62 protein-coding genes and 1 other annotated feature (2 of these 63 running past the window's edge) are annotated in these 57,671 nt (G+C 40.3%); of the genes, 4 read left to right on the top strand and 58 right to left on the bottom strand.

Features of this window, described 5'->3' with window-relative positions:
* The 22 genes from minD to CSV73_RS05870 all read right to left on the bottom strand — a co-directional run.
* Positions 1 to 127, bottom strand: the start of a protein-coding gene (gene minD / locus CSV73_RS05975) for a septum site-determining protein MinD (protein ID WP_085131025.1). 674 nt of this gene lie to the left of the window's left edge; only the first 127 of its 801 coding nucleotides appear in the window; its start codon is at positions 125 to 127; the stop codon falls past the left edge of the window.
* 1 nt (position 128) lies between these two features.
* On the bottom strand, positions 129 to 800 hold the full coding sequence (minC, locus tag CSV73_RS05970) for a septum site-determining protein MinC (RefSeq protein ID WP_085131026.1): 672 nt from the start codon (positions 798 to 800) through the stop codon (positions 129 to 131).
* A 19-nt stretch (positions 801 to 819) separates the two neighbouring features.
* Positions 820 to 1,341, bottom strand: coding sequence for a rod shape-determining protein MreD (gene mreD / locus CSV73_RS05965; protein ID WP_085131027.1), 522 nt, complete (start codon positions 1,339 to 1,341; stop codon positions 820 to 822).
* Entirely contained in the window at positions 1,338 to 2,231 is an 894-nt protein-coding gene (gene mreC / locus CSV73_RS05960; RefSeq protein WP_085131028.1) for a rod shape-determining protein MreC, read from the bottom strand. Before mreC ends, mreD begins: the two co-directional genes overlap by 4 nt.
* 24 nt (positions 2,232 to 2,255) lie before the next feature.
* Entirely contained in the window at positions 2,256 to 3,269 is a 1,014-nt protein-coding gene (locus CSV73_RS05955; RefSeq protein WP_085131029.1) for a rod shape-determining protein, read from the bottom strand.
* Positions 3,270 to 3,438: 169 nt separating this feature from the next.
* Positions 3,439 to 4,137 (bottom strand): RadC family protein, encoded by a 699-nt coding sequence (radC, locus tag CSV73_RS05950; RefSeq protein WP_085131030.1) that lies wholly within the window; start codon positions 4,135 to 4,137, stop codon positions 3,439 to 3,441.
* Positions 4,137 to 4,733, bottom strand: coding sequence for a Maf family protein (locus CSV73_RS05945; protein WP_099626860.1), 597 nt, complete (start codon positions 4,731 to 4,733; stop codon positions 4,137 to 4,139). Before CSV73_RS05945 ends, radC begins: the two co-directional genes overlap by 1 nt.
* Positions 4,734 to 4,818: 85 nt before the next feature.
* On the bottom strand, positions 4,819 to 5,445 hold the full coding sequence (locus CSV73_RS05940; RefSeq protein ID WP_099626859.1) for a hypothetical protein: 627 nt from the start codon (positions 5,443 to 5,445) through the stop codon (positions 4,819 to 4,821).
* A gap of 91 nt (positions 5,446 to 5,536) precedes the next feature.
* Positions 5,537 to 6,292, bottom strand: coding sequence for a prepilin peptidase (locus CSV73_RS05935; RefSeq protein ID WP_099626858.1), 756 nt, complete (start codon positions 6,290 to 6,292; stop codon positions 5,537 to 5,539).
* An 11-nt stretch (positions 6,293 to 6,303) separates the two neighbouring features.
* On the bottom strand, positions 6,304 to 6,990 hold the full coding sequence (locus tag CSV73_RS05930) for a hypothetical protein (RefSeq protein ID WP_085131034.1): 687 nt from the start codon (positions 6,988 to 6,990) through the stop codon (positions 6,304 to 6,306).
* Complete coding sequence (locus tag CSV73_RS05925; RefSeq protein ID WP_099626857.1) at positions 6,983 to 7,684, bottom strand: PilN domain-containing protein; 702 nt, start codon at positions 7,682 to 7,684, stop codon at positions 6,983 to 6,985. The genes CSV73_RS05930 and CSV73_RS05925 overlap by 8 nt, the downstream gene beginning before the upstream one ends.
* Before the next feature lies 1 nt (position 7,685).
* Positions 7,686 to 8,678, bottom strand: a complete 993-nt coding sequence (gene pilM, locus CSV73_RS05920) for a type IV pilus biogenesis protein PilM (protein WP_099626856.1) — start codon at positions 8,676 to 8,678, stop codon at positions 7,686 to 7,688.
* 181 nt (positions 8,679 to 8,859) lie between these two features.
* Positions 8,860 to 9,300, bottom strand: a complete 441-nt coding sequence (locus tag CSV73_RS05915; protein WP_233202841.1) for a type II secretion system protein — start codon at positions 9,298 to 9,300, stop codon at positions 8,860 to 8,862.
* A gap of 94 nt (positions 9,301 to 9,394) precedes the next feature.
* The gene (locus tag CSV73_RS05910; protein WP_099626854.1) at positions 9,395 to 9,850 is read right to left on the bottom strand and encodes a type II secretion system protein; all 456 of its coding nucleotides are present in this window, start codon (positions 9,848 to 9,850) and stop codon (positions 9,395 to 9,397) included.
* A 118-nt stretch (positions 9,851 to 9,968) separates the two neighbouring features.
* Positions 9,969 to 11,180, bottom strand: a complete 1,212-nt coding sequence (locus CSV73_RS05905) for a type II secretion system F family protein (protein ID WP_099626853.1) — start codon at positions 11,178 to 11,180, stop codon at positions 9,969 to 9,971.
* Between the two features lie 2 nt (positions 11,181 to 11,182).
* Positions 11,183 to 12,220 (bottom strand): type IV pilus twitching motility protein PilT, encoded by a 1,038-nt coding sequence (locus tag CSV73_RS05900; RefSeq protein ID WP_099626852.1) that lies wholly within the window; start codon positions 12,218 to 12,220, stop codon positions 11,183 to 11,185.
* 11 nt (positions 12,221 to 12,231) lie between these two features.
* A complete protein-coding gene (locus CSV73_RS05895) occupies positions 12,232 to 13,899 on the bottom strand; it encodes a GspE/PulE family protein (RefSeq protein ID WP_099626851.1) in 1,668 nt (555 codons plus the stop codon).
* 15 nt (positions 13,900 to 13,914) lie between these two features.
* Positions 13,915 to 15,366, bottom strand: a complete 1,452-nt coding sequence (locus CSV73_RS05890; protein ID WP_099626850.1) for a VanW family protein — start codon at positions 15,364 to 15,366, stop codon at positions 13,915 to 13,917.
* Between the two features lie 25 nt (positions 15,367 to 15,391).
* The gene (locus CSV73_RS05885; RefSeq protein ID WP_099626849.1) at positions 15,392 to 16,744 is read right to left on the bottom strand and encodes a hypothetical protein; all 1,353 of its coding nucleotides are present in this window, start codon (positions 16,742 to 16,744) and stop codon (positions 15,392 to 15,394) included.
* Positions 16,745 to 16,760: 16 nt separating this feature from the next.
* A complete protein-coding gene (locus CSV73_RS05880) occupies positions 16,761 to 17,225 on the bottom strand; it encodes a prepilin-type N-terminal cleavage/methylation domain-containing protein (protein WP_483315707.1) in 465 nt (154 codons plus the stop codon).
* A 13-nt stretch (positions 17,226 to 17,238) separates the two neighbouring features.
* Positions 17,239 to 17,679 carry a PulJ/GspJ family protein gene (locus tag CSV73_RS05875; protein WP_158232291.1) on the bottom strand — a complete coding sequence of 147 codons (441 nt, stop codon included), beginning with the start codon at positions 17,677 to 17,679 and terminating at the stop codon, positions 17,239 to 17,241.
* Between the two features lie 99 nt (positions 17,680 to 17,778).
* A complete protein-coding gene (locus CSV73_RS05870) occupies positions 17,779 to 18,990 on the bottom strand; it encodes a bifunctional folylpolyglutamate synthase/dihydrofolate synthase (RefSeq protein WP_099626846.1) in 1,212 nt (403 codons plus the stop codon).
* Positions 18,991 to 19,051: 61 nt separating this feature from the next.
* On the opposite strand from CSV73_RS05870, the gene CSV73_RS05865 reads away from it, so the two are divergent.
* From CSV73_RS05865 to CSV73_RS05855, 3 genes are read left to right on the top strand one after another with little or no spacing between them, the layout of a single operon-like run.
* Positions 19,052 to 19,918 (top strand): ATP-grasp domain-containing protein, encoded by an 867-nt coding sequence (locus tag CSV73_RS05865; protein WP_085131046.1) that lies wholly within the window; start codon positions 19,052 to 19,054, stop codon positions 19,916 to 19,918.
* A complete protein-coding gene (locus CSV73_RS05860; RefSeq protein ID WP_099626845.1) occupies positions 19,915 to 20,700 on the top strand; it encodes an ATP-grasp domain-containing protein in 786 nt (261 codons plus the stop codon). Before CSV73_RS05865 ends, CSV73_RS05860 begins: the two co-directional genes overlap by 4 nt.
* The gene (locus CSV73_RS05855) at positions 20,700 to 21,614 is read left to right on the top strand and encodes an MBL fold metallo-hydrolase (protein ID WP_099626844.1); all 915 of its coding nucleotides are present in this window, start codon (positions 20,700 to 20,702) and stop codon (positions 21,612 to 21,614) included. The genes CSV73_RS05860 and CSV73_RS05855 overlap by 1 nt, the downstream gene beginning before the upstream one ends.
* A 79-nt stretch (positions 21,615 to 21,693) precedes the next feature.
* Here the strand turns inward: CSV73_RS05855 and CSV73_RS16435 are convergent, their stop codons facing one another.
* The gene (locus CSV73_RS16435) at positions 21,694 to 21,861 is read right to left on the bottom strand and encodes a hypothetical protein (protein ID WP_157111216.1); all 168 of its coding nucleotides are present in this window, start codon (positions 21,859 to 21,861) and stop codon (positions 21,694 to 21,696) included.
* A 60-nt stretch (positions 21,862 to 21,921) separates the two neighbouring features.
* Between CSV73_RS16435 and CSV73_RS05850 the strand changes: the two genes are divergently transcribed.
* Complete coding sequence (locus CSV73_RS05850) at positions 21,922 to 22,080, top strand: hypothetical protein (protein ID WP_199092968.1); 159 nt, start codon at positions 21,922 to 21,924, stop codon at positions 22,078 to 22,080.
* A 107-nt stretch (positions 22,081 to 22,187) separates the two neighbouring features.
* On the opposite strand, the gene CSV73_RS05845 is transcribed toward CSV73_RS05850, so the two are convergent.
* The 35 genes from CSV73_RS05845 to dctP form a co-directional block, all read right to left on the bottom strand.
* Positions 22,188 to 22,784, bottom strand: coding sequence for a dienelactone hydrolase family protein (locus tag CSV73_RS05845; protein WP_099626843.1), 597 nt, complete (start codon positions 22,782 to 22,784; stop codon positions 22,188 to 22,190).
* 150 nt (positions 22,785 to 22,934) lie between these two features.
* On the bottom strand, positions 22,935 to 23,246 hold the full coding sequence (locus CSV73_RS05840; protein WP_099626842.1) for a hypothetical protein: 312 nt from the start codon (positions 23,244 to 23,246) through the stop codon (positions 22,935 to 22,937).
* A gap of 249 nt (positions 23,247 to 23,495) precedes the next feature.
* Complete coding sequence (locus CSV73_RS05835; RefSeq protein WP_099626841.1) at positions 23,496 to 24,527, bottom strand: S66 family peptidase; 1,032 nt, start codon at positions 24,525 to 24,527, stop codon at positions 23,496 to 23,498.
* Positions 24,528 to 24,585: 58 nt separating this feature from the next.
* The gene (locus tag CSV73_RS05830) at positions 24,586 to 25,182 is read right to left on the bottom strand and encodes a class I SAM-dependent DNA methyltransferase (RefSeq protein WP_099626840.1); all 597 of its coding nucleotides are present in this window, start codon (positions 25,180 to 25,182) and stop codon (positions 24,586 to 24,588) included.
* Positions 25,183 to 25,256: 74 nt separating this feature from the next.
* Positions 25,257 to 25,607 (bottom strand): hypothetical protein, encoded by a 351-nt coding sequence (locus tag CSV73_RS05825; protein WP_099626839.1) that lies wholly within the window; start codon positions 25,605 to 25,607, stop codon positions 25,257 to 25,259.
* A gap of 39 nt (positions 25,608 to 25,646) precedes the next feature.
* Complete coding sequence (locus CSV73_RS05820) at positions 25,647 to 25,901, bottom strand: hypothetical protein (RefSeq protein WP_099626838.1); 255 nt, start codon at positions 25,899 to 25,901, stop codon at positions 25,647 to 25,649.
* A 21-nt stretch (positions 25,902 to 25,922) separates the two neighbouring features.
* Positions 25,923 to 26,408 (bottom strand): GNAT family N-acetyltransferase, encoded by a 486-nt coding sequence (locus CSV73_RS05815; protein ID WP_099626837.1) that lies wholly within the window; start codon positions 26,406 to 26,408, stop codon positions 25,923 to 25,925.
* A 223-nt stretch (positions 26,409 to 26,631) separates the two neighbouring features.
* The gene (locus CSV73_RS05810; RefSeq protein ID WP_099626836.1) at positions 26,632 to 29,277 is read right to left on the bottom strand and encodes a valine--tRNA ligase; all 2,646 of its coding nucleotides are present in this window, start codon (positions 29,275 to 29,277) and stop codon (positions 26,632 to 26,634) included.
* Between the two features lie 53 nt (positions 29,278 to 29,330).
* Positions 29,331 to 29,550 (bottom strand) — a binding site (T-box leader).
* Positions 29,551 to 29,777: 227 nt separating this feature from the next.
* Entirely contained in the window at positions 29,778 to 30,401 is a 624-nt protein-coding gene (locus CSV73_RS05800) for a hypothetical protein (RefSeq protein WP_085131058.1), read from the bottom strand.
* Positions 30,402 to 30,569: 168 nt separating this feature from the next.
* Entirely contained in the window at positions 30,570 to 31,865 is a 1,296-nt protein-coding gene (hemL, locus tag CSV73_RS05795; protein ID WP_099626835.1) for a glutamate-1-semialdehyde 2,1-aminomutase, read from the bottom strand.
* A gap of 1 nt (position 31,866) precedes the next feature.
* Positions 31,867 to 32,847 (bottom strand): porphobilinogen synthase, encoded by a 981-nt coding sequence (hemB, locus tag CSV73_RS05790; protein ID WP_099626834.1) that lies wholly within the window; start codon positions 32,845 to 32,847, stop codon positions 31,867 to 31,869.
* Positions 32,844 to 33,608 (bottom strand): uroporphyrinogen-III synthase, encoded by a 765-nt coding sequence (locus CSV73_RS05785; protein WP_099626833.1) that lies wholly within the window; start codon positions 33,606 to 33,608, stop codon positions 32,844 to 32,846. The genes hemB and CSV73_RS05785 overlap by 4 nt, the downstream gene beginning before the upstream one ends.
* On the bottom strand, positions 33,601 to 34,530 hold the full coding sequence (gene hemC, locus CSV73_RS05780; protein WP_085131062.1) for a hydroxymethylbilane synthase: 930 nt from the start codon (positions 34,528 to 34,530) through the stop codon (positions 33,601 to 33,603). Before hemC ends, CSV73_RS05785 begins: the two co-directional genes overlap by 8 nt.
* A gap of 15 nt (positions 34,531 to 34,545) precedes the next feature.
* Positions 34,546 to 35,376, bottom strand: coding sequence for a cytochrome c biogenesis protein CcsA (ccsA, locus tag CSV73_RS05775; protein WP_099626832.1), 831 nt, complete (start codon positions 35,374 to 35,376; stop codon positions 34,546 to 34,548).
* A gap of 221 nt (positions 35,377 to 35,597) precedes the next feature.
* On the bottom strand, positions 35,598 to 36,974 hold the full coding sequence (gene hemA / locus CSV73_RS05770; protein ID WP_085131064.1) for a glutamyl-tRNA reductase: 1,377 nt from the start codon (positions 36,972 to 36,974) through the stop codon (positions 35,598 to 35,600).
* A gap of 129 nt (positions 36,975 to 37,103) precedes the next feature.
* A complete protein-coding gene (gene yihA / locus CSV73_RS05765) occupies positions 37,104 to 37,685 on the bottom strand; it encodes a ribosome biogenesis GTP-binding protein YihA/YsxC (protein WP_085131065.1) in 582 nt (193 codons plus the stop codon).
* Entirely contained in the window at positions 37,682 to 40,003 is a 2,322-nt protein-coding gene (gene lon, locus CSV73_RS05760) for an endopeptidase La (protein ID WP_099626831.1), read from the bottom strand. The genes yihA and lon overlap by 4 nt, the downstream gene beginning before the upstream one ends.
* A gap of 130 nt (positions 40,004 to 40,133) precedes the next feature.
* Complete coding sequence (clpX, locus tag CSV73_RS05755) at positions 40,134 to 41,402, bottom strand: ATP-dependent protease ATP-binding subunit ClpX (protein ID WP_099626830.1); 1,269 nt, start codon at positions 41,400 to 41,402, stop codon at positions 40,134 to 40,136.
* Between the two features lie 210 nt (positions 41,403 to 41,612).
* Entirely contained in the window at positions 41,613 to 42,899 is a 1,287-nt protein-coding gene (gene tig, locus CSV73_RS05750) for a trigger factor (RefSeq protein ID WP_085131068.1), read from the bottom strand.
* Positions 42,900 to 43,144: 245 nt separating this feature from the next.
* Entirely contained in the window at positions 43,145 to 44,110 is a 966-nt protein-coding gene (locus tag CSV73_RS05745; RefSeq protein WP_099626829.1) for a tetratricopeptide repeat protein, read from the bottom strand.
* A gap of 148 nt (positions 44,111 to 44,258) precedes the next feature.
* Positions 44,259 to 45,095, bottom strand: coding sequence for an SDR family oxidoreductase (locus CSV73_RS05740; protein WP_099626828.1), 837 nt, complete (start codon positions 45,093 to 45,095; stop codon positions 44,259 to 44,261).
* Between the two features lie 2 nt (positions 45,096 to 45,097).
* The gene (gene uxuA, locus CSV73_RS05735; RefSeq protein WP_099626827.1) at positions 45,098 to 46,168 is read right to left on the bottom strand and encodes a mannonate dehydratase; all 1,071 of its coding nucleotides are present in this window, start codon (positions 46,166 to 46,168) and stop codon (positions 45,098 to 45,100) included.
* 2 nt (positions 46,169 to 46,170) lie between these two features.
* Entirely contained in the window at positions 46,171 to 46,800 is a 630-nt protein-coding gene (locus CSV73_RS05730) for a bifunctional 2-keto-4-hydroxyglutarate aldolase/2-keto-3-deoxy-6-phosphogluconate aldolase (RefSeq protein ID WP_099626826.1), read from the bottom strand.
* Positions 46,801 to 46,812: 12 nt separating this feature from the next.
* Entirely contained in the window at positions 46,813 to 47,832 is a 1,020-nt protein-coding gene (locus tag CSV73_RS05725; RefSeq protein WP_099626889.1) for a zinc-binding alcohol dehydrogenase family protein, read from the bottom strand.
* A 15-nt stretch (positions 47,833 to 47,847) separates the two neighbouring features.
* Entirely contained in the window at positions 47,848 to 49,122 is a 1,275-nt protein-coding gene (locus CSV73_RS05720) for a TRAP transporter large permease (protein ID WP_099626825.1), read from the bottom strand.
* Complete coding sequence (locus CSV73_RS05715) at positions 49,119 to 49,601, bottom strand: TRAP transporter small permease (RefSeq protein WP_099626824.1); 483 nt, start codon at positions 49,599 to 49,601, stop codon at positions 49,119 to 49,121. Before CSV73_RS05715 ends, CSV73_RS05720 begins: the two co-directional genes overlap by 4 nt.
* A gap of 71 nt (positions 49,602 to 49,672) precedes the next feature.
* The gene (locus CSV73_RS05710) at positions 49,673 to 50,677 is read right to left on the bottom strand and encodes a TRAP transporter substrate-binding protein (RefSeq protein ID WP_099626823.1); all 1,005 of its coding nucleotides are present in this window, start codon (positions 50,675 to 50,677) and stop codon (positions 49,673 to 49,675) included.
* Positions 50,678 to 50,755: 78 nt separating this feature from the next.
* Positions 50,756 to 51,712 (bottom strand): sugar kinase, encoded by a 957-nt coding sequence (locus tag CSV73_RS05705; RefSeq protein WP_099626822.1) that lies wholly within the window; start codon positions 51,710 to 51,712, stop codon positions 50,756 to 50,758.
* 17 nt (positions 51,713 to 51,729) lie between these two features.
* Positions 51,730 to 52,731, bottom strand: coding sequence for a LacI family DNA-binding transcriptional regulator (locus CSV73_RS05700; RefSeq protein ID WP_099626821.1), 1,002 nt, complete (start codon positions 52,729 to 52,731; stop codon positions 51,730 to 51,732).
* Positions 52,732 to 52,992: 261 nt separating this feature from the next.
* On the bottom strand, positions 52,993 to 53,919 hold the full coding sequence (locus CSV73_RS05695) for a diacylglycerol/lipid kinase family protein (RefSeq protein WP_158232290.1): 927 nt from the start codon (positions 53,917 to 53,919) through the stop codon (positions 52,993 to 52,995).
* Positions 53,920 to 53,987: 68 nt separating this feature from the next.
* Positions 53,988 to 54,617, bottom strand: coding sequence for an SIMPL domain-containing protein (locus tag CSV73_RS05690; protein WP_099626819.1), 630 nt, complete (start codon positions 54,615 to 54,617; stop codon positions 53,988 to 53,990).
* Positions 54,618 to 55,078: 461 nt separating this feature from the next.
* Entirely contained in the window at positions 55,079 to 55,633 is a 555-nt protein-coding gene (locus CSV73_RS05685) for a helix-turn-helix domain-containing protein (RefSeq protein WP_085131072.1), read from the bottom strand.
* Between the two features lie 151 nt (positions 55,634 to 55,784).
* Positions 55,785 to 57,107, bottom strand: a complete 1,323-nt coding sequence (locus tag CSV73_RS05680) for a TRAP transporter large permease (protein WP_099626818.1) — start codon at positions 57,105 to 57,107, stop codon at positions 55,785 to 55,787.
* A complete protein-coding gene (locus CSV73_RS05675) occupies positions 57,091 to 57,600 on the bottom strand; it encodes a TRAP transporter small permease subunit (protein WP_099626817.1) in 510 nt (169 codons plus the stop codon). The genes CSV73_RS05680 and CSV73_RS05675 overlap by 17 nt, the downstream gene beginning before the upstream one ends.
* A gap of 11 nt (positions 57,601 to 57,611) precedes the next feature.
* A protein-coding gene (gene dctP / locus CSV73_RS05670; RefSeq protein WP_158232289.1) for a TRAP transporter substrate-binding protein DctP crosses the window boundary here: on the bottom strand, positions 57,612 to 57,671 show its 3' end. 1,026 nt of this gene lie beyond the right edge of the window; the window shows 60 of its 1,086 coding nt (coding positions 1,027-1,086); the start codon falls outside the window, past its right edge; it ends in the stop codon at positions 57,612 to 57,614.

Genomic DNA, 57,671 nt, shown 5'->3' with positions numbered 1-57,671 from the left:
GACCGATATCTGTATCGATTAAACACACTTTTTTTCCTTGTAACGCAAGAGCGGTACCAAGATTGGCTGACGTTGTTGTTTTTCCAACGCCACCTTTACCAGAAGTAATGACAATTGCTTCTCCCAAATTATATACCTCCCTTAAATGTAGCAAGGTCCGGACGTAAATATCGGAGCTCCTGAAGACGGTCTATCGCAATCTGCCCATTCTTTTGAAGATACGCACATTCCATTTCAGGTTGCTCAGAAAGAATCGTCAATTCGTCGGTCATGATTTCGATCTTATCCGCAATTTTCAGATGCGTCGCCTCCAGCCAAGATGCAGCAATGACTGCATCTTTATTGCCTTGTGCTCCCGCATGTGCAATGCCTTTTACACGACCCAGTACATAGATACTACCGCCTGCAATGACTTGCGCACTCTGATTCACATCACCGATAATGACCAAATCGCCATCAGCCTTTACGACCTGACCCGATCGAACGATTCCTATATAGGTTTCGGACTGCTTCTCGATCAACTTTCTCTCACACTCTTTTAACGAAATGACGTCACTATGTACCTTCGAAACTCGCAAATGAGGAGAAGTATGAATGACCGATTGAATCTTGTTCATGTCTTTCTCGTCACAATAACGATGCCCCAGATGCAACTGTACTTCAGACACACCTTCAAGTACGCTGCTCTGCACTTTTTCTTTCAACTCACTTAGCAATTCGGTAAATGCACAATGGTCATCCAATCGTAAGACTAAGCCGTCTTTTGTTCCTTTTATCGTTATCAACTGTGATTTCGTCACCTACATCACCTCACAATACTTAAAAACCTGCTTGTTTTTGAAAAAATCTTTTCTCTGTAATCTGTTTGAATAGATAGCCGAACATCACGATAAATAATGAATTCGCAATCATTGTCGGAACGAGTCGACTCGTGAAGAATTCGCCAAAATCAATAGACGTTAACGCAATCACACTAGCAAAAAAGTACGACAACAATTCCAGTACCACAATCATTACTACTGATAATACCATAACCGTCACGGTATGACGCTCAATTTGTCGAATTATTAATGCCGCAACGTAACAAATCAGCGGATACATGAATGTGTATAATCCAATAATATCAATATGATACATATCATACAACAGTCCGAGGACAAATCCGTAAATAATCGCTCGCTTGCTATTATAATACGTCGCAATAAAAATTAAATAGACAATTAAGAACCTAGGCACCATGACATATAGATCACCTTTTATTTCAATCGGTGAAAACAGACTGAAAATAGGTTCCAAGAAAAATAACAGAATAGCAATTAAAGGAATGATGAATCGGATCATGACTCATCGTCTCCTTTAGTATCTGCGGAGTTGCCCCCGTCAGTCCCATCGACAACCGTCATGGTACGCTTTGCAATCATCACATGATCTAGTCGTGAGAAAGTAGCTGCCGGTTTTATATAGGCCAGTTTCGTCAGACCATAATCATCCGTGGAAACTTCGGTTACTTCCCCTATTAAAATACCTTTAGGGAAGATTCCTCCGAGACCAGAAGATATCACTTGCATCCCTTTTTTTACATTGAAGCTCGAATCTAGCCGCTTCATGATCAACTGTCCCGCAGTCCGATCGTATCCTTCGATCAAACCGAACATTTCTTCTTCGCCAACTACCATAGCCGCCACACGGAAATCGCTGTTTTCAGTCGAAATCAATTCGACTGTGGACGTGAATGGAGTCGACAAAATGACTTTCCCGATCAGACCTTGCGCCGTCATGACCGCCATATTGACGTCCACTCCAGATGTCGTTCCTTTGTCGATGATGATCTTCTCTTCCCATTGATCGGGATTGCGTGAGATCACCGTGGATTGAATCGGCTCAAATGCGCGCAGATCTTCTTGCTTATCAATGATTCCCCGCAATTTCACATTATTTGCTTTGACATCCACTAACTCCGCTTGCATGGCGGCATACGTTTCCAGACGCTCTTTTAATCGTTTGTTTTCTTCGTATGTATTAAGCATCGTATCAATATTTTCAATCAGTCCCGTTACAAAGTGGGCTGGTTTCGTAACAAGCGACTGCCCAAAACCTACGACATCCTTCACTGCTTGTTCCGGTACATTTGCATGATCTCGGTCGCGAAGTGAAAATGCAATTAATGCCACAAGGACGATTACTCCTATTAATAAAATGATTAATCGTTTATTGGAAAAAAAACGCGGCATTGCCTACATCTCCTCCAATTTATATTATGATTGAATTCTCTTAATGAGCTCTAAATTATCCAACGCCTTGCCCGTTCCAATTACAACACAGTCAAGTGTGTTTTCTGCTACGAATGCAGGCATTTTTGTTTCTTCGGAAATTGCTTTATCGAGGTTACGAAGTAATGATCCGCCACCCGTTAAGACTATTCCACGCTCCATCACATCGGATGCCAATTCAGGTGGTGTCTGCTCAAGTGTCTTTCTCATACCTTCAATAATCAAATCCATCGGTTCACGCAATGCTTTCGTGATTTCCTGCGAATTAACTTCCATCGTTTTTGGCAACCCTGTCAATAAGTCGCGACCGTGGATGTCCATCTTTTCCGTCTTATCCAAATCAAACGCCGAACCAATTTGTATTTTGATATTTTCAGCAGTACGTTCACCGATCATCAATTTATATTCTTTACGGATATACGTTATGATAGCCGAATCCATGGAATCTCCACCTACACGGATCGAAGTACTCGTCACGATGCCGCCTAGAGAAATGATAGCCACTTCCGTCGTACCTCCACCTATATCGACGACCATACTGCCGGTTGGTTCCCACACTGGCAAATCCGCACCAATTGCAGCCGCAAAAGGTTCTTCGATCGTATACGCTGCTTTCGCTCCCGCTTGTTGCGCAGCATCAATCACCGCGCGTTGCTCAACGGATGTAATCCCATATGGCACACAAACCATGACAGTCGGCTTCGTCCAGGAAGTTCCTGTTGATTTTAACGCTTCTTTTAAATAATGACGAATCATGGCAGTTGTTGTTTCAAAATCTGCAATAACTCCTTCTCGCATCGGGCGAATAGCCACGACTGAACTCGGTGTCCGACCGATCATTGCATGGGCTTTACTGCCTACCTCTACGATTTCACCAGTCGTCGTATTTTTTGCTACGACGGAAGGTTCCCTTAGCACAATACCTTTATCCTTAATGAAAACTAGAGTATTGGCTGTCCCCAAGTCAATTCCTACGTTTCTTGATCTGAAACCAAACAAGTCAATTCTCCCTTTCTATAAAACCATCATCGGTATTCTTAAAAGCATACACCACATTATAACGGAAAGGTAACTTAATTTACAGTGTCACTACGCCGGTTTGCAAAAAACATCGAAAAAGAGACTGATTTCCCAGTCTCTCCACTTTCTTACGATAAATTTCATGCTTTTAGATATAGCCTTTGTCTTTTAAACTAATGAATTTCTGATCACCGATAATGATATGATCGAGCACATCCACGCCCATAATTTGACCTGCTTCCATCAGTCGTTTCGTTACTTCAATGTCTTCTCTTGAAGGTGTCGTGTCGCCACTCGGATGATTATGGGAAATAATCATCGATGCGGCCGACCGTTTAAACGCTTCACGGAACACTTCGCGCGGATGTACGATGGAAGAATTCAAACTACCAATGAAAATCGTCTGCTTATGTAACACTTCATTTTTTACATTCAAAAATAATACCACGAAATGTTCCTGGTTCAACGACGACATATCCGTCATTAAATAATTTGCGGCGTCTTCCGGTGAACGAATTTTATAACGTTCATGCGGGGCTGTCCGATACAAACGCTTGCCGAGTTCTGCTGCGGCTAATAACTGCACCGCCTTGGCTTCACCAATTCCTTTAATCTTCGTCATCTCATCCACTGTCAGCTCTTTCAAATCTTGCAAACGGTCAATCGTCGACAAGACACGGTTAGCAAGTACGAGAACAGACTCCGAGCGTGAGCCTGAGCGCAACAGAATCGCCATCAGCTCTTGATTGGATAAACTACTCGCCCCTTCCCGTATTAAACGCTCACGGGGTCTGTCAGCGATATGCACATCGCGGATCATCATTTGCGGGGCTAGATCAAGTGGCATTACGCATCACCTTCTAAAATCAGCAACCCTTCTTGACGCATACGATTGACTAGTTCACTGATCGGCAACCCTACAATGTTTTGATAATCGCCTACCATATTTTCTACAAACAGCATCCCTTGTGTTTGGATGCCGTATGCACCTGCTTTATCTGAAGCATCGCCTGATTTCACATAAGCATGAACAAGCTCTTCATCCAGCTTCCTAAATTTCACTTGAGACAAACCAGCAAATTGTATCTTCTTCTCGTTTGCTAGAATTGTCACGCCCGTAATCACTTCATGCAACTCTCCAGACAGCTCCATCAAGAAATCAATGGCTTGCGCGTCATCTTCAGGCTTCGGGAATACTCTGCCTTCTCTAACAACAATCGTATCTGCGGCAATGACAATCTCTTCTTCTGATTCAAATACCGCGCGCGCCTTTTGCTCAGACAGACGGACCGCATACTCATATGGCTCTTCTGGCGTAAACGGTAAATTCTCGTCTACTTCACTCGGTCTCACGGTGAAATCAATTCCTGCTAACTGCAATAGTTCTTTACGTCTCGGCGAAGAAGATGCGAGAACGATAGGATTTAGACTGATAAATTTCATTGGAACAACCCCCTTTTTCATAGTGTACGCTATTCTACGCGATTTGAAAAAAGGGTAAAATTCAATTCTTCCCCCTTATAATGGGTCAAAATTGAATTTTGAAGCATGGGTCTTGGTTCGTATAATGTGCCAACAGATGTAGTCTCGCGACAGAGGAATCCTTCGTAAACGCAGTGATAGCAGTCACTTTCTTTGCAAAGTCTCCTTCGTTTTTCGCTTCTTTGCCATCCTTGGACAATTCAATTTTCGATAGATCCTCCGCGAACAAGGCATTTTTCACCGATCCGGCATCTGCAGACTTGCAAGTGCCAGGTACGACTGTGATTCTTTTCTTGAATGCGTCTTCGCCTTCCTTCAAAATTACATCACTCTCTTTCAACCAGACCGCTCCCCAGACGTAGAACTGCTCTCCCGCTGGCACGATAGCCGTACTCGCGAGACTCGGATTCTCCGCTACGAAATCCGCTGCTGCCTGCTGACTGGAAAACACGCCATGCTGTTTGACAAACATTGTCTCCCCGCCCTCTGTCGCGCCTCCCTTCTCCTCTGATTTCGGCCCATTCGTCGCCACCGTTTCATTCGCCTTGTCCTTTTTCCCTCCCGTAGTCGATATCGTCAGCCCGATCACTAGTACTGCGACCAAACCGATCGCTACTCCTTGCACTAACGCCCGAATCACAATGTTCTTTGAATACGTCCTGCGGAAATTCATTCCATCACTCCACTAGTTTTCTTCCACCTTATCAAAATGAACGTAAAAAAAGACGAGACTGTTGTCGTCTCGTCCATAAACATTTACCGATTTAGTTCAACAAAGCTGTATACCAACTGACAAGCTGCGCGCCATAGAAATAAGCAATGAGTGCAGCGACCGCAATAGAAGGACCGAATGGTACAGGTGTTTTACGTCCTTGCTTCGTCTTTTTTAAGAAGATCAGTCCGACAATCGCACCTATTAGCGAAGCGAGAAACAGCGTGATTAACGTCTGCATCGTCCCGAGTACTAGGCCAATAACGAAAAATAACTTAATATCGCCACCGCCCATACCGCCATTCGACACGATCGCAATTAACAGCAACAAACCAAACCCTACTGCCGCTCCAAGCAAGCTATCCCACCCAGGCGACAGCGGACTGACAAAGCGCAAGATGAAAATCGCAATACCAAACGGCAACAAAATTTTATTCGGAATCAACATATACTTTAAATCAGATACCGTTAAAATAACCAACATTGAAATAAATAGCAGTGCTATGACGAGTTCCCACTGAAATCCGAAGTGTAAGTACGCATAGACGAACAGCACACCCGTGATCAACTCCATAACGGGATAGAGAGCACTGATTTTCTCTTTACACCCTCTGCATTTCCCACGCAAAAACACGTAAGATAAAACCGGTACCAGATCCACTGCCGTCAAATCACGAGCGCACGTCGTACAGTGAGATGGTGGCGACACGACGGATTCCTTCAAAGGCACACGCATGCCGACGACGTTAAAGAACGAGCCAAACGTAATACCGTAAAGGAAGAAAAAACTACTATAAAGCCATTCCATGAATTGCCTCCTTACTCCGCTTTCTCAGTACCTGTCATTTTATTAATCGTCGTTGGATCGAATTTCGATGCAGGTGGCGGGGCATCTACTTTCGGTGCCTCATTTTGCAAATTGACAAGATCCGGACGGAAGTACGCATGCAATGAAATGACGACTTTCATTTCACCGATATCCGACTCCTCTTCCGTTTTCTCTGCAGTTGCTTCAAATTGAATCGCCTCTACATTTATCAATCGAATCATTTCTTCCATCTCGTAAATGAACGTATCGACTTGCTTGTATGTATCTGCAGCGAGTGTCACTTCCATCAAAACGGTTTCAAGATTTTGTACATGTTCAGGCAGTAGTTCTATATCGAATACTTCTTTAGAAAAATTAATTTCTTCTATTCGACTATTGGACTTTACTTCCGCCTTCTCTAGACGAATCAGTAAAGCATCTTCTAACGGAATGACAGGCACGATTTTTTGAAGCGGTGCAGACGTTACGGTTTCATTTGAATCTCTATTTGCCAATTGTTTTTGTAATGAAAACAGCACATCACGTTCTGAAGCAAACTGGGTCGCCGTCTGATCCTTCATTTCTCTCGCTGGCAAGTAGACGTTCGTCACCGTGTAATAGACAAGCGCAATAAGGAAAATGGAAGCCAATACGACTAAACCGATTTCCATCTGTCGTTTAGATAGATATTTATTCAACCGGATCGCCTCCTTCCGTATTCGCATCTATAGGAGGTTGCGATTCTTCAGGTGTAGGTTCTGCTTGCTCTTCTGCCGGAGCTTCCTCTTGTGGCTCTTCAATCGCATTTGGGTCTACTTCTGCATCTGTACTTGGGAGCGCACGGTCATCAACAAACTGAATGAAATAGGTAGCGAAATATCTAGGCAAGACATTCTCCCGCTCACCGACGTCCAGTTTTTCCGTCTCAATCCCTTCAAACGTCGCATCAATTACTAACGACGAAGCTTTCAATCGGGTTAAATAGAGCGCAGACTCCATCAAGTCATCAAACTGTACTTTCAATGTCACTTCGTTAGGTGCAGTGAAAGTTAGTTCTTGGAAAAACCCCCGATCAGGCAAGGCTTTCGCAAGATCCTCTAAAAGGGGTTGTGTTTTATATTGATACCCTTTCAAGAACTCTACCGTCGCTGCTAATTGTTCTTTTTCCTGTCCGAATGCAGATAAACGCATCTGGGACGTTATACTTTCTTGTTGTTTCTGTATTTCGTACGTGGATTGTTGCAACTTTTGAGCCTCATCATCATATTTTTGAGCGATGAAATAAAGCACAATCCAGGTAAGAAAAGCGACTGAAAGAATCGCAACCGCTATCCAAAGAAAAGTAGCTTTCTCACGGATCTTTTCCGGCAGTAGATTTATATCAACTAACATATTACACCTCTTCTTTCAGCGCCAGGCCAATCACTCGGTGGTAATCCGCAGTAATCTCGGTTCCGTCCACACAACTAATCGGCTCTTTCACTAAGGGAAGTGCTTCGATTGCTAAACGTTCTCGTACCATCTGCAATAATTGTTCTTGTTGTGTATATGTACCATTCCACACTAGATGAGTAATAGTGGAATCATTCTCCGCCAAATTAAAGCGATAGAAGTTCGCTAACTTCTCGAGTTCCATGACAATTGTAAGTGGCTCAACCTGCCGCTCCAACTCTTCGCCCGTTGCCATGCTGAGCGGTACTTCCAGTTCCATCGAGCGAATGAACAACGGATAATGTGAATAGAAAATAGACACAGTCAGACTACGACCGTGCAAATCAGCAAGGAGAATATGTTCCGATCCCTCAAAGTGGTGCACATGATGTGCCAGACGATACAGGGAAAGCGGTGCAATATCCGCCACAACAGGCTCCAATTTCACTGACTTCAGCACTTCCTCATAGGTCTGCATAATACTTTCTTTAGACGCAATTAAAATCGCTTCATTCTGCAATTTATTAGCTGTATAAGGAACGACATCAAATACCGGATCGTCAAACGGCAAATAAATCGTCGAACCAATCTCGATAAAGAAATGGCTTTTCAGCTCTTCATCCTCCACCGTGTCGGGATACGCAACACGTCGGATGATGACATATGTATCGGGCGCAAGAAACGCCACGTCACGCTTTGCAAGACTCCAATCTTTCACAACCTCCGTCAGAACATCGCGGAGCTTGTCCTCTTCGGCTATTCGGCCGTCTTGGATAACGTGTTCGGGTAGCAGCATCTCTTTTGCTGTTTCTAGGACGATTGGATCCAGAGACTTTATTCGCACGTACCGAACTGCGTCATCGTCAAGAGTTAATGAGTGGACACGTTTCTTACGGCCGAATGTAGGAATAGAAAGTTTGGAAAGTGGGCGTGTAAAATTAGATAAAATCGACATAAATGAACTCCTTTCGGACGAGAGTAAGCAAGGACTTTAGTTATTTCTTCCTAACTTACTAGTTATGGTAAGTATAGCAAATGTGCTGTGAGAAGGAAAGATTGGTAGTGGGATGATTAATATACAGAAAAATACTCTTAGAAATATGGAGCTAGATTATAGAAAGAGACATAAAAAATAATCAGGAAGGTACCTCCTGATTATTTTCTCCACATGCTTTGCTTCCTACATTAATATCGTTTCCAGAGTTTACGATTTCTTCAGCTGTTGCATCATAAAAGATAACTTTACTTTTATCTAGTGCGGAAGCGCAAATTCTGGCGGGAGTGACATTCGTTACAAATGAGGTACTGTTTAAATATCCACCGTCTTCCATGTAACCCTGTGCTACTAGGTTAGGTATCGATGCCGTTTCCCATTCGTACTGGATGTTATTCTCAAGAAAGTACAACTGAGCGGCTTCCAGCACAACGATTGCTTCACTCTTTATAGCTTTGTTGTGACTATTCTTAACTATTTTACCGATTGCGGGTACTGCGATTGCAGCAATGATTCCTAAAATAACTATTACTGCGAGAAGTTCGATTAACGTAAGACCCCTCTGAGATTTTATGGATTTCATGTAACTCATCAGCCCCTCAACAGTTCTATTTTAAAAGGCGGGAGGCAAGTTATTAAGCGCCTACCGCCTTTTAAATTTGTAATCTTATTTAAGATCAAGGTGATGTTACTGCACCAGAAATATTTTTATCATTTGCTGTACTACCTTTTGTTTTATCTGTATTAATAGTTTCAACAGTTGCTGACGTAAATGTCACTTTTTTACCGCCTGCATACTCCCCAGTAGTACCACTAATTGAAACAACGTTATTAGCTGACTTAGCTATTGTCATACCATCAGTCAGTTTTCCTTTGCCGTCAAGATAACCACCATCCACAAGTGTCTTCACAGTAACATCTTTAGCATTTTGATCCTCTGCATATAATAGATTAGCTGAATTCAAAGCATTCAACGCATCCGACTTAACCGCATTATACTTCGTGTTCTCAATAATATTCCCAATAGCCGGCACCGCAATCGCAGCAATAATCCCCAAAATAACGATAACTGCAAGCAGTTCGACAAGCGTCAAACCTTTTTGATTTAATTTCTTCTGCATAAACTTTTTCATATCATTTCCCCCTCTTGTTTTTTCTTACTCTATGAGTATAGTATACCAGAGGCACTAGGAGATTAACACTAGTTTAATAGAAAAAAAACTAAAATATAGTTAACTTTTGTTAATTCTGTTACAAACTATCTATCTGCTCAAACATGCTAAACATCGGCAACATGATTGCTAAAACTATAGTCCCGACTACCGCCGCTAAAAAAACAATCATTAAAGGCTCTATCAAAGCCTTTAAGCGGTCTGTAGCTGCTTCTACTTCTTTCTCATAAAAATCCGCAACTTTGACCAACATAGAGTCTAAAGAACCAGTCTCTTCTCCAATTGCAATCATATGAGGAATTAACGGTGGGAATGCCCAGTGATTTAACATAGGTTCCGTCAAGGATCCGCCTCGTTCCATTGATACTCTAGACTCACCAATCACTTTTGAAATAACTTCATTTCCCACAACTCTTTCCGTCATGGACAATGCCTGTAAAATTGGTACAGAGCTTGAAAACATGGAGCTTAATGTGCGCGTCATCATAGCGAGTGAAGACTTTTGTGCAATGCTACCAAATATAGGTAGTCTTAACAAGATTGTATCTAAAATGTATTTTCCCTTCGGATTGCTTCTGAACAATACATACCCCACAACTAAAACTGAAACAATAAGAATTAACAAGTACCAGTAGTTTTCAATCCATTCACTCGCTGCCATTACAGCGCGAGTTAGCCAAGGTAATTGCCCCCCCACGCTATCAAACATATCAACAAACATTGGTACGACGAACCATAAAAGAAAAATAACTACTGCAATAGCTATTATTCCAACTACGACTGGATATGCCATAGCAGACGTAACTTTCTGTCTCGTACGATACGCTTTTTCGAAATGCTCCGCTAGTTGATCCAATGATTCATCAACTGTACCTGAAACCTCTCCTGCCGCCACCATGTTCAAAATCAATGGTTCGAACACTTTGGGATGTTTTCCAAAAGCTATGGATAACGCGGTTCCTGTACGTAGATCTTCCTGAACTGCAGTCAAAATCTTTCGAAAAGTCGCCTGCTCCACTTGCATCGATAAAATCCTCACCGCATCCACAATCGTAACCCCCGCTTGAAGAAGCGTAGAAAACTGTCGCAAGAACATAATCAATTGATCCCGCTTAACCGGACTACCAATCGTAATATCTTTCGTCAGCATCGTTTCTTTCTGTTCGACAAGACTGACCACACGAATCCCTTGCTCTTTAAGCTTAATCGCCGCATCTCGCTTATTCGTAGCGGTCACCGTACCACGGCGAATTGCTTTCGCATCTCGCCCTTCATATGTAAAACGAGCCACTCTTAATCATCCCCTTGCATAAACGGCAATGCAGCTTCATACGAAATGATTCTCTGTTCCATCAAATTCTTTACGGAGTGATCCATCATATGCATTCCAAGCGCACGGCTAGTCTGAATGACGTTCGGTATCTGGTGAATCTTCTCAGATCGTATTAGGTTAGACACAGCGGGATTATTAATCATAATCTCTGTCGCCGCACGTCTTCCTTTTTTATCCATCGTCTGGAATAAACGCTGGGAAACGACTGCCTTTAAAACACCTGCCAACTGCACACGAATTTGCGCTTGTTGCCCATGAGGAAATACGTCTATAATTCTATCGATTGTCGAAGCGGCACTCCATGTATGTAAAGTCGCGAGGACTAAGTGGCCTGTTTCCGCAGCGGTAATAGCCGTAGAAATCGTCTCCAAATCACGCATCTCACCTACTAATATGACATCCGGATCTTGACGCAAAGCAGCACGTAAGCCATCCGCAAACGACAGCGTATCAAAACCGACTTCTCGTTGATCGATAATAGAAGTACCGTGCGCATGCATATACTCAATTGGATCTTCTAATGTAATAATATGCTTTCGCATCGTTTCATTCATATAACGAATCATTGCCGCGAGTGTCGTAGACTTACCTGAACCCGTTGGCCCCGTTACTAAAATTAGGCCTTGGGCTGTGTCAGACAAGCTCTTCAATGTTCCCGGCATATTTAAATCATCAATCGTAGGGATTTTGGTAGGAATCGTCCGAAATGCTAATGAAATCGCACCGCGTTGTTGGAATGCGTTGACACGAAAACGAGAAACACCAGCGATTTCATATGAATAATCAATCTGTCCAGCTTCTTTAAACGCTGGAATCATCTTTTCTGGAATCGTTTGATGGGCAATTTCTTTTGTATCTTCTTCAGTCATAACGGTTTCACCGAATCGTTTCAAGTCACCATGAACTCGGAAAACCGGGGGCACGCCAACAGTTAAATGAATATCCGACGCTTTGATCGTAAAGGCTTCAGTTAGTAATCGATCAATTCTTTCAGTCACCTCAAACACTCCTAATCTATCAAGGCCACTCTCAACACTTCTTCAGTAGTTGTAATGCCTTGCTTCACTTTTTCCAAACCATCATCTATCAGGAATATCGTTTTGCTTCTCTGTGCAATATCACGGAATACTGTAGGTGCTGCGTTACCATTAATCGCATCGCGCATTTCCGCGTTAATGACCAATACTTCATGTATCGCAATCCGCCCACGATATCCTGTCATATTACATGCAGGACAACCGGAACCGCGATGGATCGTCTCTATCGTTTTACCACGTTTAGCAAAAATCTCTTTTTCACGATCAGTCGCTTGCTGTGTGGTACCACAGTCTCGACAAACACGACGAATTAATCGTTGAGCTACGATCGCATTGAGTGAGGCAGTCAAAAGGAAAGGCTCCACCCCCATATCCAGCAATCGTGATATCGATGCAACTGAGTCATTCGTATGAATGGTGCTCAATACTAAGTGTCCCGTCAACGATGCACGGATCGCGATTTCCACTGTTTCTTTATCCCGGATTTCCCCGACCATGACAATATCAGGATCTTGTCGCAAAATAGAACGTAAACCTGTCGCAAACGTTAATCCCACATTAGCATTCACTTGAATCTGATTAATTCCTTCCAGCTGATACTCGACAGGATCTTCTATCGTAATAATATTTACTTCTTCACTATTCAATCGATTCAAAGCTGCGTATAACGTAGATGATTTACCCGAACCAGTGGGGCCCGAAATCAACACGATACCATTCGGCTTTTCAATTTCTTTAAGGAAACGCTCTAAATTCGTTGGACCAAAACCGAGCTTCGTCATATCATTCAATGAGCTGCTCAAGTCCAAAATACGCATTACGACTTTTTCACCAAAAACTGTCGGTAAAGTCGATAACCGTAAGTCGATCGGACGGAAATCAATCATTACTTTGATGCGCCCATCCTGTGGCATGCGTGATTCCGTAATGTTCAAATTTCCCATGATTTTGATTCGGGCTAGAAGCATTGACTGCATATGCTTCGGTATGACCCGTTCAGTCTGCAGTTTCCCATCAATTCTAAAGCGGATGATGACTTGATGTTCTTGAGGATCAATATGAATATCACTGGACTTCATAGAAACTGCACTAGAAATAATCTGGTTCACTAGACGCACAACTGGAGAATCATTATCAACGATATCCTCTTGTTGTTCTGTCTGACTTGCAGCGGTTTCCGGTTCTTCAAACAGCAAGTCATCAAATAATTCATCATCATAATATCTAGTAATCGTTCGATTAATATCATCTTTAGACGCAATCGCAGTTTCGATATGGAAACCTGTGGATAGGCGTAAGTCTTCAATCGTGTTGTAATCCATTGGGTCTGCCATCGCAACGAATAATTTATCTCCATCTTTTTTCAACGGAACAATCATCTTCTGCTTCGCTAAACCTTTAGGAACTATATTAAACAACTTCGGATCAAACGGATAACGGAACAAGTTGACGTGAGGAATTCCGAGCTGGAACTCCAACACTTCAATCAACTGTTGCTCCGTAATATACCCGCGCTGCAATAACGCATCACCAAGTCGCTCATCGCGCGATTTTTCTTTCAACGTACTCATTAACTGCTCGTCCGTCAGCAAGCCGGATTCTATTAATAAATCCCCAAGACGTTTTCTAGTTGTCGCCATCTGCACCCTCCTCTATCAATCAATCGGATTACCATTTTTGTCGACTTCAATAAGATTACCACCTTTATCGTAATCATATTTCACATCATCTTTCCCATTAGAACCATTCGAGTTACTTGAACTATTTCCATTACCTGATCCACCGCTATTCGTACCATTACTTGAAGAAGAGCCGGTAGTACCCGATCCGCCACCATTTGAAGTAGACGATCCATTTCCGTTAGATGAATTAGACGGCTTATCTGTGGATCCATTACCTGAAAAGTTTCCGTCAGTATGGCTAGAATTACTATCTACATCACTAGTAGGAACTTTCTCCACTACTTTTTCTAAACTATGTCGTTCAATAATTGGTTTCGGTGCATAGAAATCAATCGACACGTCTTCAATTTCTTCCAATGAACCATTCAAAAGAATATTCCGTTTAACCGCAACTTCCATGCCTTTCTTGCCTGTATCCACTACTTCAACCGCACCTGCATTTACAAATGCGCTATAACGAATAACCGTTTTAGGATCATACTTCGTGATTTTCTCTACCTCAGTATCGTAACGATGCACAAATGGTAGACCTTCAACCGACAGCTCCAATTGAGAACCATTCCAGTCCGTACGAATCGTGAAGACTGTTTGATTAGGGTTCGTGAACAGGAAATCCAAATCGAGCTTACGATTGATCGCTGCTTCAAATCCTGGTTCAACGCCCACTGGTAATTCAGAAGAAATATTTCGTTCATCTATTACCCAATTCGTCTGCAATGCCGCTTTATACAAAAGGGAAGCCATAATAGTCATCTGTAAATCTGTCGCACTAGCAGACTCTTTACCACTCAAATATTCACGGAATGAAAACGTAGAATTCGGCTGAATCTCTAAACCATTCAAGTCTTCCATTACTAAACGCAAACCTTTTGCTAGTTCATCCACTTCATATGTAGCAGAAGCAATGACTTGTTTCTGCTCGTATACTTCAGGTATAAAACTCGCTATATATACTTGCTGTGGCATAATACCACTCCGTAGCTGAACTTCTAGTTGTGCAGCTATTTTCTCCACATCTTCTTCACTGAATGAAAGCGAATTAAAATTTTGTTTCATCACCGTACGTAGCCCTTCGCGGGAAACATTTGCGATTAATGAATTATCCACTCCACTTTTTGCTTCGTTTAGTGTTGCATCTGGATCGAAACTTACTACATCTGCTGGAACATCTACTTGAAGATCTTGCACAATCAATTGCACGGACAAGTTCTGTTCAAGCTCTAAAAAATTATTTACTAGCTTCTCTTTCGCATCTTTACGATTATGCTTTGATATGTCAAACGGCCCTGCATATGTGTGTTTACTAAACTTTTTAAAGTTTGAGAGGAAGCCGTCGCCTGCGTAAGCTTGTTGGGCGAAAATTGCGGAGCCTACAAGTAGTAGAGTGCCTAGAAAAAGGAATATTTTGTATATGTTTGGTTTCAATAGTTATCGCCTCGCAATGTCATATCTAGTTTTTGTAATATTCTACTTCTATTTCGGGCTTCTCCCAAACAGGTTCAATTAAATTGGGTGTATCCGGATTAGTTGAAGAGTTACCACTACTCTCGCAATTTTCAAACAAGATACTAGGATTACTTTTATAATCCGATTCTTTAATAGCGATATACCGGCTATCGTTTATAGGATAATTTTTTGTGCCGTCTCGTAATACAAAATAAATTTTACTTGTAGAATCAATTGTTATTTGATTCAAATAAACATTTCCACCTACGCAAACTTTCGAATTATTTGTTATGGATTGTTTCCCCGAATTGGGTTCCCAGTTGCCTTTAACTGCGAGGGTACTTGACGAATTGATATTCACTTGTTTCTTAGGAACAAAATTACCTCGAATACCGATAAAACTTCTATTTAATTCAGCATGTTCAACTATGAAATGACCGAGAGACAGGAGATGAAGTGAATCTGTATTGTTCATATTCTTCACTGAAATATTGCCTTTAGCGTATACATTGATATTCTTCATTTTATTCATGTTGAATGGACCGATCTCGCCTTCGAGATAAATAGAAGTATTCTTATAGTCCATTCCAAGGTTACCGTTATTACCTTTTACAGCATTAACGGCGAAATATATAGCTGGACCCTTAAAGTTGGTAATATTTTCAACATCTGTTTCTAAACAAGCATTCACTGAAGGACATTTTACAGTGGGTTTATTGATAAAAGGTAGTTTTCCGGTCTCAAACCAGTCTAATTTTTCAACTCCACTACCTTGCTGCCCCGATCCCCCAGCTTCGGTTTGATCTACGTTGAATTCTGGCATAACAAAACTTAGTGTGAATTCCAAAGGTTTGTCAGTTGTATTATATTTACCAAAGATCTCTCCAGTAATCTTTACCGAATATGTGGAAATATCTTTTTTTACACTGATTGAGCCTTTAGTAAATTTGTAACTTTCCCCAGCTAAATCAACTGGAGTGATAGTATGATTATTCAACTGTTTCCATAGTTCATCTATAGCATCTATTCTTTTTTGCTTCGCCATGTTCCTAATAGCTTCTGGTTTATTGGGTTCTTTACTATTATTTATTTGTGCTTTCTCTGCTAAAAATTTATCGTTATACATCTTCCAAATGCCCGTTTTAACAGAATTATATTTATTTGTATAACTCCATTTATAATAATCTACGCCCATTTCAGCCGCCATATATGCTAGATTATTCGAATCAACAATCTTTTCTTGCTTCGCATTACTAATTGAACCTCTCATAAACAGAGCACTTGTGATCATGATAAGGACAATTGCAAATAAAACAATTACCAATGCATACCCGTTCTCATTCTCTCGATTGTTCATAGTTATCAACCTTTCATCAGGAAGATCTTTTATATCTGGATGCTATTAGTGGAAAGGTAATACTTAACTTAGTATTTTCTGGAGAAATTATTTTAAATTTCTCAATCTCCAAATCTTCGAAATCTGCTTCAATATCATATCGAACCCCTTCTGGTGATATCATTTGATCACCCATACTGTATATAAAACCCTCACTAATGCTAAATCTTTTTCTATCTTGAGATTTTTCAATCTGACAATTTTCTACACTGACGTTATTAGGTGTAATGACAAATTCGTATTCTTTACAGGTACGATGAATTCTAAGAATTTCAGTAGAAATATAATTACCCTCTTGCTGTAACCTTAATTTATTGGTTTCTAAAACACTGGAGCGTGAACTAATAGATATTGTTGTCCATATCAAACCGGTAACCAGAGTCACCAACAAGAGTGTAGCTAACACTTCGACGAGTGTCATTCCCTGTTCATTTTGTTTGATGATAAGCCCTCCTTTAATCTACAGTTTTTTTCATGTAACCGAATGTTTCACTAATTTCACGCTCTCCTTTAAATACGGCAATATGAATTCGATACAATTCGACCTCACCTTTTTGTGTTGTAGGCAAGTCGGATTTCTTTTTACAGGTTACACGATATGTGAAAATAGGTTCTTTCTTATGGCTGTATTCAAAAACAATATGTCCGGGCTTTGTTACGAAATCCTCTTTAATATTCTCCAAATCATCATTTCTATTTAAAGGTAAAGGATTTTCCTTCCAAACTAGCAATTCTTTTTTTGCTAGACTAATCGTTTCTAACTTTGCTTCAGTTTTTGAATTTAAATTACTCATCTGAGGAAATATCGTCATAAAGCTAATAAAAATAATACCAAGTATAGTTAGTGCGGCTAATATTTCAACCATCGTGAAGCCTTTATCATTTTCATACTTCATGACAACATTCTCTCCTCTATTAACATTCATCATTTTATCCTACTAAAACTAAATACCTTACTATAAACATAAAAGTCTATAAAACTAACTTTATTAAGCCTATTGTCTCATTAAACTACTTAATAAGTAAAGAGAGCCAACAACTACCTTTATGTATTTTTTCGAACATTTTACATCCACTTCTTCAAATGAAATCACACGACTTGCCTCTATAGGACAAACCGCTTGCAAATCCTCCGCTTTCGCAGCCTGTGCATGCGGAAAATCCACAAACGTAAAACTATTCGCAAGTGGTGCTAAAATCTCCAACGTAGCTTGATAGTCTTTCGTATTCAACATCCCCACAACCCAGTCCACTTTCTCTCCTGGAAATTGCTCCTTGATCGTACGTACTAACATACGCGCGGCCGCAGGATTGTGAGCCCCGTCCATATAAACGTGATCTGCAAGCTTTTGGAATCTAAACGGCAAAGCTACATTGGCTATAGCTTTAGCCACATGATCTTGTTTCAATGGCACTCCCGCCATTGACAAAGCTTCTAGAGCAACAGCCAAATTAATCGCTTGATGTGGCCCTTTCATGTTACGCTCGGGAATCTCAAATGTAGACATACCACTGAAGATTTCAGTAGTCTCTTGTTTCATTGTGAATTCTTCGTCATATGCGCGCACCAAACTTTTATTCGTCTTCGCCACTGCCAAGACAACCTCTTTCGCTTCTTGTAGCAATTCTCCTATAACGACTGGAATATACGGCTTAATAATGCCCGCTTTATGTGCGGCAATCTTTTCAACTGTATCTCCAAGAAATCCCGTATGATCTAGCGCAATCGATGTAATGACCGAGACTAAAGGTGTCACAACGTTCGTGCTGTCGTATTTACCACCCATCCCCGTCTCAAGTAAAACATAATCAGGTTCTGCGTTACGGAACGCCAAAAACGCCGCCGCCGTCAGCAATTCAAAGTCCGTCAGCATCCCACTTAATCCTGCTGCTCTCATTTCTTCAAACACATACTCTAATTCCTCATGAGTAATCGGTTTCCCATTGATCCGAATTTGATCATGTACATCCAGTATGGCGGGTGAAGAAAATACGCCAGTCTTAAATCCATGCGCTTGTAAAACTGCTTCCATTACCGCAATCGTCGAACCTTTACCGTTCGTACCTGCCACATGAATAATTCGCAAATCTTTCTCCGGGTTCAAGACATTCGCCAAAGCCTCTTCTATCGCATCCAATCCCGGTTTAATCTCGTCATCACTCATTATGTCAAATTGTTTTTTATATTCATCAAGTTTTGGAATCAAAGAAAATCCTCCTGTGCTAAAATTAAGTTATAGATCTAGTATAGCAAAGGTGGCGTTAGGATTGAAAAGTTGTTGGGTGATTTATAATGGTAGTTTAACGAGTGATAAATTCGCTGATCAAGCGCGGCTTGTGCAGGAGGCGGCAGAGCGAGCCGGAGTACAGGCGACGATCTTAAAAAATTATGAAGTGCTGATGGACGCGCAAAATCAGATAAAAGATGCTCCTGATTTTGTCGTTTTCCTCGATAAAGATACATTGCTTGCACAGTATTTAAAAAATGTGGGAATCCCTATCTTCAATGATCCTGAAGTTATTGAAACATGTGATAATAAAGCCAAGCAGTATCTTGAACTTGCAAAGCATGGTGTCGCGATGCCGAAGACAATCATCGCACCGAAGGTTTATCCAAATTTCACGATTACGGATAGCGGTTATTACGAGAATGTCCTTGAAACGCTTGGCTTGCCTATGATTATTAAAGAAGGTCATGGCTCATTTGGTATGAAAGTGTATTTGATCGAGACGAATCAAGCTTTCTACGAGAAAGTCGATGAGTTGCGTGGCGTAGATTATGTCTTTCAAGAGTTCATTGAGACGAGTAGAGGGCGGGACTTACGCGTCAATATAGTCGGCGATCAGGTCATCGCGGCCATGTATCGCCATTCAGAGACAGATTTCCGAGCGAACATTACGAACGGTGGTGTAGCTGAAGTGGTGGAATTGACTTCCGCACAAAAAACACTCGCTATGGAAGCAGCAAAAGCAGTTGGTGCGGAATTCGCTGGAGTGGATTTATTATTCGGTGTGGATGAACAACCTCTCGTTTGTGAAGTTAACGGCGCAGCGCATATCCGGAACCTCTTGAACGTCACCGGTATCAACGTCGCGGATGCAATGATTGCGTACATATTGGAGAAGATTAAATGAAAGGCGCAGTCTACTATAACGTGAAGGAAGTAAAGAGGAATCAAGCATTTATCGACGATCTTTTGAAAGAAGCAAAATACTTAGATATCGAATTGAAGTTAATCACTGATTCACCTACCGAGCCACTAGATTTCATTTTATTCCGAGATCGTGACCCTAATTTAACTTTGAAACTGGAACAAGCAGGTTATCGCATGTTTAATCGGGCGGGTGTGCAGAAAATCGCTAATGATAAACTGCGCACATTTGAACTTGCTACTCTACTTGGCATTTCCGTCGTCCCCACATTCAGAGCGGACCAACTTCCTACGTTGCCTTTTGTACTGAAAACTCGCGGAGGCCATGGTGGTAGCGAAGTATTTCTATGTGAATCTGTACAACAAACTGAGGATATTCTAAATCAGTTCGATCACAATGAACTAATCGCGCAGCCCTTCATCGAATCGAATGCAACAGATGTTCGAGTATTCATGCTCGGCAATGAAGTATTAGGTGCTGTAAAACGATCTGGGGCGAAAGATTCGTTCAAATCCAACTTCACTTTAGGTGGCACAGTTGAAAAATATACGTTGAACGACACTGAAACCAATCAAGTTCAAACGATTTCCCGGGCAATTTCTAGTGACTATATTGGCATTGATTTCATACTTCCAATTACAGGCGGCTGGTTATTGAATGAAATAGAGGATCCCGTTGGCGCCCGTTCACTCTATCAAACACACGATTTTTCAGTTGCCAAGAAATTATTGGAGTATGTCAAAAATCAATTGGGTGTTGAATGATGAGAAAACGCTATACTAATTTGGATGACGTAGATACGAGTAAATCAGTTAGAGAAATGATTCGTTGGCAGAAAGAACGTAATGAAAAAAAGAAAGATTTACGGATCGTAATCGAACAAGCACCGACTAAAGAAATAGAAAAGCTCGTAGCCAATCGATCCGAAGCAACCATTACTTGGATTGGGCACTCCACATTTTTGATTCAAATTAGCGGCCTTAATGTGATTACTGATCCAGTTTGGGCAAAACGGATGGGATTTCAGAATCGATTAACGGAACCAGGAATTGCACTAGATGAATTGCCAGAGATTGACGTTGTGGTTATTTCACACGGACATTATGATCATTTGGACTTCGGCACGATCAAACACCTAAAAGGCAAACCTATATATTTTGTTCCTGTTGGCTTACGGAGAAAGTTCCAAATTAGAGGAATTAAAAAGGTCATCGAAGCAGAATGGTTTGATTCATTTGTGTTTGAAGGCCTGAAATTCTCGTTCGTTCCTGCGCAACATTGGACGAAACGGACATTGACGGATACGAATACTTCTCATTGGGGTGGCTGGATTATCGAAAGTGCTGAGCAATCGATTTATTTCGTTGGAGATACGGGATATTTCCGTGGATTTTCAAAGATAGCGGAGCAATTCACTATTAACACGGTGATCATGCCGATCGGGGCGTATGAGCCAGAATGGTTTATGAAGGAAAGTCACCTCACACCTGAGGATGCAGTGAAAGGTTTTTTGGAGGTAGCTGGTCAAACATTTATACCGATGCATTATGGAACTTATCATTTAGCTGACGATACTGGACCAGAAGCGCTTGAAAGACTGAATGCTGAGTGGAACAGATTGCAGTTAAATGAAGATCAATTAAAGAAGTTGCTTATTGGCGAGACGTTATGGTTATAAAAAATAGAGACTACCGCAGAAAGTCATTTCACAATGATTTTTTGTGACAGTCTCTTTTAAGCAAGGGGTTGAAATCCATTTAATCTCTAGCATTGGATTTAGCAAAGAAAGCCGTCATGAGTGATAAAAAGATTGGTACAATACTCCATAAAAGAAATTTCCAATTACTCGTTACCAATGATAAAACCAAGAAAAACATGAATGCTAGAATCGCAATAATAACAGCGTGCTTTTGAATTTCTTTCATTTTCTATCCTCTATCTAATAGTGCTACTGCCACAACAAGGTCAAAAAGAAATCCCAATACTTGAAGCACATCCAAGAGGAAGTAAAACTTACGATTGAAGAAGTAGATAATGAACGTTTTATCTCAAGTGATCACCCGATGACAAAAAAACATTATATATCTTTTATTGCCTTCGCTACTGGTAATCAAGTTCAAATCATCAAACAGGATCCTGAGTGATATTTCCAAACACGCCTACCAAAACGAAAACACGGCACTTTATTTTGGTACAATACCTAGTTCGGTTTGTTATATCAATTTATTTAAAATGTAAAAAGTGCTTCTCTCTATCCATTATCTCTGAAGAAGTCTATCGTTTGGTTACAGGTGATATAAGCCAATTCTTCATTGTATGCAAAAGCGTAGGGATCACTAAATCCGTGTAGACCTTCATACATAAATACATCTACGTTCGGCTTCTCTAGTTTCAAAAGCATTTCATTGACATCAAATGACTTCTCAGCATTTGGAAAATACAATAACGTCGGACAAGTTGGATTAACACCTACATAATCCCGAATTCGCGATCCATAGTATCCAATGATCCCATCAACGCATTCTTCCTCACTGCATAGCCAAGCAATTGTCGCCCCCACACTAAATCCAAGGATAAATACTTTTACATACCGATTTTTCATATCCATTAGTAGCTCTTTAACCTTATGTGCGCTATTTTCAAAACCTGCACGGTCCATGAAGTTTCCATAAGCTAACTCTTCCTGCGAATAATCAAAAGGAATTTCCTGCGGTATCAGATTGGGACAGATCACATCGAAGCCTATCTCAGACAACGATTCACAAATGTCTTTCATAAATTGATTTATTCCGTAGATTTCATGAAGAACTATGATACAAGTTTCAGAAGTAGATTTCTTTTCAATCATTCATTTTCTCCTCACGTAATTCATCCTCATATCCACTCACGAAACTGGTTTACTAAAAGTTACTGATTCCATTATGAATATGGCTACAAGCGCTGATCCTACTTTTTTCATCATATCGAAACCCTCTTTTCTAGATCGTGCCCTGTACAATTATATTTCTTCTTTATTACCATAACTCTCATAAGCAAAATATCCACCTAATAAACCTAATGAAGCACCTAAACTAAAGGCAAATCCTAACGAAATAGGAGAAATCATACTGATTAGTAAACCCACTATACAACCGGCCAACATTCCAAGGGGTATCAAACTATCCAACAATGTCTGAGAACTCTTCGATTTTTTCTTAGGCATCGCACCTTGCTTCGTTTTCTGACCCAGTCTCTTAATGACAAATACCACAATAAAGCCCGCTATTATAATCGGTAATACTATGCCTAGAATTTCGATAATTGTTTGCATAACTATTCTCCTCTTTATCAGCACCTATAATTATATTATGTAAACTAGAATGAAAGATTTTTAATTTTTCTTAGTATAAAATTTATCCGAATCCCACTCGATATTCACCGTAGTCAATTCTTCTTTATCAGGTATTCCATATTATTTATTAGCGTAACAAGTGAAGACATGATCCCATTTCGCTTTGCAGAGCACATTGTGGATGCGATTGCTGATCTGTAAAAATTAAAAAATCATTTATCTACTTTTTCACATAACTCCACTCTCAAGAATCGAAAACGTCTTTTTGTTGCAATCGATCTCCGCCATCGCCCCATACGGTAAAATAAACTTAGGTTCCGTATGACCAAAGTTCAAATTATATAAAATAGGTAGTTGCTCCAACTGATACTCTTTCATCACTTTAAGAATTTCCACTTTATATTCCTTATAATATTTCTCATCTTGCGGTTTTCCAAAAATAATTCCATTCGCTTTTTGCAAAATTCCTTGCGCAGCATAATTTCTTAGCCAGTATCGAATCAAATTAGGGGCAGGTTTTTCTTCTGATGTTTCAAAGAACAGGATACTATCATTCCAGTACTCTGTATCCGGCCAAAGTTCCGTCCCTTTCGCAAACTCCAACACTTCCATACAGCCACCGATCAGTCTGCCTTTTACAGTACCGGAACCTTGAAGCAACTCATAACCCGTATTTTGATTCATCGTGCGACGTATATGTTTATTCGGTTCAATCCATTCCAACCGCTCACTTGTCCAACTTTCGGCAGGTTCAATCTCACCGATTATTTCATTGGAAAAGAGAGTCCGGTTTACCATTTCGACTGTATAAGGGTTCATCTCCACATTTTCGGCGAAGTCCGTTAAAATAGCCGGCCCGTAGAAAGAGGAAATACCTGCCTTATGGCAAAATAAATGAGATATCGTGACATCAGAGTATCCGATGAATATCTTCGGATTGTTTTGTATTACTGTAAAGTCCACATAAGGAAGCAAGCGAATACTGTCTTCTCCTCCGATATTCGCAAAAATCGCTTTAATGGAAGGGTCGCGAAATGCCGTCATCAGATCTTCAGCACGCGCTTTGGGGTTCTGATAAAGAGAGTCGGCTCCCTTTAAACTGTTTGGCATCGGAACTACTTTCAATCCAAAGACTTCCTCTAGCCTTTTTACACCTTGTTCATAACGCCACTTAAGCTCCGGTTCACCCGCGCCTCCCCATGACGGACTTACCGTCGCGACTGTATCTCCTCGTTGAAGTATAGTAGGTTTTGTCAGCATATGGAGCCTCCTTTTGATTGTCTTTCCTAACAATGTTAAACTTTCCTGTTTTCACACATCACTTGATACCGGTTGATATAAACATCGTGGCATCCTCGTTTACGAAAATATTGTTTCCGCTATAGAAGTTTCTAATTTCAATATGGATAAAACCTACTTCTGTTAACAACTGCTTCAACTCTTCATGTACAAAACCATTATGAACTTTAGGATGATTCACTTTATCATTTTTCTCAAAATCGATAATAATTAATTTACCGCCATCAGTGAGAGCATTATATAATTCTTGTACGATCTTTTTGGTATCCGGAACATGTAGAAGAACAAATGATACTAACACAATATCTGCCTGAAGTGTCGGACTTTCCTGAGTGAAATCAGTATAAAGAACTTTTGCATTTGTAATATCATTGCGAGAAATTTTAGCCTGTGCTACTTCCAACATCTGCTGTGATGAATCTACTAGCAAAATTGACTCCACCAAGTCCGATAATGCTAAACCAACGAGTCCTGTACCGCTTCCATAATCAATTAATGTTTTGGAACGACTGTGTTGTATTTCAGGCTTTACTTCTTTCACTACTATCTTGGCTAATTCCTGCCGTTCTGCAGTATCATACCTTTTTGCCATTTGCTCGAAAAGATTTTCCTCCATGCTTCACTCTCCAAATTCATTTCTCTATCCTCTTTAATATATGTGCGTTGCAACTTTCAGGGGAAAGCGCATCTTTATTCTCCTATTTGTAATAAATATCTTTTTTCCACTTGCATATAGTCCACAATTAACACATCATCGCGTTCATTTGTCGCATAGATCTCGGCTCCGTCAGGGACATGCTTCGCCATGCCTTCAGAAACCTCACCAAGCTTGTCCCCTTTAGTCAATTTTTCAAATTCAGTCCAGTCAATATTTGTTTTATACACCTTGCCGTCATACTCCAACAAATCAGCAGTCGGATCTTGTTTCAATACTTGTTTCTTCGTTAAATATCCACCCTCTTGCTCCCCGGGGCTACCAGCACAAGCCACCAATGCACCTGATAAAATCAGCATCAATAAAATAATCGCGAAACGCTTCATCGTATACCACCTGACTTTCAGTTCTGATACAGTAATGCACTACATCATAGAAGCTTTGATATAAATATAAACAATAAACACTACAGGAATGAATGTGATGAGTAATCCGATAGCCCGTCCCTTTTTCATCAATTGCAAGACGAGACCAATTGCCCAAATAGCTGCTAAACCAAGTATCATGAAATTATTGGTGGAACCTTCCCCCATACCGCTGATTCCAAAACCTACTACACTATTTATTATTACGAATACACCCGTAAGTAGATTCACTGCAATCCATATGATCCGTTTCAATAATCTTCCACCCCATTTCAATCAAATCACCAACACCATCTGAACCGTCTTCATTAGATGCCCAGCGAAATCCTCATCAAATTCTTTCACCACTTTAAATCCTTTCGCTTCATAAAACTGCAGTCCTATCCTATTTTCTTTCTCCACCTCTACTATAATTTCCGTTGAGTCTACAAGCTCATCCATACCTCTCTTTAACAATGCTGTCCCCATACCTTTGCGCTGTTCGTCGGGATAAAAATATATCGCGCGCAGTTCCACTCTGCCTGTTTCATCCGCAGGGGAAAAATCTACAAATCCAGCTACTTCACCCGCAGTCTCTGCAACCCACATATGTGAAGTTCCCAAACGCTTCTTCAGCATCTCGTCACTATACGCCACCCGAAGAAAATCATCCTGTATCTCCCGGGGAATAATCGCCGCATACGTAGCACGCCAACTTTCCACCGCGATATCACGCACTTTCACAATATCCTTTTCCCTCATCTCGCGAACAAAAAAATCCATATACACCCTCCTACTTATGTTCTAAATATTATGAATTCAATTATACCCATAACTATCCAGTAATACTATCCATAGGGTATTACTGGATGTTATTAAGATTATTTTTGGAGAGTAAATTTTGACTTCAGTTTGGGTTTAAACTATTTCTTCTTCCCACACAATGCAAAAAGCCCACTCAACAGCATCACACTGTCGAATGGGCTTTAACTATCTATAGACCAATTTAAATCTCCTTCAGTTCAGCAATACGACGCTCAACTGCCGCATACTTCTCCAAATAATCCTTCTCTTTGGCACGCTCTTCCTCAACAACCGACTCAGGCGCTTTGGCAGTAAATCGTTCATTCGACAACTTGCCCTGAACCCGCTTCACTTCACCTTGCCACTTGCCAAGCTCTTTCGTCAAACGAGCCAACTCTTCCTCAATATCAATCAATCCCTCAAGTGGTAAGTACAACTCTGCACCTGTCACGACGGCTGACATTGTCTTACCTGGCGCATTCACCTTCACACCAATTGTCAGCGTCTCTGGATTACAGAATCGCTCCAAATAGTTACGGTTCTCTTCAAGTACCGCCACTGTCTTCTCGTCTTTAGCTGAAATATACAAATCGACTTTACGACTCATCGGTGTATTTACTTCTGCACGGATATTGCGTACTGATTTGATGATATCCATCAATAATTTCATATCTGAAGCACGAGACTTGTCCATGATTGCCGTATCTACTTCAGGCCACTTCGCCACTGTGATGGACTCCCCTTCATGGGGAAGGTTCTGCCAAATCTCTTCTGTAATGAAAGGCATCAATGGATGCAATAAACGCATCGTTTGATCCAGAACATGTGCAAGAACCGAACGTGTCATTTTTTTCGCCGCTTCGTCTTCACCGTATAGTGGCAATTTCGCCATTTCGATATACCAGTCACAGAAGTCATCCCAGATGAAGTTATATAACGCGCGGCCCATTTCACCGAATTCATACCGGTCAGCCAAGCTAGTTACCGATTCAATTGTTTCATTCAGACGAGTTAAAATCCATGCATCTGCAACAGATTTCTTTCCTGACAAATCAATTTCCTCATACTTCATACCGTCCATATTCATTAATGCGAAACGGGAAGCGTTCCAAATTTTATTGGCAAAGTTCCAGATTGCTTCTACTTTTTCTGTAGAGTAACGTAGATCTTGTCCTGGTGAAGAACCAGTTGCCAAGAAGTAACGCAATGCATCTGCACCATACTGCTCAATTACGTCCATTGGATCTACACCGTTGCCGAGAGATTTAGACATTTTTCGTCCTTCTTCCGCGCGTACTAATCCGTGGATTAAGACATCCTTGAATGGACGCTCTTCCGTGAATTCGAGAGCTTGGAAGATCATGCGGGACACCCAAAAGAAGATAATATCATATCCTGTAACAAGGGCATCTGTTGGGTAATATTTTTTGAACGTTTCGCTGTCAACGTCTGGCCAGCCCATAGTTGAAAACGGCCATAAGGCAGATGAGAACCAAGTATCTAGTACATCATTGTCCTGAGTCCAGTTTTCTTCATCAGCCGGAGCTTCTTGACCCACATAAATTTCACCTGTCGTGTTATGATACCAAGCCGGAATTCGGTGGCCCCACCATAGTTGACGAGAAATGCACCAGTCATGGACATTTTCCATCCATCCTAAGTAAGTTTTCTCGAAACGTTCAGGAACAAACGTCACTTTTTCTTCTTCGTTTTTCTGCAGTTTGATTGCTTGCTCAGCAAGTGGCTGCATATTGACGAACCATTGTGTAGATAAATACGGCTCCACTACTGCGCCACTTCGTTCCGAGTGTCCGACAGAGTGCATATGATCTTCAATTTCAAATAGCACATTCATTTCTTGTAGGTCTTTGACGATTTGCTTACGGCATTCGAAACGATCCATGCCTTCATACTTGCCTGCTAATTTATTCATCGTACCGTCTTCATTCATGACGAGCACGCGTGGCAAGTTGTGACGGTTACCTATTTCAAAGTCATTCGGGTCATGTGCTGGTGTAATTTTCACTGCACCGCTTCCAAAGTCCATTTCGACGTAGTCATCCGCTACGATCGGAATCTCACGTCCTACGATTGGCAATTTGACCATCTTTCCGATTAAATGCTGGTAGCGTTCGTCATCGGGGTGAACTGCAACAGCTGTATCACCGAGCATCGTTTCGGGACGTGTTGTCGCTATTTCAATCGATCCTGTGCCATCTGCCAATGGGTAACGCATATGATAGAATGCACCTTGCACATCTTTATGAATAACTTCAATATCAGATATCGCTGTCTTCGTTGCAGGATCCCAGTTGATGATATACTCTCCGCGGTAGATAAGCTTTTTCTCATACAACTTAACGAATACTTCACGTACTGCTTTTGACAATCCTTCATCCAAAGTAAAGCGCTCTTGTGAGTAATCAAGAGCCAGACCAAGCTTCGCCCACTGAGCACGGATATGGCTCGCGTATTCTTCTTTCCACTTCCATGTTTCTTGTACGAAATTTTCGCGTCCAAGATCATAACGCGTTTTGCCATCAGCGCGAAGTTTTTCCTCTACTCTCGCTTGTGTTGCAATTCCAGCGTGGTCCATTCCCGGCAACCACAGTGCGTCATAGCCTTGCATACGCTTCATGCGGATGAGCATATCCTGTAAAGTCGTATCCCATGCGTGTCCCAAATGAAGTTTCCCTGTGACGTTCGGTGGTGGGATAACAATTGTATACGGTTCTTTTTCGCTTTTTACATCCGATTCAAAATACTTACCTTCAAGCCACCATTCATAACGTCCTTTTTCAACTGCCTGCGGATCGTATTTGGTCGGCATCGTCAATTCGTCAGTCATTTCATTTCCTCCTTCAAATAAAAAGGGATACAAAAAAGCCCCACTCATCCCGGTAAAAGGACGAAGGAGCTCGTGGTACCACCTTTATTTATGAACGCTAAAAAAGCATTACATCTTCATGATTGGGTAACGGTCTACACCGGTTCCTGCTACTTACATTTCACAAAAACTGCTCATAGGGGACTTCCATATGCGGTTTCCAGGTACGTTCCACCAATCGCACCCTCTCTAAAGAAAACAGTTCACATGTACTTTCCTACTCTTCGCATTTATATTCATATACCCACTATTATAAGCGAAACATGTAGAGTCCGTCAACTGAATAGTAGTCTATAGAGAAAGGATGGTGAATTATGAGAAGAGGTTATAATCCCTACCTATTGCCGCCGTGGCTTCGGAAAACAAGATTTTACTGCAAAGGCTGTATCATTCCATTAACCGTGTTTCAGTTGATTCGATTACTAATTGTCCCGACCACTGGTGACTTTTTATTATTTTGCTTATTCGCTGCTTTGTCCTTCTGCTTCTACAAAAACATTATTTGAATGGAAGATCTTTCTCGTTATATCGTCATCCATCTCGGCGATGTATAAGAGAAAGTCTTCCATTTCATTATTTACTTGCTCAACTGCACGATCTGCATTGGCGAGAAACTCCAAATGGGATGTCGATGCAGCTACGAACTGTGATGCTGCGGGCTCTTCTTCAATTGCAACCGGTTCTTGTACAGGCTCTTCCTTTTTCAATTGAACGGTCCACTCAAGTTTCAATCCTCCATCTTCCAGTGATGAAGATTTGATGTCTTGCACTTCAAGTTGCAAATCGCCATCGAGTTCTACTGGTAGATCAACATTCAAAGGCACAGCATATTCAAAATACCCTTTATTGTTTTCTACTTCTACGTCATTAATGACTAATACATCTTCAGGTGCCAATTCTACTTGTTTATCTGCATCAAATACAACGTTTGCTGCAATATGATAGATCCCTTGCAAACGAATTGCTTCTTCTGTACGCTCTTCTGTAAACCCTGGTGTCACCTTTACCTCAGCCGATTCAGCAAATGCCCCGTACTCAACAGGGAAATAAAAAGACTCTTGCAATGTCCATTGATGCGTCGTCATTTTCGCTTCACTCCTTTTCTTAACTCAGGCTACTATATGAAGAAATGAGGCAGTTTAGAAGTGATGCATAGCGTAGAGTGTGAATAAAGTGATCGCAACAGCGCTACCTCCCGCAAAGTACATACATAAAAAAGCGCCAAGCAATAAAATCTGCCTGACGCTTCAAAATTATCGTTTCAATTTCGCAAATACCGTATGGAATGCTTCCACAGTTTTCGCGATATGCTCTTCTGTGTGAGCTGCCGACAAGAACATACCTTCAAATTGGGAAGGTGGTAAGAAAATACCTTCTTCCGCCATCAGACGGTAATATTCTGCAAACAATTCCAAATCGGATGTTTTCGCTTTATCGTAGTTATTGACACGTTGATCTGTAAAGAAGAACCCGATCATTGAACCGGCACGGTTGACGGTATGTGGAATATTATTAGCTTTCGCTGCTGCGCGGAAACCTTCTTCCAACTGATCACCAAGCTTGATGAAGTGTTCGTATGTTTTCGGTGTCAACTTTCTCAACGTCGCAATACCTGCTGTCATCGCTAACGGGTTACCAGACAATGTACCCGCCTGATAAATAGTTCCCGCAGGCGCTACATGCTCCATAATTTCGCGAGAACCGCCATACGCTCCTACAGGTAGTCCGCCACCGATTACTTTACCAAGACATGTAAGGTCAGGTTTAATATTGAAATGACCTTGTGCACATTTATATCCTACACGGAACCCAGTCATTACTTCATCAAAAATCAGTAAAGAACCATTTTCTTCTGTCAACACACGTAAGCCTTTAAGGAAGCCGTTATCTGGTCCCACAACACCCATATTTCCTGCAACCGGTTCTACAATAATTGCAGCTAAATCGTCTCCATACTCTTTAATAGCCAATTTAACACTTTCAAGATCGTTGTACGGCACCGTAATCGTGTTTTGTGCAATCGATTCAGGCACCCCCGGGCTATCAGGTAAACCTAATGTAGCGACACCCGATCCTGCTTTAATTAGCAAGGAATCCGCATGTCCGTGATAGCAACCTTCGAATTTAAGGATTTTATTACGCTTCGTATAGCCACGTGCTAAACGAAGAGCACTCATTGTTGCTTCCGTACCAGAAGACACCATACGCACCATCTCGATGGATGGTACACGGTCGATTACGAGCTCTGCCAATTCATTTTCCAGAAGAGTAGGTGCTCCAAAACTTGTGCCTGTTTCAGCTACTTTCTGTATTGCAGATACCACGTCAGGATGTGTGTGTCCAAGGATTAGAGGACCCCAAGATAGTACATAATCAATATATTCATTGCCATCGATATCTTTAATGATCGCACCTTTACCACTTTCCATAAAGATCGGATCCATATTAACTGATTTGAATGCACGCACTGGTGAGTTGACACCACCTGGCATTAAATCAACTGCTATTTTAAACGCTTGTTCAGATTTCGTATATGTTTTTTGTCCCATATTACTTCTCCTCCAACCAGCGAGCAGCATCTTTTGCATGATATGTCATGATGATATCTGCGCCTGCACGCTTCATACTTGTTAACGTTTCTAATACAATTTTCTTCTCGTCTACCCAGCCGTTTAACGCAGCAGCTTTGACCATTGCATATTCTCCACTGACGTTATACGCCACGACAGGCAAGAGCACATGATTCTTTACATCGCGAATGATATCGAGGTAAGACAATGCGGGTTTAACAATTAAGAAATCCGCGCCTTCAAGAATATCAGACTCCGTTTCACGCATAGCTTCCATACGGTTTGCCGGGTCCATTTGATACGTTTTACGATCGCCAAATTGCGGTGTGGATTGTGCGGCTTCACGGAATGGACCGTAATAAGCAGATGCATATTTAACCGCATACGACATGATCGGAATGTTTTGGAATCCTGCATCATCTAGCGCTTGACGGATAACAGCGACAAAACCGTCCATCATATTCGACGGCGCAATAATATCAGCCCCCGCTTTCGCTTGACTAACCGCTGTCTTCGCAAGCAATACAAGACTGGCATCATTATCTACATCCTGGTCATGAATAACGCCACAGTGACCATGGTCTGTATACTCGCATAGACAAGTATCTGCCACTACAACTAATTCCGGGTGACGTTCTTTCACTGCGCGTGTTGCACGCTGAATGATTCCTTCGTCGTCATACGCTTCAGAACCGGTTGCGTCCTTTTCGGAAGGTATACCGAATAAAATAATAGATGAAATCCCCAATTCGACTACTTCATCCGTTTCTTTCAATAATAAATCAATAGAAAACTGATCTACTCCTGGCATAGAAGCGATTGGATTGCGCATATTCTCGCCTTCTGTAACAAAGATAGGATAAATGAAATCCGCTGCTTTAATTTCTGTCTCTCTTACCATCGCTCGAACGGTAGGATGTGTACGAAGTCTACGATGACGCTTAAATTCTATTGGATTCAATTGAATTCTCCCTTTCGTTTGGCCAGCTCATGGACTAGCTCGACTAATGTATACGTTTCCGGCTTGACGTGAACAGGTGCACCCACTTTTAACAGTGCACGTTCCGTAACATGTCCGATTGCACAAACCGTGAAACCAAACCACGTCGTTTTCGGTGCAATACGTGTAGAAAACACTTCCACCGCCGACGGACTTGCGAACAACACGGACACCTGACTTTTTTGAAGTATAAAACGACTCAATTTATCTATTTCATTCGTTGCACTTTTAGTCTCATAGACTGTCCATTCTGAAACATGAAACGGCAACTCCTCACGAATCAAACTGCCAGCGAGAGTGCCTTTCAAAAAGACCACGTGTAATCGTTCTGACATTTCCGGATTAAACTGTTTGACAAAAACATCTGCACTAAACACGCTTGGAATGAAAGATACATCAAAACCGAGTCGATCTAATGCAGCTGCTGTCCGAGTTCCGACTGCGGCAACTTTTCCGTTAAACACATCAGCCGTTACATTGAACCGCAACATTTTTGAACGGAACGCTGCAACTGCTGATTGACTCGTAAAAATGAGCCAATCAGCTTTCATTGCTTGTTGCAACTTTTGCTGATCAGCCTTCTTCTGTATTTCTCCCACTTCAATTAGCGGAATTGAAACCGGAATGCCACCGTACTTTTTTACAAGTTCGGCAGCTTCCGCAGATTTTGGTGTTCCGGTGAAAATAACCGTTTCTCCTGCTAACGGTAATGCGTTACGCATCCATTTCCGCCTTCACTTTCTCGATTACTTCAGCAGCACCTTGGTCACGTAAAATTCTACTGACTTCCTTACCGACTGCAACAGGATCTGTTCCTTTCACCGTTTCACGGAACACTTGAATTGCATCAGGAGACGCAATGAAACCAGTCATTTCCACTTCATTACCATCAAACTTTGCAAATCCTCCGATTGGTACCTGGCAAGAACCATCCATTTCATTAAGGAACGTGCGCTCAGCCTGTAGCTCAATCCATGTGCTCTCATCTGTTAATTTCGCTAGTTCATCCAGTAATTCTGTATCGTCTTCACGACACTCAATCGCTAATGCACCTTGTCCAACTGCTGGAATACAATCTTCAATCGATAGGTGTTCTGTGACGATGTTGTCATCCCAGCCCATACGCTTGAGTCCTGCAGCTGCTAAGAGGATTGCATCAAATTCACCATCTTGGAGCTTACGTAGACGTGTGTCAATATTGCCGCGTATCCACTTGATTTCTATATCTGGGCGCAACATTAATAACTGTGAGCTACGACGAAGACTTGATGTTCCGACAACCGCTCCAACTGGTAAATCCATGAAGCGAACATGGTCGTTTGCGATGTATGCATCTCGTGGATCTACGCGTTTAGGGATACAGCCAACAGTCAACCCGTCTGGAATTACCGCTGGCATATCTTTCATGCTATGTACGGCAAAATCAATTTCTTTATCAAACAATGCTTGCTGGATTTCTTTTACGAATAACCCTTTACCGCCAACTTTTGACAACATGACGTCCAAGATTTGATCGCCTTTCGTCACAATCTCTTTCACTTCAAACTCAAATGGTGCACCTGCCTGCTTCATTTGTTCAATGAACCATTTCGTTTGTGTTAATGCCAGCTTACTTCTACGTGAACCTACAATAATTTTTCTCACAAAACTCTTCCTTTCTTATATCCATAAATGAAATTGTGACAGCGTACTGCCCAAAAAGAAATTAACGACCGTTAAGAGAAATGCAAATATCGTCATCCAGGCAAACTCCACTGATTGGAGCTTTCCCTTATAGTTGAAATAAATAACGGAAGAATAGATGAGTAATACTGCAAATGACCCCATAATTTTCACATCAAAAGGAGACCAATGTTCAAGCGCTACATACGCCCATTGAACACCGAATAATAAACTGACGAATAAAATCGGAATGCCGGTATAGATCGACATTTTCATTCCAACCATCGTCTGATGCAAATTAGGTAGACTGGAAAAGCGTTTTCCAAACTTCTTACTTTTTAAAACGTTATAAACAATCAAATATAATACCGCGAAAACAAATGCTAACGCGAACACCGCATACGAGAGGATTGCTGATGTAATATGAACAAATAATACTTCTGAAATAAGTGAATCACCAACAGTGGAAGCTGTATATTTCAAATTGGAAAAGACATGAATCATTAAAAATACAAATCCAATAATATTCGTGAAAAATACCATGAAATTCACTTTATAAATCAACTGGAACACGATAGATAATGTGACCAGCAACCATACATAAAAATAAATACCTTCAACTAGCGATAATACCGGAAAGCGCTTCATCTGAATAATGTAAAGGGATAAAATCGCAGTTTGTGTAACCCATACGGTAACGATCAGCCAAAAAGCAATCCGTTGAAATTTTTTTGACTTCTTCAAGTAATCAATTAAGTAAAAAACAAGACTGAGGGCATAAAGAACAATCATGACTTCCTGGAGCCTTGCGACGGTTAAATCAACCATATGCTATTCTCTGCCTTTCAAGCGAAAACCTCTCTTTTGCTAGTAAGGAGTGTTCGTCTATATTGTCTCAAATGAGAGGGTGTTACTGCAAATAATTGCATCCATAGTAAGTGTATTTCTACTAGTGTGCCGAATGTTTATACATATATTGCTTATTTAACTGCAATAAAAAAGTGGGCCTGTATCATTCTTGTGAAAGACAGATACAGAACCACCTGGGATTAGTGTTGATAATGTACGTTCGTCACATCCACACCATCTGTTTTTTGATCAGCGCGTTTTTGAAGACGTTCTTTTGCTTGAAATGCCAGCTGTTCCTTTTCTGTTACGACATCTTCGGAAATTCCAAAGATTTGTTCAAAAAGTGCGAGTTTCTCTGCTGCTTTTTTATCAGTAGATAATTCTTTAGCCTGTAAAATAGGTTCTTTTAATAATTGATTAATAATTGATTTTGTATGCTTATTTAGAACTTTCTTTTCACGTTCTGTTAAATCTGGCATTTTATTTTCGATACTAAGCATCGTTTCGCTCTGTATACGACTTGCCTTCTTGCGCAATGCAGAAATCATTGGCACAACACCAAGCGTTGTTAACCATTCTTTAAAAGCAACGACTTCTTGTTCAATCATCAGACCGATTTCATCAGCCGCACGCTTACGTTCAGCCAAATTCGCTTCGACGATGCCTTGCAGATCATCGATATCATACAAGAATACACTGCTTAGTTCACCGATTTTCGGATCAAGATCACGTGGCACAGCGATATCCACCATGAATAACGGCTTGCCTTTACGCAGTCTCTCTACAAAATCCATCAATTCATAATCGATGACATATTCAGTAGCGCCAGTGGAGCTGATTAAAATGTCTGCTTCAAGTAATAAACACTGCAACTCTTGCATAGATTTCGCTTCACCATTAAATTTCGCCGCCAGAATTTCTGCTTTAGAGAATGTTCGGTTGATTACAGTAATCTTCCCAACACCGCTCCCCTGCAAGTTCTTGACTGCTAATTCGCCCATTGTACCTGCACCAAGAATAGCAATATGCTTATCCTTAAGTGAACCGAAAATTTTTCTCCCCAGTTCTACTGCCGCATAGGAAACTGACACAGCATTTTCACCAATTGCTGTGTCGGTATGTGCTTTCTTCGCTGTCGTAATTGCTTGTTTAAATAATTCATTGAATACGGTACCCGTTGTACCAATGTTTTGCGCGGCGAAAAAACTACTGCGCACTTGTCCTAAAATTTGCGTTTCACCAAGTACCATTGAATCAATGCCTGCAGTTACACGTAATAAATGTTCCACTGCACCATCTTCTTCATGAATAATTAAGTGACTCGAAAATTCCTCGATGGGAATAGAAAACCAATCAGCAAGGAATTTTTTTATATAATATCGTCCTGTATGAATCTGATCAACTACCGCATAGATTTCAGTACGGTTACAAGTAGAAATAATGATGTTTTCCAAGATGCTCTTTTGCTGTTGCAATGTTTGCATCGCTTGTGGCAAATCAGCCTCGACGAATGATAGCTTTTCTCTAATTTCGACAGGGGCGGTTCGGTGATTAACACCGACAACGACTGTATACATTAGGTGCTCACACCTTTCGGAATCATTTTCGTACATTCATTATAACATACATAGCGCTTTAGTCGGAATGCAATTTGTGAACATCGTTTGAAGTCATAATGTAACAATTCGATCAAATTAACTCGTTGCTTACATGCGACTTTCAATTTCGCGCCATGCTTCATCCATACCCATGCCTTTTTCAGATGAAAACAGGATGAGCGGCTCGTGTATTTCCATGTTAAATGTTGTACGCACAACTTTCTTATGCTTCTCCCATTTACCTTTAGGTATTTTATCCGCTTTTGTCGCCACGACAATCGTCGGGATATTGTAATGGGAAAGAAAATCATGCATCATGCAATCGTCTTTTGTCGGTGGATGACGTAAATCAACAATCTGCACTACTGCACGTAATTCTTCTCGGGACGTAATATATTGTTCAATCATACCGCCCCATTTTTCTTTTTCTGTTTTTGACACTTTCGCATAGCCGTACCCTGGTACGTCGACGAAAAATAACTTTTCTTCAATTTTATAAAAATTGAGTGTTTGAGTCTTTCCTGGCTTTGAAGATGTACGTGCTAAACTTTTGCGCCCGATCATTTTATTAATGAAGGAAGATTTCCCTACATTCGAACGACCGGCTAACGCAAATTCAGGATAACCTTCTGTTGGATATTGTTCAGGACGAACGGCACTCATAATCATTTCAACGTTATGGACTTTCATTTCTTTTCCTCCAAAGCGATATCGAGTACTTCATGAGCATCCGACACGAGTTTAAATGTTAGTTCTTTTCTTACACTATCTGGAATATCATCCAAGTCGCGTTCATTATCTGACGGAATGATAATCGTCCGCAATCCTGCACGATGAGCACTAAGCGTTTTTTGTTTTAGTCCACCAATAGGTAGTACACGTCCACGCAACGTCACTTCTCCTGTCATACCGACTTCACGGCGTATCGGGCGTTCCGTCAATGCGGATACTAGTGCTGTTACGATGGTTATACCGGCGGAAGGTCCATCTTTTGGCGTGGCGCCTTCCGGAACGTGAATATGAATATCCCACTTTTCATGGAAATCAGGATCTATATGGAATGTCATGGCTTTGGAACGCACATAAGATAATGCGGTTTGTGCTGATTCCTTCATGACATCTCCAAGTTTACCTGTCAACAGTAATTTGCCTTTACCTGGTGATAATGATACTTCAATTTGCAGTGTATCTCCACCGACAGATGTATAGGCGAGTCCAGTGGCCATGCCTACCTGATTGACAGTTTCTGCCTGTCCAAAGCGAAAACGCTTTTTGCCAAGTAAAGCTTCTAATGATTTCGGACTAACTGTTAGACTTTTTTTATCACCTGCCAGAATTTGACGTGCGGCTTTACGACAAATGCTGGCAATTTCACGCTCAAGTGAACGTACACCCGCTTCACGTGTATAATATCGTACAATTTCTAGAACTGCTTCTTCCTGGAAACGAAGTTGTGCCTTCTTTAGACCATGTTCCTTCATCTGTTTAGGAATCAAATGATGGATTGCTATTGATTGTTTTTCCTGTTCTGTATAACCGGGGATCGAAATGATTTCCATACGGTCACGCAATGGACCCGGAATAGCCCCCAGATCATTCGAAGTCGCAATGAATAACACACTCGAAAGATCGTACGGCTCTTCTATATAATGATCACTAAAATTACTGTTTTGTTCAGGATCCAGCACTTCTAGCATAGCAGACGATGGATCTCCTCGGAAATCATTAGACATTTTATCGATTTCATCGAGTAAGAAGACCGGGTTGACAGTGCCTGCCTTTTTCATACTTTGGATAATACGCCCAGGCATCGCGCCTACGTAAGTTCGACGATGACCACGGATTTCAGATTCATCACGGACACCACCTAGTGATATGCGAACAAATTCACGTCCTAGTGACTCAGCGATAGAACGGGCTAATGAGGTTTTCCCCACTCCTGGAGGACCATCCAGGCAAAGAATCGGTCCACGCAGTGAATTTGTCATCTGTCGCACAGCGAGATACTCTAGAATTCGTTCTTTAACGTTTTCCAACCCTTCATGATCACGATTCAAAATCTCTTCTGACCGGGATAAATCGAGCTGATCTTCTGTCGCATGAGTCCATGGCAGCGTAATGAGCCACTCAATATAATTACGAATGATGCCACTTTCAGCCGAAACAGAAGGGATCTTCTCATAACGTTCCAACTCACGCTCTGCTGTATCCTTAACAGATTGTGGCATATTTGCTTCTTCAATTTTCAATTTCAGTTCGGACACTTCAAGACCTTTACCATCTTTATCGCCTAGCTCAGTTTGAATTGCCTTTAACTGTTCGCGTAAATAAAACTCTTTTTGCGTGCGTTCCATTGCATCTTTCACGCGTTCATTAATTTTTTGTTCAAGCTCCATGATTTCCTGTTCGTTATACATTCGACTAATAAGCCATTCCAAACGTTCAGGCACGTCCAGTATTTCAAGCACTTCTTGTTTTGCTGTTAATTTTAACGGCAAATTTGATGCAATCATATCTGCTAACCTACCTGGTTCTTGAATGCTTTCCACCGTCTCTAGTGTTTCATCGGAAATTCTTTTGCTATTCTTCGCATATCGCTTGAACTGTGCAACAAGTGAACGCATCAGCGCTTCTGCTTCTGCGTCTTTTTCTTCGCTTTCCTCATAACACGTGACATTGACAACTGGATACAGGTCAGCTTCTTGGTAACTGCTCCACTCTGCTCTATGTATACCTTCGATTAATACACGATACGTACCATTTGGTAATTGAGTCATTGATTTGATATTCGCTAGAGTACCAATTTCATGCAAATCATCGCTTTCTGGATTTTCCAAACTCAAATCTTTCTGAGTCGCAAGGAAAACTTCATGATTACCTGCTAATGAGTGTTCAATTGCAAAAATCGAGCGTTCACGGCCAACATCAATATGTAAAAGCATCGTCGGATAAACAATCACTCCGCGAAGTGGCAATAATGGGATGTTCTGTTTTTGAATCGTCGGCATGAAAAGCCACCTCCAAATATGTTATGTATATGTATGTGTAATGCGCATATAAAATCTTATGTAAGAAAAAGCCGACTGCCGAACGTATTAGATACGCATCGGTGGAGCCGGCCCTTTTGCCTTTTCGGCGTTATGCGGTATTTTTTTCGTTATCTGATTCGTATACAGATCCGTCTTCTCTGTGTAAAAGCGGAGTAGACTTTCCAAGAACAGAATCCCTCGTAATGATACATTTCTTCACTTCTTCGAGTGAAGGTAGATCGTACATTACATCCAACATGATGTTTTCAATAATGGAACGAAGCCCACGTGCACCTGTCTTACGAGCAATCGCTTCTTTTGCGATTTCGATCAAAGCATCATCTTCAAATTGAAGTTCTACATCATCTAGTTCAACCATCTTCTGGTATTGTTTGACGATCGCATTTTTCGGCTCAGTTAGAATTTGATACAATGTATCTTCATCTAATGTATCGAGTGTTGCAATTACCGGCAAACGACCGATGAATTCTGGAATCAAACCGTATGATTGGAGATCTTCAGGAATCAATTTAGCCAATAGGCTATCTTCTTCATTGATTTCTTGCTTGGACTCAGAACCGAAACCGATGACTTTACGTCCGATACGGCGTTTAACGATATCTTCAATACCATCAAATGCTCCACCTACAACGAATAAGATATTCGTTGTATCGATTTGCAAGAATTCTTGATGAGGATGCTTACGGCCACCTTGTGGTGGTACGCTTGCAACTGTTCCTTCAAGAATCTTCAGCAACGCTTGTTGCACACCTTCACCAGATACGTCACGAGTAATCGACGCATTCTCAGATTTACGAGCTACCTTGTCGATTTCATCAATGTAGATAATACCTTTTTCAGCTTTATCAATATCGAAGTCTGCTGCTTGAATTAATTTCAAGAGAATATTCTCTACGTCTTCCCCAACGTAGCCTGCTTCAGTTAATGAAGTCGCATCTGCAATCGCAAATGGCACATCCAAAATACGAGCCAACGTTTGTGCTAGTAATGTTTTACCGCTACCAGTTGGTCCGATTAAGACGATGTTGGATTTAGCCAGCTCGACTTCATCAATTTTACTGCCTGAATTTACTCGTTTGTAATGATTGTATACCGCTACTGCGAGTGATTTCTTTGCGCGATCTTGCCCGATGATATAGTCATCGAGGATACCTTGGATTTCTCTTGGTTTCGGTACATCTTTTAGCTCGAAGCCTTCTTCAAGACCTACTTCCTCTTCCACGATTTCCGCACAAAGTTCAACGCATTCATCACAAATATAAACACCTTGACCTGCTACCAATTTGCGGACTTGCTCTTGAGATTTCCCACAAAAAGAACAGCTCAGGTTATCGTTTTCATCATTAAATTTGAACATTATGCTCACCCCTATTCAAGTGAATATACTACAAGATTACCATGACTTAATCAACTATTTAGAACTTATTGACCGATAACACCCAGCCAGATATGTATAGTTATTTATGTTCTAGCTTGTGTAGTTTCAATAAGACTATACATGAAATTCTTTTATTTAAGAAAAACAAGGTACGGGCAAACCGTACCTTGTTGCATTCATATAGAAAGATTAGTCGATGATTTTTGCATTGTCAACAAGTAGTTGTACTGTTTTATTGAAACGAAGGTCGTTCTCAAGTACAGATGTGCCACCAAGAGTAGTCTTGATTTGCTCCACGTCCATACCGAATTGTTCAGACATCTTTTCAAGTTCAGCATGTACTTCTTCCTCAGGCACTTCTACTTTTTCAGCTGCGCCGATTGCTTCAAGTGTCAACGAAACGCGTACGCGGCTTAATGCGTCGTCTTTCATTTGATCGCGAAGTGTTTGCTCGTCTTGTCCAGAGAACTGGAAGTAAAGATCCAAGTTCATACCTTGCATTTGAAGACGTTGTTCGAAGTCTTGCATCATACGATCCGTTTCTGAATCGATCATCGCTTGTGGAATTTCCATTTCAGCGTTGCTTGCAGCTTGTTCTACTAGATCGTCACGAAGAGCTGTTTCAGAATCATTCTTCTTCACTTCTTCAGCTTCTTCTTTCAACTTCGTGCGTAGCTCTTCTACTGAAGAAACACTCTCGTCGATTTCTTTTGCTAACTCATCATCAAGTTCTGGAACTTCTTTAGACTTGATTTCGTTAACTTTCACTTTGAATGTAGCAGGCTTACCAGCTAATTCAGCAGCATGATATTCTTCAGGGAAAGTGATTTCGATTTCTTTTTCTTCTCCTGTTTTCATGCCTACTACTTGCTCTTCGAATCCTGGAATAAATGAACCAGAACCAACTTCAAGTTCGTAGTTTTCTGACTGTCCACCTTCGAAAGCTTCACCATCAGCGAATCCTTCGAAATCGATTGTAGCAGTATCGCCATCTTTCACAACGCCATCTTCTTTGACTACCATTTCTGCTAGTGCTTCAGTACGTTGTTGAAGCTGTGCGTCTACTTCTTCATCTGTTACTTCAACTGATTGACGAGTTACTTCAAGACCTTTGTATTCACCAAGCTTAACTTCCGGCTTAAGCGCTACGATTGCAGTGAAAACAACAGGTTCGCCTTTTTCTAGCTTTTCGATGTCGATTTCAGGAGCTGCGATTGGATCTACGTCTGCTTCGTCTACTGCAGCAGAGTATGCTCCAGGAAGTACGATATCGATAGCGTCATTGTAAAGTGATTCTTCACCGTACATTTTGTTGAACATTTTGCGTGGCATTTTCCCCTTACGGAAACCAGGTGCCTGTACTTTCTTTACTACTTTTTTGAACGCTTCATCCAGTGCTTCGTTGAAACGATCTACGGAAACTTCAAATGTAAGTTTCCCTTCACTGCCTTCTAATTTTTCCCATTTAACTGTCATATGTATGACCTCCAAATCATTTGCAATACTTTTATTTTTATTTTAATCAATTATACCTTCGCATGATTGTATCTGAATTTTTTCTGTATATCCTAAAAAAATCTTCGACACTCTTTGAAGGCTTTATCTGAATCAGCTCATTTTGTTCCGCTTGTAAGAAGCGACAACGTTACTGAGGACAGATAAGCAGTTGACAACCATTTTAGTATAACATAGTCTATTCATCTTTCAAGAATTAATCACTGTCAGCTTTCCATTTCTTCATCCACCGAACGTATGAACGATAGTAATGAAGACTCCGTCGTTTGCTGACCGTACAATAACTGCTTTGTATACGCGACATACTCGCCCGCCACCTCTTCTGCCGTGTAAGGACCCCAGTGGAATGGAAACAGCAAGACACTGTACTTGAGGATCAAATTGACTACTAATTCACTAGCTGTTGGATCTTTCTCAAATTGCGCTTTTGCGAGAAACTGCACTTCCCCAATAAATTGATCTTCCTCGGGTGAAACGAGTCTTGATGGATTAACTTCCGTTTCAAAGTGGAATTTACGAACAGCTAACGATTCTTGATATCCCACTTGTTGCAATAACATCAACGCATAGGTCTTAACAACCGGCAACATATCCTCTGCTTCAATCACCTCTACCAACAACGGAATGTATGGCTGTAATTTCTGATGTTGCAATGACAATAAGAATTCCTGTTGCTCCATCGAACCCATTTGGTGAAATTGCTCGCTTGTAATAGAAGGCTCCTCAATGGAAGGTTCTTCATAACGAGTAGATAATCGACTATTCAACTCTCGCAAATATTGAAACTTCTGTAAACTATGTTGTGGAATGATTTCTTTCTCTAACAGACCTTGTATCGTCAGCTCTACCTCATCGTATTGCTGTAGTTGGATTGAAATCGAAAGGTAAAGCTCAAGTATTTCTATGTAATCGCCTGCTTGGTTTTGCATAGCAAGAAGTGCGAATTCTTTTGCTCGTTCATACTCTTTCATTTCATATAAAGAAATAGCTAGACCATCAAAAACCGTGTAATCTTCGGGATCAATTTCCAATACAGATTCGAAATTCCGAACCGCTTCTTGATGAAGATCACGTTCCATTGCCAGTCTACCTTCTCGATGAAGACGTTCGAGTGTTCCAGGAAAGACGACTACATTTCCTTTTCTAATAACTTGTCTGCGCTTCTTTTGCATTGTAATCACCTGCCTGCTTTGTTACTTTCACTATAGCACAGCAACTGAAAAAAATTCTAGTTCAGGATGTTTCTATTGAAGACCTGATTATATTACAACACAAATAACGCAAAGATTATCTAATAACCTTTGCGCTATTCACAATAAATCACACACCTGAATAGGCCATAAAACCACCATCTACAGGAACAGTAATTCCAGTAACAAAACTAGAGTATGATTCATCAACAAGCCATAACATAGTACCAAGCAAATCTTCAGGCTTACCAAAGCGTTTCATAGGAGTACTATTTAAGATTTTATTAGAACGCTGTGTATGATTTCCATCAGCATCAATTAATAAGTCATGATTTTGCTTTGTCAAAAAGAAACCCGGCGCAATAGCGTTGACGCGTAGATTAGATTCAGCGAAATGAACCGCCATCCACATTGTGAAGTTATTGATAGCTGATTTCGCAGCACTATATGCAGGCACTTTCGTCATCGGCGAAAATGCACTCATGGAAGAGATATTTAAAATAACAGGAGATTCTTGTTCTAAAAGCACTTTTCCGAAAACTTGACTAGTTAGAAATGTTCCTGTGAAATTACTAGCAAACACTGTCGATAATCCCACTTCATTCATCTGGAAAAAGGATTGTTCCACTTCATTCCCACTGTATATCTCTTCTGAAGTAATTGCATCAGGATGATTACCCCCTGCACCATTTATGAGGATATCTACTTTTCCAAATTGTGAGACTACTAGATCTTTTGCTGTTTCTAGTGAGGATCTGTCTAGAACATCTCCTTCAACAGCTATTGCTTGTCCTCCAGCTTGTTGAATTTCAGCTGCTATTAGCTGTCCGTTTTTTAACGTGCGGTTGATAATAGCTATCCTGACGCCATGTCTGGCTAATTCCATTGCCATAGCCGAACATAGAACTCCACTACCGCCTGTTACTACAGCCACTTTATTCTGTAAGTTTTGGTGAATGGTCTGCAAAGTTATTTCACCTCGTTTTTCTTATGATATGCATCCCAAAGCCCGAGCATATACATAATACCCAACGCACGATCGTATAATCCGTAGCCTGGACGACAGTCTTCATTCCATAAATGTCTACCGTGATCAGGCCGTATATAACCCTCGTATTGTTGTTCAGCTAATGTTTTCACTACTCCAGCTATATCGATTGAACCGTCTTCCGTAAAATGAGAAGTCTCGATAAAATCACCATTGTCAAATATTTTAACATTACGTATATGAGAAAACGGAGCATACTGCGCATACTTTTCAGCGAGATACACCATATCATTTTTTGGGTTTGCGCCTAATGAGCCTGTACAAAACGTAATTCGATTCGAAGGTGAATTTGAGATAGATAATAATCTCTTTAGACTTTCTTCACCAGTAATAATTCTTGGCAAACCAAAAATAGACCATGGCGGATCATCGGGATGTATGCCCATTTGGATATCGCATTCTTCCGCAATCGGTAAAATAGCATTTAAGAAATAGGAAAGATTATCCCATAATCTTTCTTCATTAACTTCTTTATAGGCCTCTAATAAATTCGTAATCTTAGCTAATCGTTCAGGTTCCCATCCAGGCATCGTTAACGTAGATGATTCTGAAACTGATTTGATAAGTTCCACAGGATCGATACCTTCTACTTTTGCTTTTTCATAAAATAATGCAGTCGATCCGTCTGGAAGCGGGTGATGCAAATCAGAGCGCGTCCAATCAAATACAGGCATGAAATTATAGCATATTACTTTAACACCTGCTTTTGCTAAATTGCGTATCGTTTGCTTATAGTTTTCTATTAATTCATCACGTTCAGGTAACCCTAGTTTAATGGATTCATGAACATTAACGCTTTCCACAACATCCGCGTGAAAGCCATGAGATTGAATATATGAAACCTCATCTTGAATTTCTTCTTCCGTCCATAACTCACCAGCTTGTTTATGGTGAAGGGCCCAAACTATTCCCTTTGTTCCTGGGATTTGTTTGATTTGTTCCAACGAAACTGTATCGTTGTTTCTACCATACCATCTAAAAGTAATATTCATTGTTATTTTACCCCCTTAACTTTTTCCATATACGTTTCTGCCAGTTTACTAACTGCTTCTTCACCTCCAGCTTTATATGCTTTGGTGAGATCACTACCAATACCAACAGCCACGGCCCCCGCTTGTAACCAATCGCTTATATTATCTAAAGAAACGCCACCCGTAGGCATGAAACGAGTATGTGGTAACGGGCCTTTAAACGCGGAAATTATAGAAGGCTTAAATTGATTGGCTGGAAATAGCTTTAAGATATCACAGCCACCTTCCATAGCTTTATTCATTTCTGTAATGGTCATGCAGCCAGGAAGATAAGGAATAGCATAGCGATTGCACATTTTTGCTATTTCCTTATCATAATGTGGACTAACAATGAATTTAGCGTTTGCCAGAATTGCAATACGCGCTGTCTCTGGATCTAAAACTGTTCCCGCACCTATCACAGCATCTTCATCTACTAAACCTTTAAAGGCATCTTCAATAAAAGGTGTTGTAAATGTTAGCTCAATCACTGAAATACCACCTGAAATAGCGGCCTTCGAAATAGCAATTGCTTCTTTTGCATTGGCAGCACGAATAACCGCCACAACTTTTTGTTTCATAATATGATGAATTACTTGGTGTTTTGGAAGCATATTCAGATCTCCTTAGTCAAAAGTAATACAAGCCTTACGTACTTGATCAGGACTATTCTCGATAAAGTCAAATGCTTTTTGAACATCCTTCAGAGCGAATTTATGTGTTATTAAACCATCATGAGTTAACTTACCTTCATTTAATAGAGTAATTACTTTTTCGAATTGATTGGTCTGCAAACGAGAACCTACGATTTCTAACTCTTTTTTTGTTATAGGAAGCTGAGAGATGGAAGCGGGACGTTCATCAAAGCCAAGTACCACTACGGTACCAGCAGGAGAAGCAACTTGTACACCTAGTTCAAATGTTGACGGAAGGCACACAGCGTCTATTACAACATTAACACCTTCACTTTCAGTAATCTTCATTACTTCAGTTTCTACAGAAACTTTTCCTGCGTTTATGATATAGTCTGCTCCATTCTGTTCTGCAAACTGTAAACGTTTTTCATCTAAATCCGTCATGATTACAATAGCACCTGCTAATTTAGCCATCTTCAAAATACAAACTCCAATAGGACCACAACCTTGAATCAAAACGGTGTCACCCGCTTCAACATTACCTCTAAACACAGCTTGCGCGCCAATTGTATAGGGTTCCGCCAAAACAAGTTCATCCCATTCAAGATTCTTATTAACGCGATGAACTTGTCTCTCAGGAAGAACAATTTTTTCTTGCATACCACCATCTTCATGTACACCAAAAACTGAAAGATGCTTACAAACATTTTGACGACCTTTTCTACATGCGTAACATTTCCCACAAAATGAAATTGGTTCGATTACAACATGATCCCCTAATTTGAGTGTACTAACAGATTCACCTATTGCAGTAACTTCTCCCGCGACTTCATGTCCCACCACGCGGGGATATGTTGCTAAAGGGTTAGTACCATGATAGATATGCATATCAGAGCCACAAATACCTACACGCTTAACCTTTACTTGTACGTCAAATTCATTTTTTATCTCTGGACATTTTTTTTCAATAATCATTAATTTATGTGCTTCTGGTACTTGAACTGCCTTAATTTTCATCTTCTACACCTACTTAAATAGACTTGGTAAATATAATGTGATTTGTGGCACGAACGATACTAATAACAATATGACTAAACTAACACCTAGGAACGGAAGCAACTCTTTTGTTGTCTTGCCTATTGATACCTTCCCTATTTGCGAAGCAACGAACAGACAAACACCAACTGGTGGAGTTGTTAATCCGATAACAAGATTCAAGACCATCATGACGCCAAATTGCACTGGATCCACGCCAACTTCCATAGCTACTGGGAGTAACACTGGGAAAAGGATAACAAGTGCTGCAATGGTTTCCATAAAGGTACCAACAAATAGCAATAAGATATTGATTAAGATAATAACTATGATGGGATTGCTTGAAATACCTAAAATTGTACTCGCAACTAATTGCGGAATTTGTTCACTAACCATAATCCAACCGAACAAGTTAGCAAATCCTACTAATAACATGATAGACGCTGTACTCGTCATGGAATCCAGCATGATTTCCGGTATTTTTCTGATTGGTAATTCTTTATAAACAAAAATTCCAATGACCAATGCATATAAAACCGCGATAACAGAAGCTTCTGTTGGTGTGAATATACCACCTAAAATACCAACTAGTATAATGACTGTCATGAAGAGCGCCCAAAATGCCCCTAAGAAACTACTGCTTATTTCTTTGAATGATTTCCGCTCACCCTTAGGGTAATTTCTCTTAACAGAAATCAAGTACGTAGGAATCATCAAGCCTAGACCTAAAAGTATACCCGGCACTGCACCAGCTAAGAATAGATCTCCAATAGATACTGAAGCTAGTGTACCCACAATAATCATCGGCAAAGATGGTGGAATAATTGGTCCTACTGTAGATGATGAAGCTGTAACAGCGGCAGAAAACCCTGCTCCATATCCTTCTTTTTTCATTGCAGGTATCATGACTGCTCCGATACTTGCCGTATCAGCAAGTGCTGTTCCTGAAATACCTGCAAAACCCATAGATGATCCTACGTTTGCCAATCCTAAACCACCTCTAATATGGCCAAAGCAGTTATTCGCAAACTGAATAATACGATCAGTAATTCCACCGGCGTTCATTAGATTCCCCGCTAAAATAAACCCGGGAATACATAGTAAGACGAAGGAGTTTAGTCCGCCAAACATCCTTTGTGGAATAATTGAAAACGACATATCGTTAATAAACAAATATAAGAGTGAAGATAATCCTAAACTAAATGCAACTGGCACTCCAATAAATATTAAAACGAGAAAAGATAGGAACAGAACTAACGCCATCATTCTTCTTCACTCCCATCTAAATAAGGTTCTTTATTCTGTAGTAATAGTATAATTTTCACAACAGCAAATATTGAAAGGAATAATCCCATTAAGAAAATAGATGCATGCACAACAGACATCTGGATAGGTAATGTCGCTGCGCGTTGATTATGTCCTAGCAACATAAACTTATATCCTTCTTTGGCAATTACTAATGTTAAAACTAAAATAGTGATATAAATAGCCACATCATAAAATCTTCTAACGCTACTTTTCATTTTATTAACTAATAGATCAACATTAATAAATTCATTTCGCATCAGTGCTAATGGTGTACCAAAACTAATAGCGAATAAGAATAAGTAACGTGTTATTTCTTCTGTCCATATGTATGAGAAAGGTAGGAACCTAGATAAAATCTGTATAGTTACTACAATGATAACTCCAGCAAAACTTAAAATAGAAAGTATGCCCAGAATGCGTTCTACTAATTTTAACATGATTGCGTCAACTTCCTTTCTTAAGGAAAGACACAACCAAGTGTTAATTAGTTGTGCCTATTGTTTATAAATTACTTAACTTCAAGAATTTTTTCTAGTACTTCATTTTGTTCTTCAGACAATGCTTTTTTAACTGCTGGTAACATCGCTTTACTAAACTCTTCACGATCTACATCAACAAACTCCATACCTTTTTCTTCTAAGTCTTTTTCGATTGAGGTAATAGTTTCATCATATAATGAATCTCCGTATGCTTGCGCTTCAGCAGCGGCTTCTTTTACTGCTGTTTTCTGATCTTCAGTTAAGGCATTGTACTGATCATTTCCGACTAATACATAAATCCATGAATATACATGCTCCGTTCGATTCACATACTTCTGAACTTCATACAGACCACCACTTTGAATTAAATCTACTGGATTTTCTTGTCCCATAATAACTCCTTGCTGTAGTCCAGTAAAAACTTCGTTAAAGTCAATAACTTGTGGTTTCGCTCCAGCTACTTCCCAAACCTTCAAGAATAAAGGAACATTCGGTACGCGCATACTGAAACCTTTTAAATCAGCTAGTGATTGAATCTTCTTATCAGATGTTAAATTTCTAGGCGCTCTCGTATGATAATAAAGTGGAGTCAATTTACCCTTTTCAATAATTTGTTCTTCAACTTCTTTACCTACGTCCCCTTCAACCACTTTTTTCACGTGATCAATTCCATCGAATGCATATGGTACAGCCATAAGGGCAGCTTTCGGAGCCCAGTTCTGTAACGTTTCGCCCGAAACAACCATATCAGCTGATCCAGCTTGAATAGAGTTAATCGTATCTGTCTCTGAACCTAAAGAGTTATTTGGATAAATTACAATTTCTATCTGGCCATCTGTCTTTTCTTTAACTGAGTCGGCAAATTCCAAAGCGGTTTTATGCCAAATATGGTTTTCATCAGCTAAATGCCCTAATTTCCATTTAATCACTTTATCGCTTTTTGTATCTGTTGAATCTCCTGTTTCATCTGCTCCACAAGCTGCTAGCATCAAAATCGCAATCAATAAACCTGCCATCCACTTAATTTTTCTCATGTTATTCGCCCCTTTTATAGTTGTCTGTAGAAAATGAATTATTGAATATAACCTTTTAATCACCCCTTCCATTATTTTTCATCTTTCAATCTCTTTAGTACCTGATGTAAACGATTGCACTTCACTTAAATATGGAAGTCCTTCATTATCTCCTAAAACGCTTACAACAAGTGCCCCAACACCATTGGCAAACCGCAAAGCTTCCTTTGGTTCCAAATCATTTAAATAACTATAAACATAACCAGCATCAAAACCGTCACCAGCACCTACTGTATCAATTACGGGAACTTCAAATGCCGGTGAAGTAAACCACTGCCCTTTTTTATAGAGCCTAGAACCTGCAGAACTATCTTTAATGACCAGATCCGTTATATTATAATCATTTGCAAATTTGATCAGTGCCGTTTCCGAACTATCTTCTAAAATTAAATGAATTTCATCTAAACCTGTCAATAGAATATCTATTTGTTGAAAGATTTCAAAATAAGCTTTTCTTGCATCCTCAATCGTCCATAATTTCAAACGTATATTCGGATCAAATGATACAGGAATATTCTTTTCGTTCGCTAATGTGATCAAACGTTTAGCTATTGCAAGATTTTGTGGATCGATTGCCAAGAATACTCCTGTAATATGCAATAGATCAATAGAATCCAATAAATGTTCATTAATATCTTCTACTCTCAGCGTTAGAATAGGTGATTGTTGACGGTAATAAAATGTCTTGCCTTCGCCACTTTCTCTAACCTCTTTAAAATTTACAGATGTAGTGTATCCATCTACAAAATCAACATCTTTTACATCGATTCCTTCACCGCGTGCAAAATTATAGATCACTTTACCAAATTCATCCTGTCCTAACCGGCTAATCCACTTACTATTTAATCCCAGTCGCGAACATCCTATAGCAAAATTTAATTCTGCACCACCCATTTTTCTTTCGAAATGAGTAACAAATCTCATAGGACCTTTAGTTATAGGGTCCATTGTAATCATTGCGTCACCAATTGTTAATACATTAAAATTCGTAGACATTTTCATAACTCCCTATCTTATACAGACTCCCTTTTCAATAAATGTGGCATATATCTTTGCACTTCTAAATCATCCGGTATCTCTTTATCATGAATGATTTTTAATAGTAGCTGAGCTGCTTCCATACCCATTTGAAAAGTTGGTTGTTTAATCACAGTTATAGCTGGCGTGAAAACTTCCAAAAAGGGAGAGTCATCCAGTCCTATTACGGCAACATCCTGAGGAATCAATAAATTATTTATTTTTATGAATTTCATTAATTCCATTAGTGCTAAATCATTAATTGCGTAGAATGCATTGGGTTTTTCTTCTTTATCCCATAAAACTTGAAGAGCGTCCATAATGTTTTCTCTTTCAGTCGCCACAAGCCAAGAGTCTTCAACAGGCAAAGAACACGCTTTCATTTTAAGCTGATAACCTTCAATTCTTTCAATCCGGGGTATTACTTTTCTCTCAATAGAAGTCGATACAATTGCTATTTTATTCTTTCCTACTTCAATAAATTGATCAATCGCCATCTCGGAGGCTTTATGATTATCTAGCATAATCGTAGGGTAATATGAGTTTTCTGTTCTCCTATCTACGAATACAATAGGGAAATTATTTTTTCGCAGATCAGCATAAAGATCTTCATTACCTACTGTAGGGAAAATAATAAGTCCATCTACTTGTTTAGCACGCAACATATCGATGTAAGAACGTTCTTTTTGAGGGTTATCGTCAGCGTTGCATACAAAAACATGCACTCCTTTTTCTTCACAAACATCTTCTATGGCCCTAATAACTTCAGTGGAAAAAGTATGTAATATATTTGCTACAATAATACCTATCGTGTTCGATTCTTTTCTCTTTAAACTTCTTGCCATGTTGTTTGGAATATATCCAAGCTCTTCAATGGACTGTTGTATTTTCACTTTTGTTTTTTCAGCCATGAACTCATATCTCTCGTTTATAAATTGTGAAACAGTACTTTTAGAGACGCCTGCTTTTTTTGCTACGTCAGCCATCGTCACTTTCATTTATTTCACCTTTTCCCACTTACTAAACCGGTTTAGTAAACCGGTTTAGTAAAAGTATAAATGCAACCGCTTCCAAAATCAATAACTTTCTTGTGATTTGTTTGAATATTTTTATTTATCTCAAATTCAATTCGAATACAAAGTAGCTAAAATAAAAGGATTGTAGTATTTTTATAACTACGTAATATTCCCTCTACAGAATTAATATCCCTGTTATGTGAGCCGTCAATAAGTTCAGTTTAAACTATATAATATGTTAATTTATTTTTCTCTTTTGTCCGCGACATACCACTTCCGTTCATCCACTTCACAAATGACTGGCTGATCTGTAGTGGTCCCAATATATTCCCCATCGGTGTGGCAACCTACTACTCGATCCGTCTCAATAATGAATTGGTCATTCTTATAAGTAGAAACTCCTTTTAACTTCGTATGACTTCCATTGAATACAGTTAAAAACACTGCTAAAAATTTCAGCACAGAAATAGAGTGGATGACTGTCAGCTCAAACTCTCCATCATCATAAATAGAATAAGGAGAAATTTTCATGCCGCCACCGTAGTATTTTTGATTACTGACGGTGATCATCCAGACATTCTCAAATATGCGAGTGTCTGAATCAATTTGAATTTTCGCGTTAAATGGTTTGAAGGCTAGTAAACTACGCGCTACGGTCAGAGCATACACTATGCTGCCAAGCTTCCATTTATTTAACGTCTTTTTAATAGTAGATTGTCCAACTGCCAATGAAATATCCGCATCTAAGCCGAAACCACAGTTGCTTGCAAAATAACGTTGATGCACGTCGCTCAATTTCACGGAGCCAAAGTCCACGGTTTTTCTATTAGCCGGTTCTATTGCGATATAAGATTCCACTTCCTGCAAATTATTGAATGCTGGAAACGTCCTTGCGAAATCATTACCGGACCCCGCTTTCATGACCCCGACAGTTACATGAGGATAACCTGCAACACCATTTAGCACTTCATGGATTGTCCCATCCCCACCTATTACGATGATCAATAACGAAACGGTGGTTTGTTTAGCAAGTTGCTGTGCAAGTTCTTCCGCATGATTATGTCGCTCGGTCAGATGAAATGGATAGCTGATATTCTTTCGCAAGCTTGCCCATAACTTGGCCCCTTTACCATCTCCAGCTTGTTCATTTATGATGAAATGTACATCCATACGGACCGCCTCTTTCAAAAGCCTTTTCATCATAGTAGCAGACTACCAATTAACATACTAGACCATTGTCAGACTATTTGATACTTCACTTGCAGACTTGCACTGATCGTAATCATACCCGACTCGATTGGTGTTCTACCGGTATCCGCCATAGTCATTGCACGGAAAGCTACTGGTTGAGATATATGCTGCTCTTCAACCTTTAATGGAATTGGCCGGTTCTGTAATTTCAATGAAGTCCCAATCGTAATCATTTTAGTCTCTGCATCTTGTAAGGCTAGCACCAGCGCTTGCTGATATTGTTCGTCTTGATTGGGCATCGTGAATTCGATCGATCCAATTTGATTCGCACCATTTTTGACCGCAAGATCGACGAGTTCGCCTGTTCGTGAAAGTTCGTTATTTGTAATGCGGATAGAATTAATCACTTCATACCCTTGAAAGCGCTGTTCTCCATTCACGTATTCATAGACTGGGCGAATTTGAAAATCAATCGTTTGCATGGATGTTTCTGCAATTCCCACTTTTTGTAGCGACTGGATTACTTGATTCATACGCTTAGCGTTTTCTTGCTGGATTTCTCCAAGTTCGGTTCCTCTTGACACTACAGATAATACAATATGAACCGTACTAGGAGAGACTTTCACTGTCCCTTCACCAAATACAGTAATCATCCGTGTTTCCTGTTCTTTATACATACATAACACTCTCCTTTTACAGTATTGTCATTTCTATGCAACATACGAGCCAATTTATACGTCTTTTTTGTTTACTCACGCACTGGAATGAGTATAAACATTTTGTTCAAATTTAAATGGCTAAGTAGAATTTGTTATTCTGTAGAGTAACTATTGAAGTAACTGGACATCTCTTATAGCTATCGAGTTTGTAGTTTAAAGAAAATTTAATTGCTGTTCAGTCTCATTTAAACAAAAAAGCTCTCGATCTATTAAGACCGATGAGCTTTGAATATTCGTTTTAATTTTAAAATGTGATGAATCCTTTTTGTACTGCGAACCCACCTAATGTACACAAGGCGATGACAACGAGTGTAATAATGAATAATCGATTGTTTCTGTCCAAGACGTCACCTTTTTCTCTATTGAATAGATTATTACTAGTTACCTCATTCTATCCTATCGAGTTTAGGAGAAGCAATCTATTTTTTATTTGAAGATCCATCTGCATTGGCACTAACCACAAGCAGTGTCACAGGTTGGCTAGTCTCGTTGAACCAGACGTGTTCCTGCATCGAATCTATATGGAACGATTCATTCGTATAGAATGTATCGGAGTAATCCTCCAAAATCACTTTAAGTTCACCTTCTAATATGTAGACAAATTCCTGCCCTTGATGCGCGTAGGGATGTGTATGGGATTCTCCAGGTCTCAATTCAATACGCGCGGGGAAAAATAACGGATTTTCCATATCACCTACAAGGTTTGTAAAAGTGAAATTTGGCTGGTCAGCAGTTTTTTTAATAGTCCGTTTCTTGGTCGGCGATTTTTCCGTTGGTTCCTCAAAGAATAAATTTATATGAACACCTAACGCCTCCGCAATTCTACGCAATGAAGTAAAAGTTACCGAACTAATTCCACGTTCTACTTGAGACAAAAAGCTGACGGATAATCCGCTTTTGACACTAACATCTTTTAACGTCAATTTATTCATCTTTCGAATCCGATGAATTTCTTTTCCTAATTCCGCATCCATTTCCATCCATCCCTTACTTAAAAATAATCTACTATTACTCTAGCATGAATATGAACATGTTTTTTATATAACGAAAAGACTCCTGATTTAATCAAGAGTCTTTTCTATTATATAGTATCTTTTATTTCGAACTTAATAAATATAGTATCTTTTATTTCGAACTTAATAAAGTAGGAAGCCAGGTAGCCAACGTCGGGAACAAAATAAAAATAATTGTTGCCATAAGTTGGATGATGATAAACGGGAAAGTTGCACGATAAATCTTCTCGATACTTACCTTATCGCCCACTGCACTCTTTAAATAGAAGATCGCAAATCCGAATGGCGGCGTCAAATATGCTAATTGAAGAACTACCATGAAGACAACACCCCACCATAAGGGATCAAAACCAGCATCTGCAATAATAGGTGAAATTATTGGAGCTGCAAGCATAATCAATGCCATTGTTTCCAGAAACATTCCCAGTAAAATTATGAAAGCCAAAGAGAAAACTAAGATCCCCCATTTACCTCCAGGGGCCAATTGAGCCATTTCGGAAACAAAACGATTTCCGCCAACTCCAGAGAACACAGCTGAAAATGCTGCCGCACCAATCAATATCCAGCCTACCATTCCCGTCATTTTAGTAGATTCTTTAAGCGCCAAATTGATCTTCTCTAAGTTCAAACGTTTGGTGAATAGGCCAATAAGTAAAGTACCAAGAACGCCAACTGCTGCTCCTTCAGTAGGTGTCGCAATACCTGTAAATATTGAACCAAGTACGATTACGATTAAAATCATCGGTAAAATGACAGACTTCGTAGCTAGGAGCTTCTCGCGAGTTGTAGCACGATCCTCTTTTAACAACGAGGGAGCCATATCTTTGTTTTTATAAGCACGGAATAAAATATACGCTATAAACAATCCAATTAAAATGAATCCCGCACCTAAGCCTCCAGCAAATAAACTAGATACCGATACGCCAGTAATAGCGCCATAGACGACCATGTTTAAACTTGGTGGAATAAGTTGTCCTAGTGTACCTCCTGCCATGATCGATCCTAAGCTCAATGATTCATTATATTTATATTTCATCATCTGCGGTAACGCAATTAATCCCAGACCGATTACACCTGCTGCAACTACCCCCGAAATCGCACCGATAATTGCACCTACTAAAATGGTCGCAATCGCGAGTCCGCCGCGCAATGCACCAGACCACTTGTAGACAGCATCATATAAATCGGTGATGATATTGGACTTTTCCAATAAAACGGACATCAGAATGAATAACGGAATTGCAATAAGTGTAAAATTGTTCATCACACCCCAAACAGCACTAGTTAATAGACTAGTACTATCAATCCCCCACATCATTAGCGCAAACACTACACCAACTGTCGATAATGCAAATGCTATTGGTACCCCTAAAAACAGAAGCAGCATCAATAAAACGAACATCGCAATTGGGGCATACTCAAATAGTAGAATCATCTGCGCTACCTCCAATTGCGATTTTATAGATTTCGACCCAAGCTTGTAACCAAACTAGCAAGCCACTAATCGGAATAAACCACTTAAACCACCATATCTGTGGATTAAACGAACTCTGATGAGACGAATGCTCCATTATCATTGTCGATTCAACAGCCATAAGGGACCCACGGTAAATCAGGAACGATGCTACTAATATCACAAGTAACATAGCGAATATACCAAATAATTTATTCCATTTAGGAGACAACAAATGCGGAATGATATCCACTGCGATGTGTCCTTTCACTCTAAGCACTTCAGCTCCCGCTAGTAATATGGACACGCCATATATGAAAATCGGCACTTCAAAACCCCAATCTGGTGCATCATGCAAAAAGCGTCTCATGATAATGGTATAGATGACTATTAGCGTTAGTGGAATCATCAGATAGCCCGCGATTCTTCCAGCGATAGATGACATTTTTTCTATTATAGTAGTTAAGAGAATCATGCTGCCACCGCCTATTCTTTATAACCTATTTTTTTTGCTTGTTCAATATAACCAAGTTCAGCTAAGAGATC

Source organism: Sporosarcina sp. P1 (assembly GCF_002743155.1).
Taxonomy (GTDB): domain Bacteria; phylum Bacillota; class Bacilli; order Bacillales_A; family Planococcaceae; genus Sporosarcina; species Sporosarcina ureae_B.
Note: the sequence above shows the minus strand (reverse complement) of the source record. Positions and strands in the feature narration are given on the sequence as shown.

Bases quoted from the DNA above. Each gene is read 5' to 3' on its own strand.
- CSV73_RS05885 (WP_099626849.1), bottom strand. From the start codon at position 16,744: ATGAACAATCGAGAGAATGAGAACGGGTATGCATTGGTAATTGTTTTA.
- CSV73_RS05720 (WP_099626825.1), bottom strand. From the start codon at position 49,122: ATGATGGCGTTAGTTCTGTTCCTATCTTTTCTCGTTTTAATATTTATT.
- mreC (WP_085131028.1), bottom strand. From the start codon at position 2,231: ATGCCGCGTTTTTTTTCCAATAAACGATTAATCATTTTATTAATAGGA.
- CSV73_RS05910 (WP_099626854.1), bottom strand. From the start codon at position 9,850: ATGAAAAAGTTTATGCAGAAGAAATTAAATCAAAAAGGTTTGACGCTT.
- CSV73_RS05700 (WP_099626821.1), bottom strand. From the start codon at position 52,731: ATGAAAGTGACGATGGCTGACGTAGCAAAAAAAGCAGGCGTCTCTAAA.
- yihA (WP_085131065.1), bottom strand. From the start codon at position 37,685: ATGAAAGTCCATAACGTTGAAATGATTATGAGTGCCGTTCGTCCTGAA.
- CSV73_RS05860 (WP_099626845.1), top strand. From the start codon at position 19,915: ATGAAAGGCGCAGTCTACTATAACGTGAAGGAAGTAAAGAGGAATCAA.
- CSV73_RS05800 (WP_085131058.1), bottom strand. From the start codon at position 30,401: ATGACGACGCATCAATGGACATTGCAAGAGTCTTTTTATTTCCCTGTT.
- CSV73_RS05715 (WP_099626824.1), bottom strand. From the start codon at position 49,601: ATGTTAAAATTAGTAGAACGCATTCTGGGCATACTTTCTATTTTAAGT.
- mreD (WP_085131027.1), bottom strand. From the start codon at position 1,341: ATGATCCGATTCATCATTCCTTTAATTGCTATTCTGTTATTTTTCTTG.
- radC (WP_085131030.1), bottom strand. From the start codon at position 4,137: ATGCCACTTGATCTAGCCCCGCAAATGATGATCCGCGATGTGCATATC.
- CSV73_RS05745 (WP_099626829.1), bottom strand. From the start codon at position 44,110: ATGCAAAAGAAGCGCAGACAAGTTATTAGAAAAGGAAATGTAGTCGTC.
- CSV73_RS05915 (WP_233202841.1), bottom strand. From the start codon at position 9,300: ATGAAATCCATAAAATCTCAGAGGGGTCTTACGTTAATCGAACTTCTC.
- CSV73_RS05855 (WP_099626844.1), top strand. From the start codon at position 20,700: ATGAGAAAACGCTATACTAATTTGGATGACGTAGATACGAGTAAATCA.
- tig (WP_085131068.1), bottom strand. From the start codon at position 42,899: ATGACAGTTAAATGGGAAAAATTAGAAGGCAGTGAAGGGAAACTTACA.
- CSV73_RS05875 (WP_158232291.1), bottom strand. From the start codon at position 17,679: ATGAAGTATGAAAATGATAAAGGCTTCACGATGGTTGAAATATTAGCC.
- CSV73_RS05830 (WP_099626840.1), bottom strand. From the start codon at position 25,182: ATGGAGGAAAATCTTTTCGAGCAAATGGCAAAAAGGTATGATACTGCA.
- CSV73_RS05705 (WP_099626822.1), bottom strand. From the start codon at position 51,712: ATGTCTACGAATTTTAATGTATTAACAATTGGTGACGCAATGATTACA.
- hemL (WP_099626835.1), bottom strand. From the start codon at position 31,865: ATGGGACAAAAAACATATACGAAATCTGAACAAGCGTTTAAAATAGCA.
- CSV73_RS05695 (WP_158232290.1), bottom strand. From the start codon at position 53,919: ATGGATGTACATTTCATCATAAATGAACAAGCTGGAGATGGTAAAGGG.
- CSV73_RS05675 (WP_099626817.1), bottom strand. From the start codon at position 57,600: ATGATTCTCTTAACTACTATAATAGAAAAAATGTCATCTATCGCTGGA.
- CSV73_RS05810 (WP_099626836.1), bottom strand. From the start codon at position 29,277: ATGACTGACGAATTGACGATGCCGACCAAATACGATCCGCAGGCAGTT.
- CSV73_RS05690 (WP_099626819.1), bottom strand. From the start codon at position 54,617: ATGTATAAAGAACAGGAAACACGGATGATTACTGTATTTGGTGAAGGG.
- lon (WP_099626831.1), bottom strand. From the start codon at position 40,003: ATGCCGACGATTCAAAAACAGAACATCCCATTATTGCCACTTCGCGGA.
- CSV73_RS05680 (WP_099626818.1), bottom strand. From the start codon at position 57,107: ATGATTCTACTATTTGAGTATGCCCCAATTGCGATGTTCGTTTTATTG.
- uxuA (WP_099626827.1), bottom strand. From the start codon at position 46,168: ATGAATATTACTTTTAGATGGTATGGTAGAAACAACGATACAGTTTCG.
- pilM (WP_099626856.1), bottom strand. From the start codon at position 8,678: ATGTCGATTTTATCTAATTTTACACGCCCACTTTCCAAACTTTCTATT.
- hemA (WP_085131064.1), bottom strand. From the start codon at position 36,974: ATGTATACAGTCGTTGTCGGTGTTAATCACCGAACCGCCCCTGTCGAA.
- CSV73_RS05935 (WP_099626858.1), bottom strand. From the start codon at position 6,292: ATGGAATGGCTTTATAGTAGTTTTTTCTTCCTTTACGGTATTACGTTT.
- CSV73_RS05845 (WP_099626843.1), bottom strand. From the start codon at position 22,784: ATGATTGAAAAGAAATCTACTTCTGAAACTTGTATCATAGTTCTTCAT.
- CSV73_RS05815 (WP_099626837.1), bottom strand. From the start codon at position 26,408: ATGGATTTTTTTGTTCGCGAGATGAGGGAAAAGGATATTGTGAAAGTG.
- CSV73_RS05895 (WP_099626851.1), bottom strand. From the start codon at position 13,899: ATGGCGACAACTAGAAAACGTCTTGGGGATTTATTAATAGAATCCGGC.
- CSV73_RS05945 (WP_099626860.1), bottom strand. From the start codon at position 4,733: ATGAAATTTATCAGTCTAAATCCTATCGTTCTCGCATCTTCTTCGCCG.
- CSV73_RS05940 (WP_099626859.1), bottom strand. From the start codon at position 5,445: ATGAATTTCCGCAGGACGTATTCAAAGAACATTGTGATTCGGGCGTTA.
- CSV73_RS05710 (WP_099626823.1), bottom strand. From the start codon at position 50,677: ATGAGAAAAATTAAGTGGATGGCAGGTTTATTGATTGCGATTTTGATG.
- CSV73_RS05825 (WP_099626839.1), bottom strand. From the start codon at position 25,607: ATGAAGCGTTTCGCGATTATTTTATTGATGCTGATTTTATCAGGTGCA.
- CSV73_RS05840 (WP_099626842.1), bottom strand. From the start codon at position 23,246: ATGCAAACAATTATCGAAATTCTAGGCATAGTATTACCGATTATAATA.
- CSV73_RS05835 (WP_099626841.1), bottom strand. From the start codon at position 24,527: ATGCTGACAAAACCTACTATACTTCAACGAGGAGATACAGTCGCGACG.
- clpX (WP_099626830.1), bottom strand. From the start codon at position 41,402: ATGTTCAAATTTAATGATGAAAACGATAACCTGAGCTGTTCTTTTTGT.
- CSV73_RS05785 (WP_099626833.1), bottom strand. From the start codon at position 33,608: ATGCGTAACGCATTACCGTTAGCAGGAGAAACGGTTATTTTCACCGGA.
- ccsA (WP_099626832.1), bottom strand. From the start codon at position 35,376: ATGGTTGATTTAACCGTCGCAAGGCTCCAGGAAGTCATGATTGTTCTT.
- CSV73_RS16435 (WP_157111216.1), bottom strand. From the start codon at position 21,861: ATGAAAGAAATTCAAAAGCACGCTGTTATTATTGCGATTCTAGCATTC.
- CSV73_RS05925 (WP_099626857.1), bottom strand. From the start codon at position 7,684: ATGTTAGTTGATATAAATCTACTGCCGGAAAAGATCCGTGAGAAAGCT.
- CSV73_RS05685 (WP_085131072.1), bottom strand. From the start codon at position 55,633: ATGGATGCGGAATTAGGAAAAGAAATTCATCGGATTCGAAAGATGAAT.
- CSV73_RS05730 (WP_099626826.1), bottom strand. From the start codon at position 46,800: ATGCTTCCAAAACACCAAGTAATTCATCATATTATGAAACAAAAAGTT.